We start from the raw sequence: 57671 nt of genomic DNA, 5'->3' as shown, positions 1-57671 counted from the left end.
CCCGGGCGGGAGGACGCGGAGACGATCGCGACCGGTGCCGCCGCGGCGGCTGCCGGTGGTTTCACCGCGGTGCTCGCCATGGCGAACACCAGCCCGGTCACCGACACGGCGGAGGCTGCTGAGCGCGTCCTCGATCTCGGTCGCGCCTCCGGACTCGTCGACGTGCAGCCCATCGGGGCGGTCACCAAGGGCCTCGACGGAGAGGAGCTCGCGGAGCTCGCCCTCATGCACCGGTCGCGCGCCAACGTCCGGGTCTTCTCCGACGACGGCAAGTGCGTCCACGACGCGCGCGTCATGCGCCGTGCCCTCGAGTACGTCCGAGCCTTTGGTGGCGTCGTGAGCCAGCACAGCCAGGACCCAGACCTCGCCGGGCCGAGCGCCTGCTGCCACGAGGGAGAAGCTCAGCGGTCGCCTCGGGCTGGTCGGCTGGCCGGCCGTCGCCGAGTCGAGCATCATCGCTCGCGACGCGCAGCTGGCCCAGCACACCCGGTCCCGGGTCCACGTGGCGCACGTGACGACGGCCGAGGGCGTCGAGGTCGTGCGCTGGGCCAAGGACCGAGGCATCGACCTCACCGCCGAGGTCACGCCGCACCACCTGCTCCTCACGCAGGACCTGCTCCGTGGCTACGACCCGACGTTCAAGGTCAACCCGCCGCTGCGTCCGGCCGAGGACGTCGAGGCCCTGCGCGCCGCACTGGTCGACGGGACCATCGACGCGGTCGCCACCGACCACGCTCCCCATGCCCGTCACGACAAGGAGCACGCGTTCGTCGACGCCGCCTTCGGCATGCTCGGCCTCGAGACCGCCTTCGCCGTCGTCCACGACACCATGGTCCGCAACGGAGCCCTCGACCTCGTCACGCTGGCGGACCGGATGTCGACGTCGCCGGCGCGTATCGCGGGGCTGTCCGAGCACGGCCGCGCACCCGAGGTGGGCGCTCCCGCCAACTTCGTCCTCGTCGACACCGACGCACACCACACGGTGGACGCCTCAGCGTCGAAGTCGTTGTCCCGCAACAATCCTTGGCACGGCATGGGCTTCACCGGTGCCGTCCACACGACCATCCTGCGCGGTCGGGTCACGGCCACGCTTCAGGAGCACGCATGAAAACGACACTGCCCCCCCGCGAAGCCGCAGTCCTCGTCCTCGAGGATGGGCGCACCTTCACCGGACGTTCCTACGGCAGCCTCGGCGAGACCGTGGGCGAGGCGGTCTTCTGCACCGCGATGACCGGCTACCAGGAGCTGCTCACCGATCCGAGCTACCACCGCCAGGTCGTCGTCATGACCGCCCCCCACGTGGGCAACACCGGGTGGAACGACGAGGACGACGAGTCCTCGCGCATCTGGGTCTCCGGCTACGTCGTGCGCGACCCCGCCCTGCGCCCCTCGAGCTGGCGCTCCGAGCGCACACTCGAGGACGAGCTCGTCGCCCAGGGCGTCGTCGGCATCTGCGACATCGACACGCGCGCCCTCACCCGCCACCTCCGTGAGCGCGGGGCGATGCGGGTCGGCATCTTCTCGGGCGACGACGCGCGTATGCCGTCCGCCCACCTCCTCGAGCGCGTCACCGCCGCGCCCGGGATGGCCGGCGCCTCGCTCGCCCAGGAGGTCAGCACCGACAAGCCCTATGTCGTGAAGGCGGTGGGGGAGAGGCGCTTCACCGTCGCGGCGATCGACCTGGGCATCAAGGCGATGACGCCGCAGTGCATGGCCGAGCGCGGCATCGAGGTCCATGTCCTCCCAGCGTCCACGACCTTCGCCGACATCTCGGCCATCAGTCCCGACGGCGTGTTCTTCAGCAACGGCCCGGGTGACCCGTCGGCCGCCGACCACGAGGTCGGTGTCCTGCGTGAGGTGCTCGACGCCGGGATCCCGTTCTTCGGGATCTGCTTCGGCAACCAGCTGCTCGGGCGGGCGCTGGGCTTCGGCACCTTCAAGCTCAAGTACGGCCACCGCGGGATCAACCAGCCGGTCATGGACCGCACCACGGGCAAGGTCGAGGTCACCGCTCACAACCACGGCTTCGCGGTCGACGCCCCCCTCGACACGGACACCGAGACCGAGTTCGGCTGGGCACGCGTCTCGCACGTCTGCCTCAACGACGACGTCGTCGAAGGTCTCGAAGTCCGTTCTGGCACAGGCGATCTCACGGCCTTCTCGGTCCAGTACCACCCGGAGGCGGCAGCGGGACCGCACGACGCGGCATACCTGTTCGACCGGTTCGTCGACCTCCTCGACTCCCACCAGAAGGTGAGCGCCTGATGCCCAAGAGAGACGACATCACCAGCGTCCTGGTCATCGGGTCCGGCCCGATCGTCATCGGGCAGGCCTGCGAGTTTGACTACTCGGGCACCCAGGCGTGCCGGGTCCTGCGCGAGGAGGGCGTGCGCGTCATCCTCGTGAACTCCAACCCGGCGACGATCATGACGGACCCGGAGTTCGCGGACGCGACCTACATCGAGCCGATCACCCCCGAGGTCGTCGAGAAGATCATCGAGAAGGAGCGCCCGGACGCGGTGCTCGCGACCCTCGGCGGGCAGACCGCGCTCAACTGCGCGATCGCGTTGCACGACAACGGTGTCCTCGAGAAGTACAACTGTCCCCTCATCGGCGCCAACGTCGAGGCGATCCAGCTCGGCGAGGACCGCCAGCTCTTCAAGGGCGTCGTCGAGCGATGCGGCGCCGAGAGCGCCCGCTCGGTCATCGCCCACACGATGGACGAGTGCATCGCCGCGGCCGAGCAGCTCGGCTACCCGATGGTCGTGCGCCCCTCCTTCACCATGGGCGGGCTCGGCTCGGGCTTCGCGCACGACGAGGCCGAGCTGCGTCGCATGGCCGGCGCTGGGCTCCAGGCCAGCCCGACGACCGAGGTCCTCCTCGAGGAGTCGATCAAGGGCTGGAAGGAGTACGAGCTCGAGGTGATGCGCGACCACAAGGACAACGTCGTGGTCGTCTGCTCCATCGAGAACCTCGACCCGATGGGCGTCCACACCGGCGACTCCATCACCGTCGCACCGGCGCTCACCCTCACCGACCGCGAGTATCAGCGACTGCGTGACGTCGGCATCGCGATCATCCGCGAGGTCGGCGTCGACACCGGTGGCTGCAACATCCAGTTCGCGATCAACCCGCAGGACGGCCGGATCATCGTCATCGAGATGAACCCGCGCGTCTCGCGGAGCTCGGCGCTGGCGTCCAAGGCGACCGGCTTCCCGATCGCCAAGATCGCCGCCAAGATGGCGATCGGCTACACCCTCGACGAGGTCCCCAACGACATCACCCGGGAGACGCCGGCCAGCTTCGAGCCGAGCCTGGACTACGTCGTCGTCAAGGTGCCCAGGTTCGCCTTCGAGAAGTTCCCCTCCGCCGACGACACCCTCACGACGACGATGAAGTCGGTCGGCGAGGCCATGTCGATCGGGCGCAACTTTACCGAGGCGATGCAGAAGGCGCTGCGATCGGTGGAGAGCAAGGGGTCCTCCTTCCACTGGCGCGGCGAGACCCCCTCCCGCGAAGAGGCGCTCGAGCTGCTCACGGTGGCTGCCCGGCCGACGGACGGTCGGATCGTCACTGTCCAGCAGGCGATGCGCGGCGGGGCCACGGTCGAGGAGACCCACGCGGCGACCCGCATCGACCCCTGGTTCCTCGACCAGATCGAGCTCATCAACGACATCGCCCGCGAGGTCGGCGAGGCACCCGAGCTGACGCCGGAGCTGCTGCGGCTCGCCAAGCGTCACGGCTTCTCCGATGCCCAGCTCTCAGAGCTGCGGCGTATGCCGGAGAGTGTCGTCCGCGGGGTCCGTCACGCCCTCGGGGTGCGACCGGTCTTCAAGACCGTCGACACCTGCGCGGCCGAGTTCGATGCCCAGACGCCCTACTACTACAGCTCCTACGACGAGGAGACCGAGGTGGTGCCGCGGGAGCGGGAGGCCGTGATCATCCTCGGCTCCGGCCCGAACCGCATCGGACAGGGCGTCGAGTTCGACTACTCCTGCGTCCACGCGAGCTTCGCCTTGCGTGACGCCGGCTACGACACCGTCATGGTCAACTGCAACCCCGAGACGGTCTCGACCGACTACGACACGAGCAGCCGCCTCTACTTCGAACCCCTCACCCTCGAGGACGTCCTCGAGGTCTACCACGCCGAGAAGCAGGCCGGCCCGATCGCGGGCGTCATCGTGCAGCTCGGTGGACAGACGCCCCTCGGACTCGCTCGCGCGCTCAAGGACGCCGGCGTGCCCATCGTCGGCACCTCGCCCGAGGCGATCGACCTCGCCGAGGACCGCGGGGCCTTCGGCCGAGTTCTCGCGGAGGCGAAGCTGCCCGCGCCCAAGCACGGCACGGCATACAGCGCCGCTGAGGCACTCGCGGTGGCGCGGGACATCGGCTACCCGGTCCTCGTGCGACCGTCCTACGTGCTCGGTGGGCGGGGGATGGAGATCGTCTACGACGACGACACCCTCATCACCTACGTCGAGCGGGCGACGCAGGCCTCGCCGGAGCACCCGGTGCTCGTCGACCGCTTCCTCGACGACGCGATCGAGATCGACGTCGACGTCCTCTACGACGGCACCGAGATGTATCTCGGCGGCGTCATGGAGCACATCGAGGAGGCCGGCATCCACTCCGGTGACAGCGCCTGCACCCTTCCGCCCGCGACCCTCGGCAACGCCGAGATCGAGCTCGTGCGCGAGAGCACGCTCAAGCTGGCCCAGGGGATCGGCGTCGTCGGACTCATGAACGTCCAGTTCGCCCTGGCGCAGGACATCCTCTACGTCCTCGAGGCCAACCCGCGTGCCTCGCGGACGGTGCCCTTCGTCGCCAAGGCGACCGGTGTGGCGCTGGCCAACGCCGCGAGCCGCATCATGCTCGGCGCGACGATCGCCGAGCTGCGCACCGAAGGAGTCCTCCCGCCCAGCGGCGACGGTGGCAACCTGCCGCCACACGCACCGATCTCGGTCAAGGAGGCCGTCCTGCCCTTCCACCGCTTCCGGCAGGCCGACGGGTCCATGGTCGACAGCCTCCTCGGGCCCGAGATGCGCTCGACCGGCGAGGTCATGGGCATCGACACGACGTTCGGCCGCGCGTTCGGCAAGAGCCAGCTCGCGGCATACGGCGGCCTTCCTGACGCGGGCACGGTGTTCGTCTCCGTCGCCAACCGCGACAAGCGGGCGATGCTGTTCCCGGTCAACCGGCTCGTCGACCTCGGATTCGACATCGTCGCGACGTCCGGGACGACGGACGTGCTGCGGCGCAACGGGATTCCCGCCAAGGTCATCCGCAAGATCACCGAGCGTGAGGGTGATGCCGAGTCCAGCGACGCGCGGACGATCGGCCAGCTCATCCTCGACGGCGAGATCGCCATGGTCATCAACACGCCGACCGGGCAGAGCGCGCGTGCCGACGGCTATGCGATCCGGGCCGCGGCCAACACCGCCGACGTCCCGCTCATCACGACCGTGCAGGAGTTCGCTGCCGCGGTCCAGGCGATCGAGGCCCTGCGGCGGGGGGACCTCACGGTCACCTCGCTCCAGGAGCACGCGCGTCACCTCGACCTCATGCAGGTGGCCGACAAGTGAGTGAGACCCGGTCCAGCGGCGTCGTCCAGGTGCAGGGCGAGGTCATCGCCACCCGTCGCGTGGGCGCCTACCACCACCTCACCATCGTCGCGCCCGGGGTCGCCGAGCTCGCCCGCCCGGGCCAGTTCGCGGCCCTGGCCGTGGGCGGTCCGACGACCGGCAACCTCCTGCGTCGCTCGTTCTCCATCCACAAGGTGAGCCCGTCCGGCACCTACGGCGGCACGATGGACCTCGTCATCGCGGCCAAGGGCGCCGGGACGGAGTGGCTCACGAGGCTGCGGGCGCACGACGCGGTCGACGTCGTGGCACCGCTGGGGCGGCCCTTCCCCCTGCCCACCGAGCCGGTGCCCTGCGTGCTCGTCGGGGGCGGCTACGGGTCGGCGCCGCTCTTCTGGCTGGCCGAGGTCCTGCGCCAGCGCGGCTGCCCGGTCGAGATGGTGCTCGGCGCGGCGTCCGAGGACCGGCTCTTCGGTGTCGTCGAGGCACGGCGGGCCGCTGATCGGGTCACCGTGACGACCGACGACGGTTCGACCGGCCAGCGCGGCTGGGTGAGCGACGTCCTGCCCGAGGTGTTCCGGCGCTCCGGCGCCCCCGTGGCCTACGCCTGCGGACCGATGGGCATGCTCCAGTCGGTCACCCGGGTCGCGGCCGAGCACGGCGCGGTGGCCCAGGTGGCGGTCGAGGAGTCGATGGCCTGCGGCGTCGGGGTCTGCATGACCTGCGTCATGCCGGTGCGCAGCAAGGAAGGCGTCACCTCGATGGTGCGCTCGTGCGTCGAGGGGCCGGTCTTCCGTGGCGACCGCATCCGGTGGGAGGCCTTCCACGACGGCGTGTGTGGCGTCCCGGAGGACGCCGTCGGGGCGCCGAGGGTGGGGGGTCACTGATGGCTGTCGACATGTCCGTGACCTTCACCGGTCGCACCCTGTCCAACCCGGTCATGACCGCGTCGGGGTGCGCCGCCAACGGGCGCGAGCTGCACCGCTTCTTCGACGTCTCCGGTCTCGGCGCGTTCGTCACCAAGACGGTGATGATGGACGCGCGCTCGGGCCGTGGCACACCGCGCATGGCTGAGACGAGCTCCGGCATGCTCAACTCGATCGGCCTCCAGGGGCCCGGCATCCGCGCGTTCGTCGAGAAGGACCTGCCCTGGCTGAAGTCCGTCGGCGCGCGCGTGCTCGTCTCCATCGCCGGCAACACGGCGGGGGAGTTCGCCGACGTGGCCAAGGTGCTCGTCGACAGCGACGCGTTCGACTGCGTCATCGGCGTCGAGGTCAACATCTCCTGTCCCAACGTCGCCAACCGAGGACTCGTCTTCGCCTGCGACCCGCTGGCCTCGGGCAAGGTCATCTCACTCGTGCGCGAGCAGCTGCCTCGTGACGTGCCGATGTTCGCCAAGCTCACCCCCGACGTCACCGACATCGTGACGATCGCCGACGCGGCGGTGAAGTCCGGCGCCACGGGCCTGACGATGATCAACACCCTGCTCGGCATGGTCATCGACACCGATCGCCTGCGCCCACAGCTCGGTGGCGTGACCGGCGGCCTCTCCGGCCCGTCGATCCGGCCGGTGGCCGTCCGCGCCCTCTGGCAGGTCACCGCGGCCATGCGCGACGGACGGTTCCAGACGGTGCCGCTCATCGGCGTCGGGGGAGTGCGCACCGGCCGGGACGCCCTCGAGCTCATCGCCGCCGGTGCCACCGGCGTCCAGGTCGGCACCGCCACCTTCAACGACCCGACCGCTCCCCAGCGCGTCCTCACCGAGCTCGAGGCCCTCGCCGCGTCACACGGCGTCGCCCGGATCACCGAGCTGGTCGGGGTCGCGCACGACAGGATGGTGACCCCATGACCACACCGGCCACGACCGCGACCTTCGGCCAGCGGCTCCGCTCGGCGATGACCCAGCACGGCCCGCTCTGCGCAGGCCTGGACCCGCACCAGTCCCTCGTCGAGTCCTGGGGCCTCACCTACGACCTCGACGGGCTGCGCGCCTTCACCGATGCGTGCGTCGAGGCCTTCGGCGGGCACGTGGGCATCGTCAAGCCGCAGTCCGCCTTCTTCGAGGTCTTCGGCTCCGCTGGCATCGCGGTCCTCGAGGAGGCGATCCGCGACCTGCGTGCCGCAGGCACGCTCGTCCTCCTCGACGCCAAGCGAGGCGACATCGGTTCGACGATGTCGGCGTATGCCGCGGCCTACCTCGGCAGCTCGGCGTCGGCCCCCGCAGACGCACTGACGGTGAGTCCCTACCTCGGGTTCGAGTCCCTGCGCCCGGCACTGGACGCGGCTGCGGGCAACGGTCGTGGTGTCTTCGTGCTCGCGCTGACTTCCAACCCCGAGGGCCCGTCGGTCCAGCACGCGCGACACGACGGCGTCAGCGTCGCCGAGTCGATGGTGGTGGGGGCCGCGGCCGAGAACGCAGGGGCCCTGGCAAGCGGTGATCTGGGCAGCACCGGGCTCGTCGTCGGCGCCACGATCGGGACAGCGGCGCACGACCTGGGCCTGGACCTGGCAGCGGTCAACGGGCCCCTGCTCGCCCCGGGTGTCGGCGCCCAGGGCGGCACGCCCGACGGCCTCAGGCGCGTCTTCGGTGACGCGCTGCCCAACGTCCTGCCGGCGAGCAGTCGCGAGGTCCTGGCCACAGGCCCGGGCGTCCCCGACCTGCGAGCAGCGGTTGCGCGCACCAACGAGGACCTGGCCCGCCTCCTGCACTGAGGGGCCCGGTGCGGCGGCGAGGCGAGGGGGTCACGGTCCGGGCCTGTCGTGACTGCGTGCCCGGCTCGCGGCTCATGCGGCAATCCGTCGCTGTGCCCGTGCCCGGACCCTTCTTGACACCGGGCCAGTCCCGACGTGCCAGGGCCGAGTTCGGCCGACCGTGATTAAATCGTTGGCAGGCGTTGAGAAGCAGCGCCGTCGAGATTCAAACGGAGGACTTCCGCCATGGCACTCCCGCCGCTGACCCCTGAACAACGCGCTGCGGCGCTGGAGAAGGCGGCGAAGGCCCGACGCGAGCGGGCAGCCGTCAAGAACCGCCTCAAGTACGCGCAGGGTGACCTCCGCGAGGTCATCAGTGAAGGGAAGTCGAACGACGTGATCGGCAAGATGCGGGTGACCGCGCTGCTCGAGTCGATGCCCGGCGTCGGTCGGGTCAAGGCCAAGGCCCTCATGGAGGACATCGGCATCAGCGGGAGCCGTCGCGTCAGGGGACTGGGCCAGAACCAGATCTCCGCTCTGCTCGTGCGCTTCGACAAGGCGTGACAGGAACCTCCCGGCTCACCGTGCTCGCCGGCCCGACAGCCGTCGGCAAGGGCACCGTCGCGGCATACGTGCGTGAGCACCACCCCGACGTGTGGCTCTCCGTCTCCGCGACGACCCGTAGGCCCCGCCCCACCGAGGTCGACGGGAGGCACTACCACTTCGTGTCCAACGAGCAGTTCGGCCGCATGGTCGACCAGGGCGAGTTCCTCGAGTGGGCGACCGTCCATGGACGGGCGCAGTACGGCACGCCGCGCGGTCCCGTCGAGGCCGCGTTGGTGCAGGGCCGGCCGGCGCTGCTCGAGATCGACCTGCAGGGTGCGCGGCAGGTGCGCGAGACGATGCCGGACGCGCTCTTCGTCTTCCTGGCCCCCCCGAGCTGGGACGAGCTGGTGCGCAGGCTGGTCGGGCGCGGCACCGAGTCGCCGGAGGAGCGCGAGGTGCGCCTGACGACGGCCAGGGCCGAGCTGGCGGCCGCCGAGGAGTTCGACGTGACCCTCGTCAACGACGACGTTCGGCGGGTGGCCGACGAACTCGTATCATTGATGCGCACCCCCCACCAGACGAAACGAGACTGATTCCGTGTCAGGCACCAAGGCCAACCCCATCGGCATCACCAACCCGCCGATCGACGAGCTCCTCACGCACGCCGACTCCAAGTACTCCCTGGTCCTCTACTCGGCCAAGCGCGCGCGCCAGATCAACGCCTACTACGCGCAGCTCCAGGACGGCCTGCTCGAGTACGTCGGCCCGCTCGTCGACTCCGAGGTGCACGAGAAGCCTCTCTCCATCGCCCTGCGCGAGATCAACGGCAGTCTGCTGACCTCAGAGAAGATCGAGGACTGCAGCTCCCCGTGCGCGTCGTCCTCGGTGTGGCGGGCGGCATCGCGGCATACAAGGCCTGTTCGCTCCTGCGCCTCCTCGTCGAGGCGGGGCACGACGTCACCGTCGTGCCGACGGCGGCCGCGCTGAAGTTCGTCGGCGCCCCCACGTGGGCGGCGCTCTCCGGCAAGCCCGTGAGCACCGACGTGTGGACCGGCGTCCATGACGTGCCACACGTGCGGCTCGGCCAGGAGGCAGACCTCGTCATGGTCGCGCCGGCCACCGCCGACCTCCTCGCGAAGGCGGCGACAGGCCAGGCCGACGACCTCCTCACCAACGTCCTGCTGACGGCTCGCTGCCCGGTCGTCATGGCCCCGGCCATGCACACGGAGATGTGGGACCACCCCGCGACCCAGGCCAACGTGTCGACACTCACCGAGCGCGGCGTGCACATCGTCCCGCCGGCCAGTGGTCGCCTCACCGGCAAGGACACCGGGCCCGGCCGCCTTCCGGAGCCCGAGGACCTGTATGCCGTGTGCGAGCGTGAGCTCGCCCGCGCGGCTGCCGCTGCCGGCTCAGCAGCGTCTGCGCACGGGGCAGCTGGAACGACGGCCTCCGCAAATGGTGCGGGTGCGGTGACCCCGGAACGGCGCGGTGACCTCACCGGTCGACGCGTCGTCGTGAGCGCCGGAGGCACCCGCGAGCCTCTGGACCCGGTGCGCTACCTCGGCAACCGGAGCTCCGGCAAGCAGGGCCACGCGCTGGCCGTCGCCGCCGCCGAGCGAGGCGCCCGCGTGACCCTCGTGACGTCCGCGGCAGCCGACCTGCCCGGCATCGAGGTCGTCCCGGTCGAGACTGCGCTGCAGATGCGTGAGGCGGTCCTGGCCGCGGCCGTGGAGAGCGACGTCGTCGTCATGGCCGCCGCCGTCGCCGACTTCCGACCCGCGTCCTATGCGCCCGCCAAGATCAAGAAGACCCACGCGACCCTCGTCGACGGCACCGGAGACGACTCCGCGCCGACGATCACCCTCGTGCGCAACCCCGACATCCTCGCCGAGCTCGTCCAGACCCGGGGCGGCTCCGACAGCCCGGTCATCGTGGGCTTCGCCGCCGAGACCGGTGACGACGACGGCTCGGTGCTCGATCACGCGCGGGCCAAGCTCGTGCGCAAGGGCTGCGACGTCCTCGTGGTCAACGAGGTGGGCCAGGACAAGACCTTCGGCGCCGACGACAACACCGTCACGATCCTGCGCCGCAGCGGTGGGGAGTCGGTCGAGGTCGGCCCGGCCACCAAAGCGGTGGTCTCCGACGCCGTCTGGGACGTCGTCGCCACCCTCCTCTGAGCCGAGAACTCGACCGCGCAAGGTCGAGGTGGCACGACCCGCCGCGGGCGCGCACTGGCCACGGCGTGTCGCGCTACCTCGAGTGGTTCGGCGCCGCGGCGGCGCCTGCGTTCGCGGCGCGTGCCTCGCCAGCTGATGGGCCGCTTTCCCATGAACCGGCGCAACCGGCTAGATTTGGCCGTCGCGCCGCGCAGGCGCGACGAACCGTTCCCGCATGAAGGAGTATCCCGGGTGGCTGCACGCCTGTTCACGTCCGAGTCCGTCACCGAGGGTCACCCCGACAAGATCTGTGACCAGATCTCCGACTCCATCCTCGACGCCATGATCGAGCAGGACCCCCGGGCGCGGGTCGCCGTCGAGACGATGGTGACGACAGGGCTCGTCCACGTCGCAGGCGAGGTGACGACCGAGGCCTACGTCGAGATCCCCAAGATCGTGCGCGACACGGTTCTCGGCATCGGCTACGACTCCTCGACCAAGGGATTCGACGGCGCCTCGTGCGGCGTCGAGGTCTCCATCGGGCAGCAGAGTCCCGACATCGCGCAGGGCGTCGACACGGCATACGAGAGCCGCACCGGCGCCGTCGACCCGCTCGACAAGCAGGGTGCCGGCGACCAGGGCCTCATGTTCGGCTACGCCTGCGACGACACCGCCGAGCTCATGCCGCTCCCCATCTATCTCGCCCACCGCCTGGCCGAGCGACTCACCGCGGTGCGCAAGAGCGATGAGCTCGCCTACCTCCGACCCGACGGCAAGACGCAGGTGACGATCAGCTACGAGGGCGACAAGGCGGTCAAGCTCGACACCGTCGTCCTGTCGACCCAGCACGCCGACGGCATCTCGCTCGACGGCCTGCTCAGCCCCGACATCGAGAAGCACGTCATCTCGCCGGTGCTGGCCGAGCTCGCCGAGTCCGGCACGGACCTCGACACCTCCGACTACCGCTCGCTCATCAACCCGACCGGGACGTTCGTCATCGGTGGGCCGATGGGCGACGCCGGCCTCACCGGCCGCAAGATCATCGTCGACACCTATGGCGGCATGGCTCGCCACGGCGGCGGCGCCTTCTCGGGCAAGGACCCGTCCAAGGTCGACCGGTCGGCTGCCTACGCCACGCGCTGGGTCGCCAAGAACGTCGTGGCCGCGGGCCTCGCCCGTCGCTGCGAGGTCCAGGTCGCCTACGCCATCGGCAAGGCGCAGCCGGTCGGCATCTATGTCGAGACGTTCGGCACCGAGACGGCACCGGCCGACAAGATCCAGGACGCGATCCTCTCCGTCTTCGACCTGCGCCCCGCCGCGATCCTTGACGCGCTCGACCTCCTCCGCCCGATCTACAAGACCACGGCGGCCTACGGCCACTTCGGTCGCACGTCGGCCGAGGGTGTCCACAACCCGTTCACCTGGGAGCGCACCGACCGTGTCGAGCAGCTCCAGCGCGCGGTCAAGGGCTGACGAACCCGAGACGACCCAGCCGGGCCCGCCGCTCCTCGTTCACGACGAGAGCGGCGGGCCCGCTGGTGTCTGCGTGGCGCCGGGAGAACGCGGGCCGTGCCCGGCGGTGTCCGGCGCGTCGTCTAGTTTCGGGGCATGACCGAGCGGGATGAGGGGACGCAGCTGGAGCTCATCCAGCCCACTGCCCGCACCCGGCCGAGGCCCATGAGCGGCGGCGAACCCGTCGCCGAGGTCGACCCGGTCGCCTCCGTCCTCGTCGACACCGGACTGGCCCACCTCGACCGCCCGTTCGAGTACCTCGTGCCTGAGGCGATGGCTGCCGACGTCGTGCCCGGCGCCCGGGTGAAGGTGCGCTTCGCCGGGCAGGACCTCGACGGGTTCGTCGTCTCGCGGGCGGCAGCCGCCGAGCACGAGGGGAGGCTGGCGACGATCCGGCGGGTCGTCTCTCCCGAAGCCGTGCTCACGCCGGCAGTGCTCGCTGCCGCTCGAGAGGTGGCCCGGCGCTACGGCGGTGTCGTCGGCGACGTGCTGCGCCTCGCCGTGCCGCCCCGGCACGCGGCGGCGGAGAAGGCGCTCGCGCTCGCCGCACCCGACGTCGACGCCGTGCCGGCCCTCGAGTCGGTCGCTTGGAGCCGGTATGGCGGCGGGCCCGCCTTCCTGTCCCGGCTCACCGCTGGCGGAGCGCCCGCGACGTCGCTGCTCACCGCGCCGACCACCGACCCGGCGCAGGACTGGCCGCGGCTGCTCGCGGACGCGGCAGCGGCGGCGCTGGAGGGGAGCCGGGGCAGCATCATCGTCGTCCCCGACGCCCGCGACGTCGCACGCGTCGAGTCCGCGCTCACCGAGCGACTCGGCAAGGGCCACCACGTCCGCCTCACCGCCGACCAAGGGCCGCAGGCCCGCTACACGGCATACGTCAAGGTTCTGAGGGGCCACGTCCGGGTGGTCGTGGGCACCCGGGCAGCCGTGTTCGCCCCGGTGCGCGACCTCGGTCTCGTCGCCTGGTGGGACGACGGCGACGACCTCCACGACGAGCAGCGCGCGCCCTACCCGCAGGTCCGTGAGGTGGCCCGCATCCGTGCCGGGATCGAGGGCGCCGCGCTGCTGAGTGCCGGCTTCGTGCGGACGGCTGCCCTTGCCCGGTGGTGTGCCGACGGAGTGTTCGTGCCCCTGGAGGCCGACCGAGCCGTGGTGCGGCGGGCGGTCTCGCGGGTGCGGGTCGCCGGCGAAGGGGCAGACCTCGCCCGCGACCCCGCAGCCGCGCGTGCCCACCTGCCCTCGGCCGCGTGGCAGGTGGCCAAGGAGGGCCTCGCCCGCGGACCGGTGCTCGTCCAGGTGCCGCGTCGTGGCTACCTCCCCTCACTCTCGTGCCAGGACTGCCGCCGCCCGGCGCGGTGCGGCGTCTGCGCCGGCCCCCTTGGGCTGCGCGGCCCGGGCCAGCCCCCGACCTGCCGCTGGTGCGGGGCCGTCGAGACCCGGTTCGAGTGCTCGAACTGCGGCTCGCCGCGCCTTCGCTCGTCGGTGGTGGGAGCCCGGCGCACGGCAGAGGAGCTGGGGCGCGCGTTCCCTGGCGTGCCGGTGACGACCTCGGGCGCCGGAGCCGTCGTCGACCACGTGGACTCCCGGCCGCGTCTCGTCATCTCGACGCCGGGGGCCGAGCCGGTGGCCGAGGACGGGTATGCCGCGAGCCTGCTCCTCGACGCCTGGGCGCTGCTCGACCGCCCGTCCCTCGACGCGGCCGAGGAGTCGCTCCGACGATGGGCCAATGCCCTCGCCCTGACGCGTGGCGCGGCCGCCGGAGGAGTGGCGGTGCTGGCCGGGGTGCCGACCCACACCACGGTGCCCGCGATCGAGGCGCTGGTGCGCTGGGACCCGGCATGGTTCGCCGACCGTGAGCTGGGCGAGCGCACTGAGCTCTCGCTGCCGCCGACGGCTCGCGTGGCCACGCTGACCGGGGCCCGGTCGGCGCTCCAGGCAGCCGTGGCCGAGATGCGGCTGGGGGAGTCGGTGCGCGTCCTCGGCCCGCTGCCGGTCGATGCCGACACCGAGCGCCTCGTGCTCAGCGCCCCGCTGTCCGACGGCCCTGCGCTCGCGGCCGAGGTCGCCGCCATGCGGGCGCGCCGATCCGCGCGCAAGGACTCGGCGCCCCTGACGGCGCGGTTGGACCCGCGCGATCCCGCGAGCTGACGCGTCGGCGGGCCGCTCGACCCGACTTCGTGCCGCTCCACCCGAGCTGCCAACCCGTGTCCAGTGGCCCTTTATCGGGTGACCCGATACTGCGGCCGCGGGTGGTGGGGGTGGAACGGGTTCGTAGACTGCCCCGCGTGACGAGCGACGTGTGGTGCATCCGATGAGGCTGGTCTTCGCCGGCACACCCGAGACCTCCCTGCCCTCCCTCGAGGCGCTGCTCGCCTCCGAGCACGAGGTCGTGGCCGTCCTCACCCGACCGGATGCCCGTGCCGGGCGCGGCCGCACCCTGCACCCGTCTCCGGTCAAGGCGCTGGCGCTTGAACGGGGCGTCGAGGTCCTCACCCCGGCAAGTCCTCGCAAGCCCGACTTCCAGGCCCGGTTGCGCGAGATCGCGCCCGACGCGTGCCCGGTCGTCGCCTACGGAGCCCTGCTGCCACGCGACGTCCTCGATATCCCCACCCACGGCTGGGTCAACCTGCACTTCTCGGTCCTGCCGGCCTGGCGAGGAGCGGCTCCGGTGCAGCGCGCCATCATGGCCGGCGACGAGGCCACGGGCGCCACGACGTTCGTCATCGAGGAGGGCCTCGACACCGGCCCGGTGCTCGGCCTCATGACCGAGACGATCCGCCCCGACGACACGTCGGGCACCCTCCTCGAGCGGCTCGCCAGGGCCGGTGCAGGTCTGCTCGTCGCGACGATGGACGGACTCGAGACCGGCGACCTCCACCCCGTGCCGCAACCCGCCGAGGGTGTCTCGCACGCCGCGAAGCTCACGACCGCCGACGCCGAGATCTCCTGGAACACACCGGCGTATGCCGTGGGCCGCCACGTCCGTGGGTGCACTCCGGCTCCCGGTGCCTGGACGACCTTCCGGGGCGAGCGCCTGGGAGTCGGCCCGGTGGTCCCTGCACCCGAGGATGCGCTCGCCACCCGGCAGACCTCGGTGCCCTTGACGCCGGGGGAGATCCACGCGACGAAGAACGCCGTCCACGTGGGCGCGGCGAACGGCGCCGTGACCCTCGGTGAGGTGCGCCCGCCTGGCAAGAAGCCCATGGCGGCAGCCGACTGGGCTCGAGGCGTGCGCATCGACGCGGGTGAGGCCCTCGGCCGCACCACTACGCTGACCTGATGCCCGCCCCCGACTCCTCCCAGCCCCGACGCCCGCAGGGCCGCTCGGGCCCCCGCGGCAGCCAGCGGTCCCTGCAGAAGCCGAGCGAGCGGGCCAAGCACGCCGAACCGGCACGCCTCGCGGCATACACGCTGCTCCGGGCCGTCGACGAGGGTGCCTACGCGAACCTCGAGTTCCCGGCGATCATCCGGCGCCACCGACTGGACTCGCGCGACGCCGCGTTCGCGACCGAGCTCGCCTTCGGGACGCTGCGGATGCAGGGCTTCTACGACGCCGTCATCGAGCGCGCGGCCAGCCGGCCGACCGCCAAGATCGACAGCGGGGTGCTCGACGTCCTGCGGCTGGGCGCCCACCAGCTGCTCGGCATGCGAGTGCCGTCGCACGCCGCCGCCGACCAGACCGTCGGTCTTGCGCGCACCGTGAGCGGCGCGGGTGCCAGTGGCTTCGTCAACGCCGTCATGCGCCGGGTCAGTGAGCGCACCCGCGAGCAGTGGCTGACCGAGGTCGTCCCCGAGGGTGGCTCGTCGGCGGCCCTCGCGGTGGAATACTCCCACCCCGAGTGGGTCGTGACTGCCATGCGCGGTGCCCTCCTCGCCGGAGGGCGCGCCAACCCCGAGACCGTCGACGGCGAGCTGCGCGAGCTGCTCGACAGCGACAACACCCCGGCCAAGGTCAGCCTCGTGGCGCGCCCCGGCCTCGCGACCGTCGAGGAGCTCGTCGACGCCGGCGCCACGGCGAGCACGACGTCACCGTTCGGTGCCGTCCTCGAGCACGGGGAGCCCGGCGCCATCGCCGCGATCCGTGACCGGCGGGCCGCGGTGCAGGACGAGGGGTCCCAGCTGCTCGCGGCCGCCCTCGCCCTGGCACCGGTCGATGACGATGTCCCCAGTCGCTGGCTCGACCTCTGCGCCGGGCCCGGTGGCAAGAGCGGCGTCCTCGGCGCGCTCGCCGTCGAGGCTGGTGCCGACCTCGTCGCCGTCGAGATCAGCGACCACCGCGCCGACCTGGTCCGCAGCACCCTCGAACCCGTCATCGGCCTGGCCGACGCCGCCGGGCGACGCGTCGAGGTGCGCACCGCGGACGGCCGCGAGGTCGGGGAGGCCGAGCCGGCGGCATACGGCCGCGTTCTCGTCGATGCGCCGTGCACGGGACTCGGCGCGTTGCGTCGTCGGCCCGAGGCGCGATGGCGTCGCCAGCCGAGCGACCTCGTGCAGCTCGGGCCGCTGCAGCGCGACCTGCTGCGCAGCGCGCTCGACGCCGTCGCGCCGGGTGGCCTCGTCGGCTACGCCACGTGCAGCCCGCACCCGGCCGAGACGACGTTCGTCGTGCGCGACGTCCTCAAGAAGCGTGACGACATCGAGGTCGTCGACGCCCGCGAGCTCTTCCGCGACGCGTCGGGGGCCGTGCTGCACGACCTCGGCGACGGGCCCGAGGTGCAGCTGTGGCCACACGTCCACGGCACCGACGCCATGTTCTTCACCCTGCTGCGCAAGACGCGCTGACCCGGCGCGGAAGCCCTCACCCCTAGGCTGCTCGGGTGCAGATCTCACCGTCGATCCTCTCCGCCGACTTCGCCAACCTCCAGTCCGAGCTCGACGCGATCTCGAACGCCGACTGGGCGCACGTCGACGTGATGGACAACCACTTCGTCCCCAACCTCACTCTGGGGCTGCCGGTCGTCGAGTCGCTGCTCAAGGTGTCGCCGATCCCGATCGACTGCCACCTCATGATCGAGGACCCGGACCGTTGGGCTCCCGCCTACGCCGAGGCCGGCGCGCAGTCGGTGACCTTCCACGTCGAGGCCGCGCGGGACCCCAGGGCGTTGGCGCGCACGCTTCGCTCGGCCGGGGCGCGGGCCGGCCTGGCGATCAAGCCCGGGACGCCCTGGGCGCCCTACGCCGACCTGCTGCCCGACCTCGACATGGTGCTCGTCATGACCGTCGAGCCCGGGTTCGGTGGTCAGTCGTTCATGGCCGACCAGATGTCCAAGGTGGCCGAGGTCCGCGCGGCGGTCGCGCGCCATGGCGGCGAGGTCTGGGTCCAGGTCGACGGGGGAGTGTCGGCCACGACCATCGAGCAGTGCGCCGAGGCCGGTGCCGATGTGTTCGTCGCCGGCTCAGCGGTCTACGGCGCGGACTCGGCGGCCAGCGCCATCGACGAGCTCCGTGCCCTCGCCACGAAGCACGCCCACTGACGTGGCCGGCCAAGCGCTGGAGTCGCTCGCGGCCGGTGAGACGTTGCGCGGTCGCGAGGTTCTCGGCGAGGAGCTGAGCGGCCTCAGCTTTGAGAGCGCCGCGCTGGTGGCCTGCGTCTTCGAGGAGTGCACGTTCACGAGCTGCAACTTCTCGATGACGGCCCTGACCGACACCCGTTTCGTCGAGTGCACCTTCGTCGGGTGCAAGCTGCTGGCGGTCAACTGGACGGCCACGGGGGCGGGGTCGCTGCTCGCACAGCCCTTGAGGTTCGAGCGGTCCCGCTTGGACGGGACGACGTTCGCCGGTGTGGACCTCACCGGGTTCGTCTTCCGCGACTGCATCCTGCGGGACGTCGACTTCACCGAGGCGGACCTGCGACGGGTCGACCTCGGCGGCTCGGACCTCTCCGGGGCCAGGTTCGACGGCAGCGACCTGCGGGACGCCGACCTGCGTGGCACTCATGGCGTGGCGCTCGACCCCCGCGCGAACAAGCTTCTCCGGTGCCAGGCTCGACCTCGACGCCGCGCCGGGGCTGCTCGACGTCTTCGGCATCACCTTCGGCTGACGTGCGGCGCCGGGTGGGCGACCTCACCGTGGACAGAGGTTCGTTCCGGGCAGCGGCTACGGCATACTGACAGGTGACGTGCTCCGGGGTCGGTGCAATTCCGAACCGGCGGTGACAGTCCGCGACCCGACCGCAGCCAGCGGCCGGTTGACTGGGTGGAACTCCCAGACCGACGGTGAGAGTCCGGATGGTAGGCAGCACGCGACAGCGGGACCTTTCTTAGGTCGCGCCGTCCGGCGTCATGCGTCGACGGCACCCGCTGCACGTCCCCCGGAGCTCGACTTCACGGTCTCGAGCACGAGGGCAGGACGATGACGCGACACGGCAGGAGCGACGAGCAGTGGATGCTGCACGCCCTCGTCGTCGCCGCCAACGGGCCCGAAGCCGACGCCAACCCGCGTGTCGGCTGCGTCCTCGTCGACCCCGACGGGGTCCTCGTCGCAGAGGGTTGGCACGAGGGCGCCGGCACCCCGCACGCCGAAGCCGCCGCCCTCTCCACCGCAGGCGAACGCGCGGCAGGCTGCACGGCATACGTCACGCTCGAGCCCTGCAACCACACCGGGCGCACCGAACCGTGTTCCCGCGCCTTGGCCGCGGCGGGAGTCGCACGCGTCGTGTATGCCGTGAGCGACCCGAACGGTGCAGCCGCCGGTGGCGCTGCCCGCCTGGAAGAGCAGGGCGTCACGACCGAGGGTGGCGTCCTCGAGGCCGAGGCGGAGGCGCTCAACCGCAGCTGGCTGCACCTCATGCGCACCGGCCGTCCCTGGGTCACGTGGAAGGTCGCGACGACCCTCGACGGACGCAGCGCCGCAGCCGACGGCACGAGCCAGTGGATCACCGGCCCCGAGGCCCGAGCCGACGTGCACGAGCAGCGGGCTCGCAGCGGCGCGATCATCGTCGGCACCGGGACCGCCCTCACGGACGACCCGCAGCTCACCGCACGTCGCCCCGACGGCACGCTCCACGACCGCCAGCCCCTGCGCGTCGTCATGGGTCAGCGCGACCTGCCCGCCGACGCCCACCTGTTCGACGACGCCGCCGAGACCGTGCACCTGCGCACCCGCAGCCCCCGCGAGGTCCTCACCTTCCTCGCCGGGCGCGAGGTCCACCACGTCTGGCTCGAGGGCGGGCCGACCGTTGCCGCGGCGTTCATGGCCGACCACCTCGTCGACGAGATCGTCGCCTATGTCGCGCCCGTGCTGCTCGGCCGTGGCCGACCCTCGGTGAGCGACCTCGGCATCACGACCATGGCCGATGCCCTGCGCCTGGAACCCACCGACACCCGGATCGTCGGTCGCGACGTCCGGATCACCGCCCTCCTGGAGGAGTCCCGCTGATGTTCACCGGAATAGTCGAAGAGCTCGGTCGGGTCGAGGACCTTGCCCTCACCGAGTCCTCCGCCCGCCTCACGGTCCTGGGGCCGCTCGTCACGAGCGACGCCGTGCACGGTGCGTCGATCGCCGTCAACGGCGTCTGCCTCACCGTCGTCGAGCACGACGCCGAGGCCGGCTGGTTCACCGTCGACGTCATGGCAGAGACGCTGTCCCGCAGCGGTGTCGGTGCGCTGGTGCCCGGCGCACGCGTCAACCTCGAACGCCCCATGGCGCCCTCCAGCCGGTTCGGAGGGCACATCGTCCAGGGGCACGTCGACGGCACCGCCACCGTCGTGGAGCGCATGGCCGACGCCCACTGGGAGGTCGTCACGTTCACCCTCCCGGGCGACCTGGCGCGCTACGTCGTCGAGGAGGGGTCGATCACCGTGGACGGGGTCAGCCTCACCGTCTCCGCGCTCACCGACGACACCTTCAGCGTCTCGCTCATCCCCACCACCCTCGCCCTGACGACCCTCGGGCTGCGCGCCGTCGGCGACACCGTCAACCTCGAGGTGGACGTCCTCGCGAAGTATGTCGAGCGCCTCCTCACCATCCCGGGCGCCCATGACGCCACCCACCCCACCGCAAGCCCCAACACCACGGAGGTTCTCGCATGAACTGGCTCGAGCGGCTCTTCGAGGCCCAGCTGACGATCGGCAGTTCGCACATCCTGTGGCGCGAGATCGTCGGCAACGTCTTCGGGTTCGCCTCCGCGATCGGTGGCATGCGTCGCCGCGTGTGGGCCTGGCCGGCCGGCATCGTCGGCAACGCCCTGCTCTTCACCGTCTTCTTCGGTGTGGCCTTCGCCAACCCGCAGCACCAGACGCTCTACGGCCAGGCCGGACGCCAGGTCTTCTTCATCATCACGAGCATCTACGGCTGGTGGCTGTGGCAGCAGCACCGCAAGAGCCGCGGAGCCGACTCGCCCGCCATCACCCCACGCTGGGCGACGATGCGCGAGCGTGCGGGCTACCTCGGCGTGTGGGTCGGTGGGGTCCTCATCGGACAGTGGATCTTCGCGACGATCGGCGCCGAATGGCCCGCCCCCCGCTGGTACTTCTGGTGCGACGCGTGGATCTTCGTCGGCTCGATGCTCGCGACCTATGCGATGGCGCGCGGCTGGAACGACTTCTGGCTCATGTGGATCGCGGTCGACCTCGTCGGCGTGCCGCTCCTGTGGCACTCGAAGTTCTATCCGTCCGCGGTCCTGTATGCCGTCTACGGCGCCTTGGTGCTCTACGGCTTCACCGTGTGGCTCAAGGCCTCACGCGAGGAGAAGGATCCCGAGCGCGAGCTCGCCGAGGTGCACTCATGACCCGGCTCTCCACCGTCGAGGACGCCCTCGACGCGCTGCGGGCCGGTCGACCGGTGCTCGTCACCGACGACGAGGACCGCGAGAACGAGGGTGACGTCATCATGGCGGCGCAGACCGTCACCGACGAGTGGATGGCCTGGACCATCCGGCACTCGTCCGGCTACGTCTGCGCGCCCTTGACCGCCGAGGTCGCCGACCGCCTCGACCTGCCGCTCATGGTGAGGGACAACGCGGACCGGTTGCGGACGGCATACACGGTCACGGTCGACGCGGCGCAGGGCGTGACGACGGGCATCAGCGCGGCCGACCGTGCCCACACCGTGCGCCTGCTCGCCGACCCGTCGGCCACCGCCGGCGCGTTCACCAGGCCCGGTCACGTCGTGCCGCTGCGGGCGCGTGACGGAGGGGTGCTCGTCCGTCGGGGACACACCGAGGCCGCCGTGGACCTCTGCCGGCTCGCGGGCCTCGAGCCGGTCGGGGCCATCGCCGAGCTGACCCACGACGACGGCACGATGATGCGACTGCCCGCGGTCCTCGACCTCGGCGCCGAGCACGACCTGCCGGTCATCACGATCGAGCAGCTCGTCGAGCACCGCCAGCGCCATGACCGGGTCATGCGTCACGCGACGACGACGCTGCCCACACCGGACGGGCTCTTCATGGTGCACGCCTACCGCGACACCCTCACCGGCGACGAGCACCTCGCGCTCGTCAGCCCGCGCGGCCTCGGCGACGGTCCCGTGCTCACCCGGCTCCACAGCGAGTGCCTGACCGGCGACGTCTTCGGGTCGGCGCGGTGCGACTGCGGCCCGCAGCTGCGACGTGCCCAGGGCCGCGTCGCCCGCGAGGGTGGAGTCGTCGTCTACGTGCGCGGCCACGAGGGTCGCGGCGTCGGCCTTGCCGACAAGATCGCTGCGTATGCCGTGCAGGACAACGGTGCTGACACGGTCACCGCCCAGGTTGAGCTCGGTCTGCCCATCGACGCGCGCGACTACTCGCCGGGGACGGCGGTCCTGCACGACCTCGGTGTGACCGCCGTCCGGCTGCTCACCAACAACCCCGACAAGGTCGAGGCCGTGCGAGCGGCCGGCATCGACGTCACGATGGTCGAGCGGCTGCAGGTGGCCCCCGTCGCCACGAACGCGGGCTACCTGCGCACCAAGCGCGACCGGCTCGGACACGACCTCGTCCTCGACTCCCGCGATGCCTCGGAGGCCAGCGCATGAAGGCCGGAGCACCTGAGGTGCAGACCGACGGGACCGGCCTCCGTGTCGCGGTCGTCGCGGCCTCCTGGCACAAGGCCGTGATGGACGGACTCGTCGAGGGAGCCCTCGCGGCTCTCACCGCGGCTGGGCTGCCCGACGTCCGGGTCGTGCGAGTGCCCGGCACCGTCGAGCTCTCCGTGGCGTGCGCCCGGCTGGCGCCGACCCACGACGCCCTCGTCGCGCTGGGGGTCGTCATCCGGGGTGGGACACCGCACTTCGACTACGTCTGCAGCGGGGTCACCCATGGCCTCACCGACGTGAGCATCCGCACCGGCGTGCCGATCGGCTTCGGCGTCCTCACCTGCGACACCGCCGAGCAGGCCCTCGCGCGGGCCGGGTTGCCGGGGTCGAGCGAGGACAAGGGCGCGGAGGCTGCCCTGGCCGCCATCGCGACCGCCGTGACGTTGCGGGACCTCGCTCCTCGTACGATTGACGCGTGAAGACCTTCGACGCGCTGTTCGCCGAGCTCACCGACAAGGCCGCGACCCGTCCGGAGGGTTCGGGCACGGTCGCGCAGCTCGATGCCGGCGTGCATGCCATCGGCAAGAAGATCGTCGAGGAGGCCGCCGAGGTCTGGATGGCCGCCGAGCACGAGAGCGACGAGCGCGCGGCCGAGGAGATCTCCCAGCTGCTCTACCACCTGCAGGTCCTCATGGTCGCCAAGGGTCTGACCCTCGACGACGTCTACACCCACCTCTGAGACAGAGACCCCATGCTGCGCATTGCCGTCCCCAACAAGGGTTCCCTCGCCGAGCCCGCCGCCGAGATGCTGCGCGAGGCGGGCTACCGCACGCGCCGTGACTCCAAGGAGCTCGTCGTCAACGACGAGGCCAACGGTGTCGAGCTGTTCTACCTCCGTCCCCGTGACATCGCCGTCTATGTCGGCTCGGGCACCGTCGACTGTGGCATCACCGGCCGTGACCTGCTGCTCGACTCGGGCAGTGCGGCGACAGAGGCGATGGCGCTCGGCTTCGGGAAGCTCGACGTTCCGGTATGCCGGCCGGCCGGGAACCGTGTCGGCCGTCGCGGACATCGCGGGTCGCCGGGTGGCCACGAGCTACCAGGGTCTGGTCGAGAAGCACCTTGCCGAGCACGGCGTCCAGGCCGAGGTGGTGCGCCTCGACGGCGCCGTCGAGACGGCGATCACGCTCGGCGTGGCCGACGTCATCGCCGACGTCGTCGAGACCGGGGCGACGCTGCGCAGCCAGGGCCTCGAGGTCTTTGGTGACCCGATCCTGCGCAGCGAGGCCGTCCTCATCCGTCGGGACGGCAGCCACGAGGACTCGGGCATCGAGGTGCTCCGCCGCCGGATGCTCGGCGTGGTCACCGCGCGGCACTACGTCATGCTCGACTACGACGTCCCGGCGTCACTCGTCGACGAGGCGTGCGGCATCACGCCGGGCCTGGAGTCGCCCACCGTCTCCAGCCTGCAGAACCCGGACTGGAAGGCCGTGCGCGCCATGGTCCCGAGGTCGGTGACGAACCGGGTCATGGACGAGCTCTGGGAGCTGGGTGCGCGCGCCATCCTCGTCACCGACATCGCGGCGTGCCGCTTGTGACCGATCCGCGCTCCGTCCCGTCGCCGCCGTTCATCTCGCGGCGGGGACGGCGGATGGCGATCGTGATGGCCGTGCTCTCACTCGTCCTGTTCGTGGCGCTCGCCGTCCTCGTCGCCGGGGTGGACGAGGGTGGCTGGGTCGTCGCGGACCGCGTGATGATGGCCGTGATCGGCGTGTGCCTGGCGCTCGTCCTGTGGCGGTGGGCAGCGATCCGGGCCGTTCCTGACCCGGCGGGCGTCACCGTGCAGAACCTCCTCGGCCGGCGACACATCGCCTGGGACGAGATCGCCGACGTCACCTTCGACGAGGGCGACCCGTGGACGACGCTGCACCTGAAGGACACCGAGACCGTCGCGGTCATGGCGATCCAGCGCGCCGACGGGAAGTCGGCCCGCGCCGAGGCCCAACGCCTCGCCGACCTCGTCGCGCGCTCCCGCACCCGCCCCTGACGCGATCAAGACCAAGATCAAGATCAAGATCAAGATCAAGATCCATCGAGATCGGGTGACACGCAGGCGCTGCTGCGGTATCCCGGGCGCGTCACCCGATCTCGACTCACCATGTTGAGGCTCAGGGGTCAGTGGACGGGGGCGCGACTGGGTCTGAGGGTCAGGGTGGCGGCGAGCTGCACGAACATGAGCGCCGCCAGCACGAGCCAGATCGCGGAGTAGCCGCCAGTGAGGTCGCGCACCGCACCCATGGTCGTCGGGCCCATCGACGCCACGGTGTAGGAGACGAGGAAGGCCATCGCGGTGAAGCGGGCGGCGGCGGCCGGCGACACGGCATACCGGACGAGCAGGACGATGCCGATCGCGAAGGACGCTCCCTGCGCGGCGCCGAGCAACAGGGCCCACACCCACGGCGCTGCCTCGGGGGCGGCCCACACGCCAGCCTGACCGGCCAGCCCACACAGGCCGGCGCCGATGAGCGGGATCCGCCAGTCGCCCACGCGGTCGGTGATGGCCGGGCCGACGAGACCGGAGACGAGCTGGGCGCCGGTGAAGACCGACAGCAGCAGACCCGCGTGCTGGGCGTCCCAGCCGTGCCCGACATAGGTGGGGGAGAGCCATGCGAGCGTCGAGTAGAACTGCCAGGACTGGATCGCGAGGAATCCCGCGACGAGCCAGGCCGTCGTGCTGCGCCACGGCAGTCGGTGGGCGGCGTCCGCAGGATGCTGGTCGTGGTCGCCGCCACGGTGCACAGCGCGGTCGACCGGAATCCAGAACGCGAGACTGAGCAGCCCGACGAGACCCCAGAAGCCGAGCGCGAGGTCCCAGTCGTCCAGCCACCCCGCCAACGGGACCGAGACGGCGGCGGCCAGACCGGCGCCACCCATCATCGCGATCATCTGGACGCCGGTCGCCAGCCCGGCACGACCGGCAGGGAAGAAGTCCTTGACCAGGCCCGGCAGCAGCGTCCCGGCGAGCGCGATGCCGGCACCAGCACACAGGGTGCCGAGATAGAGCACGACGACCTCGTGCCCGAACCCGCGCACGAGGTTGCCGACGGCCACGGCGACCATGGCGAGCGAGATGCACCGGGCAACGCCGAGGCGCAGCCCCAGACGCGCCGCGGCGGGTGCGAGCAGTCCCATGCAGAGCACGGGAAGGGTGGTGAGCACCCCCAGCCACACCGAGCTCAGTCCGAGGTCCTCCCGGATCTGTGGGAGCAGGGGCGGCACCGACGTCATGAGCGTGCGCGTGCTGAGGGCGACCGCCACGACCCCGACGACGACCAGGGCCAGCGACGGACCTGCGGGAGGTTCGATCGGCGACGGCTCGACTCCCACGGCCCCCGTGTCGATGCGGAGGTCGGCGTCGTCGCGACCGGGCGAGCCGGCATACAGCTGGCGTTCCTGGTCGGCCCACTGGTCCCAGTGCGACGCGAACACCTCGCCGTCGCGGGCGATGGCCCGGTCGTGGCGCTGCTCCGTCGGAGCCTCGACCCACACGGTCGCCGATGCGTGGCCCTCGGCGATGGCGAACGCCCCCACACCTTCGAGGACGACGACCTCGGCGCGCGGGACTGCGCGATCGGCCTCGCGCACGTCCTCGTCCCAGTCCCAGGCGGGGTGGCTGGCAGGCTCGTCGCGCGCCCAGGCCCCCACGAGGGACGTGCGCGCGAGGTCCACCGTCGCGAGCAGCCCCGTCCACCCCTGGTGCATGTCGTCGACGTGGAGGACGAGCGCGTCGAGGTCGCGCCCGAGGTCGGTTGCGAGGGTCGTCTTGCCCGATCCGCTCGGTCCGTCGAGGGCCACGATCGTCACGGCACCACAGCGCGGGCCCCGCTCGGCGACAAGTCGCTGCACCTCGGTCGTGAGGTCGTCCACGTCGGTCACCGCATCCATCGCCACACCGGCAAGCCTAGGTCGGGGTCGACTCGTCCTCGTCGTCGCCTTCGGACAGTCGATCCGACACGGGCACGTCGCCGACGGCTTCGTCGGAGGGCACTCCGGTGAGGACGAGGAGGTCCACGACCATCGACCGGACCTGCGCACGGATGACCTCACCGGACAGCCCGGACGTCGGGTCGATGGCGGCGCTGCGCTCACCGAGCCGCCGCAGCCCGGCCCGCGCCGGGATCGGCTCGTGCCGCTCGTGGAGCTGGCGGGCGATGTCGTCGCACGAGCGGGCGAGGTCGTCGAGGAGGGCGACGTATGCCGGGGGCACGACTTCGTGACGCCGGGTGCCGACCGCTGCCCGACGGACGAGGACCCGCAGGTTGCGGATGCTGCGGTCCAGCGGTTCGAGGAGGTCCGAGATCGCCTGGGCGCCCGGGAGGTGGCGTCGGCGAAAAGGTGAGAGGCGCACGACGGCCACGCCCTCGGAGGCCAGGGACTGGAGCTCGTCGAGCATCGACTCGGACGCGCGCGCCCGCTCCAGCGTGCGCGCGGCCAGGGCCGTGTCACCGGTGCGGAGGACCCGCGCGGTCTCGGTGAGGATCGCCGAGATCTCCTCGACGACGCGGGCCGCCTGCTGGCGTGGCCGGTGCAGCCCTGTCGCGGGAGCGAGCGCGCTGATGACGAGGGCGACTCCTCCGCCGATGACGGCGTCGAGCCAGCGCGTGAACGCCTGGCCGGGCGCGGCCACGAGCGTCGTGATGATGGCGGCCTGCACGCCTGCCTGGATGGTGATGAGCAGGCCCGCGCCGAACAGCGACGCGATCGTCATCGCGAGCATGATGACCACGAGCAGCTGCAGGATCCCGCTGCCGAAGAGGTGGGCGAAGACGTCGCCGATGAGGACCCCGATCGCGACCCCGACCATGACCTCCACGGCCCTGCGGACCCGCTGCCCGTAGGAGAGCCCGAGCGAGATGATCGCCGTCACAGGAGCGAAGAACGGCAGGGGGTGGTCGAAGACGTCCTTGGCGAGCCACCACGCGAGAGCCGCCCCCATCCCGCACTGGAGGATGAAGACCAACCGGCCAGACAGGCGGTCCGTGCGCGTGCGCGCCTCGGTGCGCGAACGCGCGGCGACGCGGGCGGGCAGGTCGGAGGCGGACGGCATACCTCGCATCATCCCCTGCCGGATAACCTGCGCAGGTGAGCGTCGCGATCCGTGTCATCCCGTGCCTCGACGTCGACGCCGGTCGCGTCGTCAAGGGCGTGAACTTCGAGAACCTGCGCGACGCCGGCGACCCGGTGGAAGCTGCCCGGTCCTACGGCGAGCAGGGCGCCGACGAGCTGACCTTCCTCGACGTCACCGCGAGCAGCGGCGACCGGGCCACGACCTACGACGTCGTGCGGCGCACCGCCGAGCAGGTCTTCATCCCGCTGACCGTCGGCGGGGGAGTGCGCACCGTCGACGACGTCGACCGGCTGCTGCGCAGCGGCGCCGACAAGGTGGGCGTCAACACGGCTGCGATCGCCCGCCCCCAGCTCATCGCCGAGACGGCTGACCGCTTCGGCTCGCAGGTCCTCGTGCTCTCGGCCGACGTGCGGCGACGGCGCGCCGACGACGGTTCGGTCACCGACGACGTCGAGGTGACGACCCACGGCGGCCGTACCGGCACCGGGCTCGACGCCATCGAGTGGTGCGTCCGGGCGGCCGAGCTCGGCGCCGGCGAGATCCTGCTCAACTCCATGGACGCCGACGGGACCAAGGCCGGCTTCGACCTCGACCTCATCGCGCGCGTCCGTCGTGAGGTGAGCATCCCCGTCATCGCCAGCGGCGGCGCAGGAGCCCTCGAGCACTTCGCGCCGGCGGTCCGTGCCGGCGCCGACGCCGTCCTCGCCGCGAGCGTCTTCCACTTCGGCGACCTCACCATCGGTCAGGTCAAGGACGCCCTGCGCGCCGACGCCCACCCCGTGCGCTGATCAGAGCCCGAAGCTGGCCGTGTCGAACCGGGCGATGGCGGCCTCGTCGCCCGTCACCTCGATCTCCGCGGCCTGACGACGTCCGTATGCCGTGAGCAGGAGCTCCACGGGCGCCCCCGTGACGTGGACGGTCGTGTCTCCACCGCTCACCGTGAGCGCACCGCGGCCGGGCGCGTGGAGCTCGATGCCGTCCGGCGCCCTGCGGAAGAGGAGCCGGCCCATGCGTGAGAGCAGGGCCCAGGCCGCCGCCTCGAGGTGCGCCGTGGGCTGGCGGCGCGGGCCGGGGGAGCCGTCACCGCGCAGCACGTCCTCGTGGTGGACGACCATCTCGGCGAGGTTGACCGCGTTGTCGATGAGGGTGAGCCGGGTCGGGTGCCAGCTGGGCGGGCCGGAGCGCACGGCCTCGACGAGGTCGGGCCACGGCTGGGCCGCGACCCTGGCCTGCTCGCGCTCGGTGCGCTCCTTGAGGAAGGGCAGCCAGATCCCGGACGCGAGGTCGGGGCGGCCCTCTCGGATGACGAGGTGCGCCGCGAGGTCTCGCGTGGTCCACGGCATGCACAGCGTGGGGGCGTCCGGGCCGACGGACTCGAAGGTGTCGCAGAGGTCGAGACGCTCCCGGCGGGCGATGCTGGTCGAGGCTGTCGTCATGGACCCATCCTCGCGCCACCTGACCCGCGCGGCACAATGGCGGACGTGCCCGATCTCGACCCCGCCGTCTCCAGCCGCCTTCGCTTCGACGACGCCGGCCTCGTCGCCGCGATCATCCAGCAGCACGACACCGGCGAGGTCCTCATGCTCGGGTGGATGGACATCGAGGCGGTCCGTCGCACCCTGACGGAGGGGCGCGTGACCTTTTGGTCGCGCAGCCGACAGGTCTACTGGCGCAAGGGCGACACCTCGGGCCACGCCCAGCTCGTCAAGTCCGCGGCCGTCGACTGCGACGGTGACGCCCTGCTCGTCCGGGTCGAGCAGGTCGGCGCCGCCTGCCACACGGGCGACCGCACCTGCTTCGACGCCGGGGCGCTCGACGTCGTCGTCGGAGAGGTTGGTTGATGAGCAGCGGCCAGGGGACGGGCCCCTTCCCGGACCTGGGGTTCGGTGCGACCTGGCCCTCGCTCGACGTCTTCTCGGTGCTCGCCGAGGGACGCCGTGTCATCCCCGTGGTCCGGCGGCTCATGGCCGACGCCGAGACCCCCGTCGGCCTCTACCGCAAGCTCGCCCAGAGCCGCCCGGGGACCTTTCTGCTCGAGTCGGCGGAGCACGGTGGGGTGTGGTCGCGCTACTCGATCATCGGGGTCGCGAGCCGAGCCACGCTCACCGAGAAGGACGGTGAGGCCCACTGGGTCGGGGAGCCACCCGTCGGTGTCCCGACGACCGGTCTGGCCACCGAAGCGTTGCGGGACACCGTTGCTGCCCTCGCGAGCGAGCCGATTCCGGGTCTGCCACCGCTCACGGGTGGCATGGTCGGGATGATCTCCTACGACGCCGTCCGCCGCTGGGAGAAGGTCCCGTCGACGACGCCGGACGTCCTGCACCTCCCCGAGATCTCGATGATGCTGGCGACCGACCTCGCCGTCCTCGACCACGCCGACGGGTCGGTCCTGCTCATCGCCAACGCCGTCAACTACGACGCCACCGACGAGCGCGTCGAGGATGCCTGGGCCGACGCCGTCGCACGCCTCGACACGATGACGCACGACCTCGGGGCGAGCGCCGAGAGCACGGTGTCGCTCGTCGAGGCGGATGTCGTCGACGAGGCCCTCGGGACGGTCACGGCCAACCTCACGCGCGACGACTACGAGCAGATGGTCGAGAGCGCCAAGGAGGACATCCGGGCCGGTGAGGTCTTCCAGGTCGTGCTCTCGCAGCGCTTCTCGATGCCATGCCCTGCAGACGCCCTCGACGTCTACCGGGCCCTGCGGGCGGGCAACCCCAGCCCCTACATGTACCTCTTCCGGTTCACGCGACCGGACGGCACGGCATACGACGTCGTGGGCAGCTCGCCGGAGGCGCTCGTCAAGGTGACGGGCACGCAGGCGATCACCCACCCCATCGCCGGCTCCCGTCCGCGCGGCAAGTCGCCCGAGGACGACGTGCGCCTGGCCGAGGACCTCCTCGCCGACCCCAAGGAGCGGTCCGAGCACGTCATGCTCGTCGACCTCGGGCGCAACGACCTCGGCCGTGTCTGTCAGCCGGGCACTGTCGACGTCGTCGAGTTCATGGACGTCCGCCGCTACAGCCACGTCATGCACCTCGAGTCCACGGTCGTGGGTGAGCTGCGCCCCGGGGTCCGGGCCTATGACGTCCTCGTCTCGACCTTCCCGGCGGGCACCCTGTCGGGTGCGCCGAAGCCGAGGGCGCTCGCGCTCATCGAGGGCTACGAGCCGTCCCGCCGAGGTGTCTACGGCGGGGTCGTCGGCTACCTCGACTTCCACGGCGACCTCGACATGGCGATCGCCATCCGCACCGCGCTCATCGACGGCGGGGTGGCGCACGTCCAGGCCGGCGCCGGAATCGTCGCCGACTCGGTGCCCCGCAACGAGCACGACGAGTGCATCGCCAAGGCAGCCGCGGTCCTGCGCGCCGTGGCCACGGCCGCGGCCCTGAGGAAGGTCCCGTGAGCCTGCTCCGACGCCGCGGTGTCCTCGTCCTGCTCGTCGTCCTCGGGGCCCTCCTCGTCATCGTGACGGCGTCGCGCACCTGGCTCACCGGCTCGGTCGACGACGTCGTCCTCGGCGCCCGGTCGGTGGCCGCGACCGGCGCCGACGCTGCCGGAGGGGTCGTGGCGCTCGCCCTCGTCGTCGTCGCGGGTGCCATCGCCTCCGCGACCGCGGGCACCCGTGCCCGCGTGGTCGCCCTCGTGCTGACGGCCCTCGCGGTGCTGGCCGGCATCGTCAGCGTCGGCCGCGTGCTCCTTGATCCCGACGCCGTCCTCGGGCCGATCGCTGCAGCAGCTGCCGGCCGCACCGGGTCGCTCGAGACGGCCTCGCGGGTCAGCGCGTGGCCATGGGTTGCACTTGCCGGGTTCCTGCTCGCGGGACTCGCCCTGGTCGGCCTCGCCCGGGTCCGACGAGCCGCTCCCGGGCTCTCCTCGCGCTACGACGCGCCCGGTCGTCCACCCGAGAGCGACTGGGACCAGCTGAGCGCCGGTGACGACCCCACCGATGTCGGTCGGGCACCGCGAACCTGACACAATGACGCCCGAACGCACAACCTTCCGGGAGGCACTCATGGCTGAGCACGACGACGACAACCACGGCAACAGCGTGGCGGCGTGGGTCATGGTCGGGATCGTTCTCGTCGCGTGCGCCGTCATGGCGATCGCGATGATCTTCCCCAACCTCCCACTGTTCATCGGTGGTGTCGTCCTCGTCGGGGTCGGCCTCGTCGCAGGCAAGGTGCTGGCCCTCGCCGGATACGGCGCCAACGGCGCGATCTCGCGCCGCGACACCAACATCTCCTGAGCCGGGTGCCCATGCCGACCGTGCTCGACGCCATCGTTGCCGGCGTGCGCGAGGACCTCGCCGTCCGGGCAGACCGGGTGAGCCTGTCCGTGCTCGAGCGCCGCATCGCCGAGATCCCCGGGGCCATCGATGCCGAGGAGCGGCTGCGGGCCGACGGTCTCTCGCTCATCGCCGAGGTCAAGCGGGCCAGCCCCAGCAAGGGTGCGCTCGCCGACATCGCCGACCCTGCGTCCTTGGCTCGCGCCTATGCCGATGCCGGGGCCACGGCCATCAGCGTCCTCACCGAGCAGCGCCGCTTCGGGGGCAGCCTCGACGACCTCGACGCCGTCCGGGCGGCAGTCTCGGTCCCGGTGCTGCGCAAGGACTTCATGGTCACCGACTACCAGCTCTACGAGGCCCGCGCGCACGGAGCAGACATCATCCTGCTGATCGTCGCGTCGCTCTCCGACGACGAGCTCCTCCGCATGCACACCCTCGCCCAGGACCTCGGGATGACCGCCCTCGTCGAGGTCCACGACGAGGGCGAGACCCAGCGCGCCGTCGACGCCGGTGCGCGGGTCATCGGCGTCAACGCCCGCAACCTCAAGACCCTCGAGATCCACCCCGACACGTTCTCGCGCCTCGTGCCGCTCATCCCGCCGGGTGTCGTCACCGTGGCCGAGTCGGGCATCCGGGGCGCTGACGACGCCGCGATGTATGCCGCGCAGGGCGCCGACGCCGTGCTCGTGGGCGAGACACTCGTGCGTGGCTCGGACCCGTCGGCGACCGTGCGGGACATCATCGCCGCCGGCGCCCGCACCACGCAGGGGTCACCCGGTCCGCTCGCAGCTCCCAGTGGTCCGCACACGGTCGGTCCCGCGTGAGCGCCGGCCGCTTCGGGCAGTTCGGCGGACGCTACGTGCCCGAGGCCCTCGTCCCGGCTCTCGAGCAGCTCGACGAGGCCCGGCTGACAGCCATGCAGGACCCGACGTTCCTCGCCGAGCTCGACCACCTGCACCGCACCTACACCGGACGGCCGAGCATCATCACCGAGGTCCCGCGCTTCGCCGCTCACGCCGGCGGAGCGAGGATCATCCTCAAGCGCGAGGACCTCAACCACACCGGTTCCCACAAGATCAACAACGTCATCGCGCAGGCACTGCTGACCAAGCGCATGGGCAAGACCCGGGTCATCGCCGAGACCGGGGCGGGCCAGCACGGGGTTGCGACGGCGACCGCCGCTGCCCTCATGGGGCTCGAGTGTCGCGTCTACATGGGCAAGGTCGACACCGAGCGGCAGGCCCTCAACGTCGCGCGCATGCGCATGCTGGGCGCCGAGGTCGTCGCGGTGGAGCACGGCAGCGCCACCCTCAAGGACGCCATCAACGAGGCGCTGCGCGACTGGGTGACCAACGTCGAGCGCACCCACTACCTCATCGGCACGGTGACCGGCCCGCACCCGTTCCCCGAGATGGTCCGTGACTTCCACCGCATCATCGGTGTCGAGGCCCGCGAGCAGGTGCTCGAGCTGACCGGCCGGCTGCCCGACGCCGTCGTCGCCTGTGTCGGTGGCGGGTCCAACGCCATGGGCATCTTCCACCGCTTCATCGAGGACGAGGGCGTCCGGCTCGTGGGGGTCGAGGCCGGCGGCGAGGGGCTCGAGGGGCGGCACGCTGCACGCTTCGCCACGGCCGTTCCCGGGGTGCTGCACGGCGCGATGAGCTACCTCATGCAGGACGAGGACGGCCAGACCACCGAGTCCCACTCCGTCTCCGCCGGGCTGGACTACCCCAGCGTCGGGCCTGAGCACGCCCACCTGCGGGACACCGGCCGGGCGGAGTACGTCTACGCCACCGACGACCAGGCGATGGAGGCTTTCGCGCTGCTCTGCCGCACCGAGGGCATCATCCCGGCGATCGAGTCGGCCCACGCGCTGGCCGGCGCCCTGGTCCTCGGCCGTGAGCTCGGCCCCGACGGCACGATCCTCGTCAACCTCTCGGGGCGCGGCGACAAGGACATGCACACCGCCGCCGAGTGGTTCAACCTCGTCGGCGACGTCGTCGACGGCGACGAGATGGTCCCCTCGGGGGAGTCCGACGACCCGGGCGCCACCGGTGACGGACGGACCCAGCTGTGAGCCTCGACCTCGGCGCCGGTGACGTCCTCGCCCGCTGCAAGGACGAGGGTCGTGCTGCCCTCATCGGCTACCTGCCGGTCGGCTTCCCCGATGTGGAGGGCTCGATCCGCGCCATGGTCGCCATGGTCGAGTGCGGCGTCGACATCGTCGAGGTCGGCCTCCCGTACTCCGACCCGCTCATGGACGGCCCGGTCATCCAGCGTGCCGTCGAGGCGGCGCTCGCCGGAGGGTCTCGAGTCGTCGACGGCTATCGGGCCACCCAGGCCGTCCGCGACGCCGGGGCGCCGCCGCTCGTCATGGCCTCGTGGAACCTCATCCTGCGCCGTGGGGTCGACCGGTATGCCGCGGAGCTGGCTGCCGCCGGCGGTGCCGGCATCATCACCCCCGACCTCATCCCCGACGAGGCGCAGGAGTGGATCGCGGCCAGTGAGCGGGAGGGCCTCGACCGGGTCTTCCTCGTCGCCCCGAGCTCGACACCCGAGCGGTTGTCCAGGGTGACCGACGCCTGTCGTGGGTTCGTCTATGCCGCCTCGACCATGGGTGTCACGGGCCTGCGGACCACCGTGGACTCGGCCGCGCGAGACCTCGTGGACCGGACCAGGACCGTCACCGACCTGCCGGTCTGCGTCGGGCTGGGCGTCTCGAACGGCGACCAGGCTGCCGAGATCGCCCAGTACGCCGACGGCGTCATCGTCGGCACCGCCTTCGTCCGGGCCCTGAGCGGGGACGGGGAACTCGGAGCACGTCTCGACGCGTTGCGCGAGTTGACGACTGATCTGGCGAGGGGTGTGAGGGAAGGAGCGAGGTGAGCACGCGTGTCGCGGATGGTCTCGGGCTGGTCGCCCGTCTCGTCCTCGGCGGAGTGTTCCTCGTCGCCGGTGCCCTCAAGGTTCCCACCCCCGAAGCGCTGGCCAAGGCCACACAGGCCTACCAGGTCCTCCCGCACGACGTCGCGGCCTACGTCGGCTACGCCCTGCCGATCGTCGAGGTGATCCTCGGGCTCCTGCTCATCCTCGGTCTGTTCACCCGGGTGTCAGCGGTGATCACCTCGCTCCTGCTCGTCGCCTTCATCGTCGGCATCGCACAGGCGTGGGCCCGGGGCCTCACCATCGACTGCGGCTGCTTCGGCGGTGGCGGCGCCGTGAGCGCCGGCGAGACGTCCTACCTGCCACGGATCCTCGAGGACCTCGGGCTGCTCGCATGCGGCCTGTGGCTCTCCTGGCGCCCCACGTCCCGCTTGTCCCTCGAACGCGCGCTCTTCGGCCCTGCCGGCTGAGCGCCGCGTCCCCACCACCCCCGACCCGCAAACACAAGGAGCCCAGCTCATGGCGAAGAAGACGACGGGGTCGGCCGGCGCCCGCCAGGCCGGGATCGACGCGACCCGCAAGAACGCCCGCCGCGGCCCGGACCGGATCATCGTGGGCGCGGTCGTCGCCGTCGTGGCGATCATCGCCGTCGTCGGGGGAGTGGTCCTCGCGGCGCAGGGCAAGCAGGAGCGGGTGGGCACGAGCACCTCGGTGCCCGCAGGTGCCGAAGTCATGGGGGCGGGCTACGTGGCCAACAAGGACGTCGCCCTCGTCCCCGGCGCTCCCACGCTCGAGATCTACGAGGACTTCCAGTGCCCGGCGTGCGCCCAGTTCGAGCGAGTCATGGGTGCCACCGTCGCGGAGCTGGCTGAGCAGGGCAAGATCAGGCTCGTGTATCACTTCAAGACGATCATCGACGCCAACACCGGGACGACCCACTCGTTGACCATGGGCAACGCCGCCATGTGTGCCGCGGAGGCGGGCGCGGGTGCCTTCCAGTCCTTCCACGACGACGTGTTCGCCCACCTGCCCGCCCAGGAGGGGCAGGGCTGGACCGCGGCCCAGACGAGGGGCTTCGCCGAGAAGGCCGGCATCACCGGCGCGGCGCTCGACACCTGGCAGTCCTGTGTCGAGCAGCAGAAGTACAACGCCTACATCGAGTCGACCGAGGACGCCTCGGCCCGGGCCGACATCACGGGGACGCCGACCATCGTCCTGGCCGGTCAGCGGCTCGACCTCGACCAGATCGGTGACGCCCAGGGGCTCACCGCCGCCATCGAGGCAGCGACCACGTGATGCTCCCCGCGACCATCCCCAGCCCGACCGCGGGTGTCCTGCACCTCGGTCCGCTCCCGATCCGTGGCTACGCGCTGTGCATCCTGCTCGGCATCGTCGTGGCCGTCTGGCTCACGGAGCGGCGGATGCGCACCCGCGGAGGTGAGCCGGGGCAGGTTTTGGACGTCGCGGCATACGCCGTCGTGTCCGGCATCATCGGCGGTCGGATCTATCACGTCATCACGACGCCCGACCCCTACTGGGGCGAGGGCGGCAACCCCGTCGACGCGCTCAAGATCTGGGAGGGCGGGCTCGGCATCTGGGGGGCGGTGGCACTCGGCGCACTCGGCGCGTGGGTCGGCTGTCGTCGCGTCGGCGTGAGGTACCTCGACTTCGCGGATGCGGCGGCACCGGGCATCGCCATTGCCCAAGGCATCGGCCGGTGGGGCAACTGGTTCAACAACGAGCTCTACGGCGGGCCGACCGATCTGCCCTGGGGCCTCGAGATCCACAAGTGGGACAACGCCGCCGGCCGGGCGGTCACCGACGCCAACGGGGAGGCCGTCGTCCAGGGCATCTACCACCCGACCTTCCTCTACGAGGCGATCTTCGTGATGGCCCTCGCGGTGGCACTCCTGCTCATCGAGCGGCGCCGGTCCCTGGCGCCGGGGCAGCTCTTCGGCCTCTACATCGCCGGCTACCCGATCGGTCGCATCATCATCGAGAAGATGCGCACCGACGAGGCCGAGCTCATCTTCGGTCAGCGCCTCAACGTCTGGACGAGCATCATCGTCTTCCTCATCGGAGTCGCGATCGTCGTCCACACGGGTCGGCGAGCTCGAAAGCCCTCGGAGGCCACCCCGGAGCCGTCCACGATGTGAGATACCTGCGCTCGCATTGCAAGACGCGCGTGGGATAGCATCCGTCAAAACGTGGCCACCGCTGTCCGCGTCCGATGACCTCCTGTGCCCGGTCCCCGCGTTCTCGCGTTCCCGGCCCCGACTCCCTGAGGACGGTGACCCGACGTGTCTCCGACGCGCTTCTCCGCCCACCCGGCCGACACCGGTCTGTACCGGCGCGCCCACGAGCACGATGCCTGTGGTGTCGCCATGGTGGCCACCATGCGTGGCACCGCCGGCCACGACATCGTGGAGCACGCGCTCACCGCGCTGCGCAACCTCGACCACCGGGGTGCCACGGGCGCCGACCCGCTCGTCGGTGACGGTGCCGGCCTGCTCACGCAGGTGCCCGACGCGTTCTACCGTGCCGTGCTGGAGGTCGAGCTCCCCGCCGCGGGTGCGTATGCCGCTGGCATGGCCTACCTGCCCCAGGACGAGTCGACGCGCGCGGACGCCGAGCAGCGGATCGCCCAGATCGCCACCGAGGAGGGCCTGGAGGTCCTCGCCTGGCGCGACGTGCCCGTGGCTCCCGAGCTGGTCGGCGAGCAGGCACGTGCCTGTATGCCGGTCTTCCGGCAGCTCTTCGTCGCCGCTCCCGACCGCGGTGTCACCGGGATCGAGCTGGACCGACTCGCCTTCTGCCTGCGCAAGCGCGCCGAGCGCGAGGTCGAGGTCTACTTCCCGTCCCTCTCCGCGCGCACCATCGTCTACAAGGGCATGCTCACGACGGGACAGCTGGAGCCGTTCTTCCCGGACCTCTCGGACGAGCGCTTCGCCAGCGAGCTGGCTCTCGTGCACTCGCGCTTCTCGACCAACACCTTCCCGAGCTGGCCCCTGGCCCACCCCTACCGGCTCATGGCCCACAACGGCGAGATCAACACCGTCAAGGGCAACCGCAACTGGATGCGCGCGCGAGAGAGCCAGCTCGTGTCCGACACGATCCACGGCGACCTCGACCGGCTCTTCCCGATCTGCACGCCGGACGCCTCGGACTCGGCGAGCTTCGACGAGGTCCTCGAGCTCATCCACCTCGGTGGCCGGTCCCTGCCGCACGCCGTCCTCATGATGATCCCGGAGGCGTGGGAGAACCACGCCGAGATGGACCCGGCCCGGCGCGCCTTCTACGAGTTCCACTCGACGTTCATGGAGCCGTGGGACGGACCCGCCTGCGTCGCCTTCACCGACGGCACCCTCATCGGCGCCGTGCTCGACCGCAACGGGCTGCGTCCCGGCCGCTACTGGGTCACCGAGGACGGCCTGGTCGTCCTCGCCTCCGAGGCCGGAGTCCTTGACCTGCCGGCCGAGAAGGTCGTCAAGCGTGGCCGCCTCCAGCCGGGTCGCATGTTCCTCATCGACACCGCGGCCGGCCGCATCGTCAGCGACGACGAGGTCAAGTCCGAGCTCGCCGCCGAGAACCCCTACGAGGAGTGGCTGCACGCGGGCCTGCTGTCGCTCGACCAGCTCCCCCCGCGCGAGCACATCATCCACACGGCAGCCTCGGTCGCGCGGCGCCAGCGCACCTTCGGCTACACCGAGGAGGAGCTCAAGATCCTGCTCGCACCGATGGCGCGCTCCGGCGGTGAGGCCCTGGGGTCGATGGGCACCGACACCCCGGTCGCGGTCCTGTCGGACAAGCCTCGCCTGCTCTTCGACTACTTCACGCAGCTCTTCGCGCAGGTGACGAACCCGCCGCTCGACGCGATCCGCGAGGAGCTCGTCACCTCGCTCGGCACGGTCATCGGGCCCGAGGGCAACATGCTCGGGGCCAGTCCGGTGCACGCCCGCCAGGTGGTGCTGCCCTTCCCGGTCATCGACAACGACGAGCTCGCCAAGATCGTCCACATCAACGCCGACGGTGACCTGCCCGGCTACGCGACGCATGTCGCCCGCGGCACCTACCGGGTCGCCGAGGGCGAGGCGGCCCTGCGCAGCCGCCTCGACGAGATCTGCACCGAGGTGAGCGAGGCGATCGCCCGCGGGGCCCGCTTCGTCGTGCTCTCCGACCGTGACTCGGACCGCGACCACGCCCCGATCCCGTCGCTCCTGCTCACCTCCGCGGTGCACCACCACCTCATCCGCGAGAAGACCCGCAACATGGTCGGGCTCCTCGTCGAGGCAGGTGACGTGCGCGAGGTGCACCACGTCGCCCTGCTCGTCGGGTTCGGCGCGGCCGCCATCAACCCCTACCTCGCCATGGAGACCGTCGAGGACATGGTGCGCACCGGTGCCGTCACGGGGGTCACCGCCGAGCAGGCCGTCAAGAACCTCATCAAGGCGCTCGGCAAGGGCATCCTCAAGGTGATGTCCAAGATGGGCATCTCCACGGTGGCCTCCTACCGTGGCGCGCAGGTCTTCGAGGCGCTGGGTCTGTCGCAGGAGCTCGTCGACGAGTACTTCACCGGCACGGTCTCGCAGCTCGGTGGGATCGGTCTCGACGTCATCGCTGCGGAGACGGCGGCACGTCACGACTCGGCATACCCGACCGACGGCGTGATCCTGTCGCACCGCAAGCTGCGTGTGGGCGGCGAGTACCAGTGGCGTCGAGAGGGCGAGCCGCACCTCTTCGACCCCGACACCGTCTTCCGCCTCCAGCACGCCACGCGTGAGCGCCGCTACGACATCTTCAAGCAGTACACCGAGCGCATCGACGACCAGGCGGAGCGCCTCATGACGCTGCGCGGACTCTTCGAGCTGGGTGGACGGACCGAGCGTGAGCCCATCCCGATCGACGAGGTGGAGTCGGTCGGCGACATCGTCAAGCGCTTCAACACCGGTGCGATGAGCTACGGCTCGATCAGCCAGGAGGCCCACGAGACGCTCGCCGTCGCGATGAACCGGCTCGGCGGCCGGTCCAACACGGGTGAGGGCGGCGAGGACCTCGAGCGGCTGCTCGACCCCGGGCGCCGCTCCGCGATCAAGCAGGTCGCCTCCGGTCGGTTCGGGGTGACCTCGGCCTACCTCACCAACGCCGACGACATCCAGATCAAGATGGCGCAGGGCGCCAAGCCGGGCGAGGGCGGCCAGCTGCCCGGCCCCAAGGTCTACCCGTGGGTGGCGCGCACGCGTCACAGCACTCCCGGCGTCGGCCTCATCAGCCCGCCGCCGCACCACGACATCTACTCGATCGAGGACCTCGCCCAGCTCATCCACGACCTCAAGAACGCCAACCCACAGGCCCGGATCCACGTCAAGCTCGTCTCCGAGATCGGCGTCGGCACGGTTGCGGCCGGGGTCTCCAAGGCTCACGCCGACGTGGTGCTCATCTCCGGGCACGACGGAGGCACGGGGGCGTCACCGCTCACCTCGCTCAAGCACGCCGGTGGACCCTGGGAAGCTCGGGCTGGCCGAGACCCAGCAGACCCTCGTCCTCAACGGCCTGCGGGACCGGATCGTCGTCCAGGTCGACGGCCAGATCAAGACCGGGCGCGACGTCGTCATCGCGGCGCTGCTCGGAGCCGAGGAGTTCGGTTTCGCGACCGCCCCGCTCGTCGTGAGCGGTTGCATCCTTATGCGTGTCTGCCACCTCGACACCTGTCCGGTGGGCATCGCCACCCAGAACCCCGAGCTGCGCTCGCGCTTCACCGGCAAGCCGGAGTTCGTCGAGACCTTCTTCGAGTACATCGCCGAGGAGGTCCGCGAGCACCTCGCCTCGCTCGGCTTCCGCAGCATCGAGGAGGCGATCGGTCAGATCACCGCCCTCGACACGACCAAGGCCGTCGCCCACTGGAAGGCAGCCGGACTCGACCTCTCGCCGATCCTCGCCGAGGTCGAGAGCCCGGACGGCTCCGGGAAGCGCCACACGACCGGCCAGGACCACGGCCTCGAGAAGGCGCTCGACCACCAGCTCATCGCCATCGCTCGCGAGGCCATCGACGACGGGACCCCGGTGACCGGCGCGATGTCGGTCCGCAACGTCAACCGGACGGTCGGCACGATGCTGGGTCACGAGGTGACGCGGACCCACTCGGGCGGCCTGCCCGACGGGACGATCGACCTCACCCTCACCGGGTCGGCGGGCCAGAGCTTCGGCGCCTTCGTCCCCAGGGGGATCACCCTGCGGCTCGTCGGCGATGCCAACGACTACGTCGGCAAGGGCCTTTCCGGTGGCCGGATCATCGTCGCCCCCGACCCGGGCTCACCGCTCACGGCCGAGGACAACGTCATCGCCGGCAACGTCATCGGCTATGGCGCGACCTCCGGTGAGATCTTCCTGAGGGGCCGTGTCGGAGAGCGCTTCTGCGTGCGCAACTCGGGCATCACGGCCGTGGTCGAGGGCGTGGGCGACCACGGCCTCGAGTACATGACCGGTGGCACCGTGCTCATCCTCGGACCGACCGGACGCAACGTCGCGGCCGGCATGTCGGGTGGTGTGGCGTACGTCCTGGACCTCGACGCGTCGCGGGTCAACGGCGACCTCGTCGACGTCTCTCCCTTGCGGGACAGCGACCTCCATGTGGTGCGCGACCTGCTCGAACGTCACCAGAGCCACACCGGGTCGGCCGTCGCCACCCACCTGCTCGAGGACTGGGCCACGGCGCGATCGCGCTTCTCGCTCGTCCTTCCCCGCGACTATCAGCGTGTCCTCGACGTGCGCGCCGCTGCCGAGGCCGAGGGCCTCGACCTCGAAGGCGCCGAGGTCTGGGACCGGATCATGGAGGCTTCCCGTGGCTGACCCCCAAGGCTTTCTCAAGAACCGCGAGCGCGAGCTCCCGGCCCGTCGCCCGGTGCCCGTGCGCATCCGGGACTGGCGCGAGGTCTACGAGGAGCAGGAGCTCGGACAGCTCCAGACGCAGGCCGGCCGCTGCATGGACTGCGGAATCCCGTTCTGCCACAGCGGATGTCCGCTCGGCAACCTCATCCCTGAGTGGAACGACCTCGCCTGGAAGGGTGACTGGCGCTCGGCCATCGAGCGACTCCACGCCACCAACAACTTCCCCGAGTTCACCGGGCGGCTCTGCCCGGCGCCCTGCGAGACGGCCTGCGTGCTCGGCATCAACCAGCCCGCGGTGACGATCAAGCAGGTCGAGGTCACGACGATCGAGAAGGCCTTCGCCGACGGTGGAGTCTCGCCCCGCCCGCCGGAGCGACTCTCCGGCAAGACGGTCGCCGTGGTCGGATCCGGACCGGCCGGCCTCGCCGCCGCCCAGCAGCTCACCCGCGCCGGTCACACGGTCGCGGTCTACGAGCGGGCGGACCGCCCCGGCGGTCTGCTCCGCTACGGCATACCGGAGTTCAAGATGGAGAAGTCGGTCCTCGACCGCCGGCTCCAGCAGATGCAGGCCGAGGGCACGCGCTTCCGCAGCTCGGTCGACGTCGGTGGCGACGTCACGTGGGAGCAGCTGCGCGCCCGCTACGACGCCGTCGTCATCGCCATGGGTGCCACGGTTCCCCGCGACCTCGACGTTCCCGGACGCCGAGAGGCCACGGGCGTGATGCAGGCCATGGACTTCCTCCCTCCGGCCAACCGGGCCGCGCTCGGCGAGAGCGTCGAGGGCCAGGTCACGGCGGAGGGCAAGGACGTCATCGTCATCGGCGGAGGTGACACCGGTGCCGACTGCATCGGCACCTCGCACCGCCAGGGCGCGCGGTCCGTCACGAGCCTCGAGATCATGCCCCAGCCGGGGGAGGCCCGTGCGGCCGGACAGCCTTGGCCGACCTACCCGATGACCTTCCGGGTGGCCTCCGCCCACGAGGAGGGCGGCGAGCGCCTGTATGCCGTGAGCACCCAGGAGGTCGTCTCCGACGACCAGGGTCGGGTCAGCGGTCTGCGGGTCCACGAGGTCCGTCGCGGTGAGAGTGGCTTCGAGCCCGTCGAGGGCACCGAGAAGGTCCTGCCGACGCAGCTCGTGCTGCTGGCCATGGGATTCCTTGGGCCGCAGACCGAGACGCTCGTGGCGCAGCTCGGGGTCGATCTCGACGAGCGGTCCAACGTGCGTCGCGGCGCCGACTACATGTCGTCGGTCCCCGGAGTCTTCGTCGCCGGCGACGCCGGTCGCGGTCAGTCGCTCATCGTCTGGGCCATCGCCGAGGGCCGTGCGGCGGCCCATCACGTCGACGCCTGGCTGTCGGGCAAACCCTCGCGGTTGCCGCGTCCGGTGAACCCCACCGACCGCCCTCTCACAGTGTGAGCCCCGTCACGGCGCAACCGTTCTCGCAGATAGGCTGACGTCCATGCGCCGCGCCAAGATCGTCTGCACCCTGGGTCCTGCCACCTCCACCCCCGAACAGCTCCGCGAGCTCGTCCGATCGGGGATGGATGTGGCTCGGTTCAACCTCTCCCACGGGGACCTCGAGGACCACGCCAAGGTCTACATGGATGTGCGTCGGGCGAGCGACGAGCTCGGCCACGCCGTCGGCATCCTCGCCGACCTCCAGGGCCCCAAGATCCGCACCGGCCGGTTCAGGGACGGCTCGGTGATGCTCGAGAACGGCGCCCGGTTCACGATCACCAACCGTGACGTCGAGGGCACCAAGGACGAGGTCGGCACGACCTATGCGGGCCTGCCGGGCGACGTCTCGGCCGGTGACTCCATCCTCATCGACGACGGCAAGCTCGCCCTCACCGTGCTCGAGTCCACCGAGACCGACATCCTCTGCGAGGTCGTCGAGGGCGGCGTGCTCAGCAACAACAAGGGCATCAACGTCCCGGGCGCGGCCATGAGCGTCCCTGCCCTCTCCGACAAGGACGAGGAGGACCTGCGCTGGGCCCTGGACACCAGGGTCGACATGATCGCGCTGTCCTTCGTGCGCAGCGCCGCGGACATCGAGCCGGTCCACCGGATCATGGACGAGAAGGGCTGGCGCATCCCCGTCATCGCCAAGATCGAGAAGCCCCAGGCCGTCGACAACCTCGACGAGATCATCCGCGCCTTCGACGGGCTCATGGTGGCTCGCGGAGACCTCGGCGTCGAGATGCCCCTTGAGACCGTGCCGCTGGTGCAGAAGCGGGCCTGCGAGCTCGGTCGTCGCAACGCCAAGCCGGTCATCGTCGCGACCCAGGTCCTCGAGTCGATGATCACCAACAGCCGACCCACCCGCGCCGAGGCGTCGGACGCGGCCAACGCGGTCCTCGACGGCGCCGACGCACTCATGCTGTCCGGTGAGACGAGCGTCGGGGCGCACCCGCTCGAGGCGGTCCGCACCATGGCTCGCATCATCGAGAACACCGAGGAGCACGGCCTCGGCCGGATCAAGCCGCTCGACACCAAGCCGCGCACCAAGGGCGGCGCGGTGACGGCTGCCGCCGCCGAGATCGGCGAGCTCCTCGGTTGCAAGTACCTCATCACCTTCACCGTGAGCGGTGACTCGTCACGTCGGCTCGCGCGCGTCCGGCCGCGGATCCCCATGCTCGCGTTCACCCCGCACCAGTGGACGCGCTCCCAGCTGTCCCTCACGTGGGGTGTCGAGACCTTCATCACCGCTCCGGCCCGGCACACGGACCAGTTCGCCATGCAGGTCGACGAGGAGCTGCTTGCGTGCGGCAAGGCGGAGGAGGGCGACATGGTCGTCATCGTCGCCGGGTCGCCTCCCGGCATCCCCGGCTCGACCAACGCCCTGCGGATCCACCGCATCGGGGACGCCAAGAACAGGATCGCGCCGGCATACGGCGACCTCGCGGGCACCTCGGCGTGACCTGACGTCGGGGCTGCACGTGCAGCCCCGACGCCACCGTTAGAATGTCTCCGCACGCCCGCCGGGGTGGTGGAATGGCAGACACGGAGCACTCAAAATGCTTTGCCCGCAAGGGCGTGCGGGTTCAAGTCCCGCCCTCGGCACCAGCCTTGCGCGACTGGTCGATGACGTCCCCTAGGCTGGGCGTCGTGAGCAACTCGACCCCCGAGACGTCCGGGACCCCCGACAGCACGCCGACCGCCAAGCGGATCCTCGTCGCCGAGGATGAGGCCATCATCCGGCTCGACCTCGCCGAGATGCTCGGAGAGGCCGGCTACGACGTCGTGGGTCAGGCCAGCAACGGCGAGCAGGCCGTCCAGATGGCCACCGAGCTCCGCCCCGATCTCGTGGTCATGGACGTCAAGATGCCTGTCCTCGACGGCATCTCGGCAGCCGAGCAGATCGGCAAGGAGCGCATCTGCCCGGTGGTGATGCTCACCGCCTTCAGCCAGACCGAGCTCGTCGAGCGCGCGCGCGACGCCGGGGTCATGGCCTACATCGTCAAGCCGTTCACGGCGACCGACGTCGTCCCGGCCATCGACATCGCGCTGTCCCGATGGGGTGAGCTGAAGACGCTCGAGTCCGAGGTGGCCGACCTCGGCGAGCGGCTCGAGACCCGCAAGTCCGTCGACCGCGCCAAGGGCGTGCTCATGACCAAGCTCAAGATCAGCGAGTCCGAGGCGTTCCGCTGGATCCAGAAGACCGCGATGGACCGTCGGATGGGCATGAAAGAGGTCTCGGACGCCGTCGTCGCGGGCATGGAGAAGGCCTGACCCGACCTGCCCGAGTCGGCTCCACCCGACTTTGTGCCGCTCCACCCCAGTTGCCAACCCGGGCTGAGCGGTCCTTTATCGGGTCACCCGATAATGCGGCCGAGTGATCCGGTATGCCGGCCGGCCGGCATACCGTGTCGGTTCACCTCAGGACGATGACGAGCTGCGTGAGCAGCGGAGCGACGAGCAGTGCCGGCAGCATGTCGGCCACGGGCACGTCCTTGATGCGCAGCAGACGCAGACCGATGCCGGCGAGCATCAGCCCACCCGTGGCCGTGAGCGCGAGGATGTGTGGCTCGGGGAGCACCGACCCGAGGAGGACGCCCACGACCGTCAGGGCCCCCTGGACGACCGCGACCGACACGGCCGACAGGAGCACACCCACGCCGAAGGTCGAGGCGAACGCCAGCGCCGCGAAGCCGTCGAGCACCGACTTGAGGAGCAGCTGGTCGATGCCGCGCCCCAGGCCGTCGGAGAGCGAGCCGAGGATCGTCAGCGGACCGACGCAGAAGAGCAGTGAGGCGCCGAGCCAGCCCTCGATGAACTTCTCGCGGGCCGTGGTCACCCGCACCGTGCCGCCGGCGGAGTCCGCGGGGGCGGGGTCGTCCGTGTCGGCGAGCGCGGGGGAGCGGCGCGCGAACCAGGCCTCGATGAGGCCCGCGAGCGACTCGAGCCGGTCGCCGATGCGCAGCAGCGAACCGACGATCGACCCGATGAGGAGCGAGCCCAGGACGATGAGGACCGGCGCTCCGCTCCCGGTGGCGTCGGACAGGACGCGGTCCGTCACGCTGACGGCTGAGAGACCGGCCATGAGCAGCGTCGTGAGCCCGAGGCAGTCGGTGACCACGGAGCGGGTGCGATCCGGGAAGCGGTGTCCCACAGCCATGCCGAGCAGTGCACCGACGACGACGGTGGCGACGTTGATGACGGTCCCGAGACCGGGGAACGAGGGATCCACGGCGGCGACTCTACGGCTCACTGCCGGGCAAGTTGCCCAAGGGCTACCGCGTGAGCCCTTCGTACCCGTAGGGTCGAGACGTCAACCGCGCAGGGGGCTGTGAGGTCGAGGAGGCGCCGGTGGCGCGCAGCATGGTCGAGGTCGCGGCCGTCCCACGGGACGAGCTGCAGGACTTCGTCGGACTCTGGCTGGCATCCAAGATCGATGCCGGCGTGCCGCTCGAGGTGGCCACCCGGTTCGCCAACGACGGGCGCCTCGAGCTCGCGCTCGGTCGCCCCGACGTCTACGCCCACGTGGCGCGCATCGATGGTCGGCCGGTCGGCTACGTCGTCACCACCGAGAACCCGTTCGGTCTCCAGCCGGAGCCCGAGATCGCCATCGAGCTCCTCTTCGTCGACCCGGCGTCGCGCCGGCACGGCGTCGCCAGGGCGCTGCTGTCCGCGGTCACGTCGCTGGCCGAGCGGACCGGCTCGGAGGTCGTCGTGTGCAACGTGCCGAGCCAGAGCCGGGAGGCCCACCGCTTCTTCGCCCGGCTCGGCTTCTCGTCGGTCCTCGTGCGCCGGGTCGTCGGCACCACCCAGCTGCGACGTCGGCTCGCCCCTCAGGGCAGCGTCGTCAACGGCACGGTGGACCAGCTCATCCGGCGCCGCCGGTCGCGGCGCTCGATCGCGGCCCGCGCCGCCAGCTGAGGCTCACGCGCCCGGCGGTGCCTGCCGGATGAGGCAGGTGAGCCGCGAGGTGCAGACCCGCCTGCCGTCCTCGTCCGAGACGACGATCTCCCACGAGCTGAGCGTGTTGCCCACGGTCAGCGGCGTCGCGACCCCGGTGACGACACCGCTTCGTGCGGCCCGGTGGTGCGTCGCGTTGATGTCGGTGCCGACGACGATGCGGTCCCTGCCGGCATGGATGGCGGCTCCGATGGACCCCAGGGTCTCGGCGAGCACGACCGACGCTCCGCCGTGGAGCAGCCCGTAGGGCTGGGTGTTGCCCTCGACCGGCATCGTCGCGACGATCCGCTCGGCCGTCGCCTCAGTGACCTCGATCCCCATGCGGTGCATGAGCGAGTTCGGGTTCAGGGCGCTCATCTGCTCCACGAGGGGCATGAGGTCCTTCGACGAGTCGTCGGCTGCGTTGTCCGTCGTGCTGCTCATGTGCGGTCGCCTTCACTGGTGTCGGGGGTTGGCCATAGGCTGCCACGCGTGAGTCGCCTCCTTCTCCTCGACGGTCATTCCCTTGCCTATCGCGCGTTCTTCGCCCTCCCGGTGGAGAACTTCTCGACGAGCACCGGTCAGCACACCAACGGGGTCTACGGCTTCACCTCGATGCTCATCAACGTCCTGCGCGACGAGGCCCCCACCCACATCGCGGTGGCCTTCGACGTGTCCCGCCAGACCTTCCGCTCGGAGGAGTACGCCGAGTACAAGGCCACCCGGTCGGTGACCCCGAGCGAGTTCCAGGGCCAGGTCGCGCTCGTGCGTGAGGTGCTCGACGCCCTGCGCATCAAGCACGTCCAGGTCGACGGCTTCGAGGCCGACGACGTCATCGCGACCCTGACGACGATGGCCGAGGCCGAGGGCATGGAGGTCGTCATCGTCACGGGTGACCGCGACGCCTTCCAGCTCGTGACCGACAACGTCTCGCTGATCTATCCGGTGCGCGGCGTCTCCGACGTCTGGCGGATGGACCCCAAGGCCGTCGAGGACAAGTACCTCGTGTCGCCCGAGCGCTACAGCGACCTCGCCGCGCTCGTCGGCGAGACGAGCGACAACCTCCCGGGTGTCCCGGGGGTCGGGCCCAAGACCGCAGCCAAGTGGCTCGGTCTCTACGGCGACCTCCAGGGGGTCGTCGCCCATGCCGACGAGATCAAGGGCAAGGCGGGAGAGTCCCTGCGAGAGCACCTCAACGGCGTCCTGCGCAACCGCCGTCTCAACCAGCTCGTGCGCGACCTGTCGCTGCCCGTGACGATCGCCGAGCTCGAGCGGGCGAACTGGGACCGCGAGGAGGTCCACAGGGTCTTCGACGGCCTCGAGTTCCGCGTCCTGCGCGAGCGGCTCTTCGAGACCTTCGACGCCACTCCCGACGAGGCCGAGGGCGGCTTCGACCTCGACGCGTCGGTGCTCGGGTCCGCCGAGCTGGGTCCGTGGCTCGCCGAGCACACGACCTCCGAGCCGACCGGCGTGCACGTCGTCGGCGCGTGGGGTCGCGGCACGGGTGACGTGACGGCAGTGGCACTGGCCACGGCAGGTGACGCGGCGGCATACATCGATGTCGTGGAGCTCGACGAGAGCGGCGAGCGGGCGCTCGCCGAGTGGCTGGCGGACGCTTCGCGTCCGAAGGTCCTCCACGACGCCAAGGGCCCGATGCATGCGCTGCAGGCGCGGGGTATGCCGCTGGGCGGCGTGACGATGGACACCGCCCTCGCGGCCTATCTCGTCAAACCCGACCAGCGCAGCTTCGACCTCGCCGACCTCGTCGTCCGCCATCTCGGACGTGAGCTCAGGGCCGAGGAGCAGCCGGGTGGTCAGGGGATGCTCGACCTGACGATGGAGGACAGTGCCGAGGCCGTCCAGGGTCAGGACGCGATGGTGCGCGCGCGTGCGGTCCTCGACCTGTCCGTGCCGCTCGGTGAGCAGCTCGAGGCGACCGGTGGGACCGAGCTGATGCGCGACATCGAGCTCCCGCTCGTGGGGATCCTCGGGTCGATGGAGCGCACGGGGATCGCCGTCGACGTCGACGCCCTCACCGCGCTCGAGGCGGACTTCGCCGCCAAGGTGCGTGAGGCGCAGCTCGACGCCTACGACGCGATCGGTGGCGACGAGATCAACCTCGGCTCACCCAAACAGCTCCAGACGGTGCTCTTCGAGACGCTCGGCCTGCCCAAGACTCGGCGGACCAAGACGGGCTACACGACCGACGCCGACGCGCTCACCGACCTCTATGCCAAGACCGAGCACCCGTTCCTCGAGGCCATGCTGCGCCACCGCGACGCCATGCGGCTGCGGGTCACGGTCGAGGGGCTCATCAAGTCGGTGGCCGAGGACCAGCGCATCCACACGACCTACATCCAGACGATCGCCGCGACCGGCCGGTTGTCGTCGACGGACCCCAACCTCCAGAACGTGCCGATCCGCACCGAGGCGGGGCGACGGATCCGCGAGGTCTTCGTCGTGGGCGACGGTTCTGAGTCGCTGATGTCGGCTGACTACAGCCAGATCGAGATGCGGATCATGGCGCACCTCTCCGGCGACGAGGGTCTCATCGAGGCGTTCCGCACCGGTGAGGACCTGCACCGCTTCGTCGGTGCACGCGTCTTCGGTGTGGAGCCCGCGGACGTCACGGCCGAGATGCGCAGCAAGGTCAAGGCGATGAGCTACGGCCTCGCCTACGGCCTGTCGGCCTTCGGGCTGTCCAAGCAGCTGACCATCTCGACGGGTGAGGCCCAAGGCCTCATGGACGAGTACTTCGCGCGGTTCGGTGGGGTGCGCGACTACCTGCGCGAGATCGTGGGGCAGGCGCGGGGGACCGGCTACACCCAGACGATGCTCGGCCGCCGTCGCTACCTCCCGGACCTGTCCAGCGACAACCGACAGCGGCGTGAGATGGCCGAGCGGATGGCGCTCAACGCCCCGATCCAGGGCTCTGCTGCCGACATCATCAAGCTCGCGATGATCGGGGTCGACCGGGCGCTTCGGGAGTCGGGTGCGAGCTCGCGCATGCTCCTACAGGTCCACGACGAGCTCGTGCTCGAGATCGCCGAGGGCGAGCGCGACGACGTCGAGGCGCTCGTGCGCGCCGAGATGGGCCGGGCCGTCGAGATGGACGTGCCGCTCGACGTCAGCGTGGGCCTCGGCCGGAGCTGGCACGACGCGGCACACTGACCACGACCCCGACCACGGCGACCACGAGGGACGCGACCAGGAACGTCGTCGCCACGTCCGTGACCGTGTCATGACGCCACAGCACGACGACCCCCGTCGCGAGCCCCACGGCAACCCAGACGAGGTAGCCGACGACGTGTCGTCCCTGGGACGCACCCCAGAACACGAGCACCTGCGCGAGCGCCCACGCGCCGCCGAGCGCCGTGAAGGCCGGCACGAGACCGGCCAGGTGCGTGTATGCCGTGCCGCCCACGACGCGGATGAGCGGCCCTGACAGCAGGGCTGAGAACGTGACACCCGCGGCCACGATGGCAGCGGTCCCGCCGAAGGCGACGAACAGGGGCCGCGCGCCCCGGGACCGGGACATGTGCGGGAACAGCACGGTCGCGAGGAACGCAGGACCCCAGAACGCGGCCTTCGCGAAGAGACTGAGGACGGCATACGCACCGGAGTCATCGCCGGAGAGGACGTGGCGGGCGACAGGGGTGTCGATGGTCGAGGCGACGAGCAGTGCCGAGGTCCCGGCCATGCCGGCGAGGACCCGTCGCACCTGGACGGGCACGTCCCGATGCAGGGCCCGACCGAGGTGACCGCTGACGAGTGCCATGAGGCCCAGGGCCAGGAACCAGGAAGCGACTGCGGTGAGCGCCAAGACGCCGGTGACGCCCCAACCGAGCCACGCTGCGAGCGCGCCGCCGCCGGCGCGCGCCGCGGATGCGACGGCATAGACCGTCCCCAGGGCCACGAAGCGTTCGGCGCCCTGGAGGCTGCCCTGCACGGCGGCGGCGAGACAGGTCGGCAGCATGGAGGCGGCGACGAGCAGGACCGGAAGCGGTCCGTCGAGGTGGAGCAACGGCACGATGACGGGAGTGAGGAGCGCGACGACGGCCGTGATGATGAGCCCGACCACGGCACCGGTGCGCAGCGCCGTTGCTTCGGCGTCCGGGCGCTGGAGGGCGACGCGCCAGGCACTCACCAGCTGGGTCGAGAGGGCGGCGACCCCCGCGATGATCACGAGGTTCAGCAGGGATGCGACGGCGCCGAGGTCGTCAGGGTCGAGCTCCCGGTTGAGGACGAGGAACAGCCCGTAGCCGAAGACGTTGGCCAGGAGGGTGCCGGCACCAACGGCCCCCACTCCGAGACTGGCAACGCTTCCGGCGCGACCCGTCAGTCGGGCCACAGCTCGAGCAGGACGTCTTGGCACAGCGGTCTGCGCCGCTCGCCCAGTGGCCGACCGAACTTCACGACGCGGGCTCGCGGGCAGGCTGAGCGGACCGACTCGAGGACATCGAGGTTCGCCCGTGTCGGATCCCTCCCCAGACCGAGTTCGATGAGGAGGAACCGCGAACGCAGCAGGAGCTCTCGGGCACCCTGCAGCACCTCGAGCTCGAACCCCTCGACATCGATCTTCAGCAGGTCGACCGCGCCGACGCCCCGGGCGAGCTCGTCGAGAGGGGACACCGCGACATCGACCGTGCCCACGATGTCGTACCCCGACAGTGCGTCCCGCCGAAGGGTCGACATGACGGGAAGCGCAGCCCGGCCGAGGGGCAGGATGGCGTGCGCCGCACCTGCTGCTGCGCACACCGTCGTGACGTTGGCCGCGGACGCCAGGCCGGCTGCGAGGCGTGCGTGGACGTCGGGGTCAGGCTCGATGGCCAGGATGGAAGCGGTCGGGGCGAAGAGGAGTACCGCGGCCGAGAACTGCCCGATGTTCGCGCCGACGTCGACGATGACCGGGCGGTCGCCACCCAGGACCTCCAGGGCGACGTCGTCGTGCACGTCACAGACGCTGCTCTGGAGGGTGCCGACCTCGTTCGCGGTCTCGACCACGACCCGGAGGGCGCCGACGCTCATCGTGGTCGGTCCACCTCGGGCCAGCGAGGCCAGCGCCACGGCCTTGGACCTGAGGAGCTGCCAGCGAGCAGCGATGGGCAGATCGGCTAGGCCCAACGTGCGAGCGTCGAGGGCGGTCGACTGAGCGGCCATCCCCAGCGCGACCGCAGCCGTGCGACGTCGCCGAGGGTGAGGTGTCATTGGCGGTTATGTTAGTACCAACCAGTAGCCGACGTTCGGAGAGAAGTGAAGACGACGGGCCGAGTGTCACGGGCGGGCCGCCGGGCCAGAGGTTCCCTGACTCCGACTACCTTGGTGGTGTCTGCACTCTCGGCAGTGTTGGCCGTGGTGGTGCTGGTCAACGACTTCGGTGTCCTCACCCCGGACACCAAGCCGGAGATCTTCCTGGCGCCGGCGCGCACGGCGGCGAGATTTGCCTCCGCGTGGCTCGACACTCCGAACCTGGGCACGCCCAACTTCAACGTGGGCAACGTCCTGGTGGCTGCAGTCTTCTCCGGGTTCGATCTCGTGGGCCTTCCGGCCTGGTTGATCATGCGGATCTGGCGGATCAGCCTGTTGCTGCTGGCTGCGTGGGGAGCGCGCGTCCTGCTCGGTGAGCTGCTCGGTCGGGGCGCCACCCCTCGGTGGGCGAACGTCGCCTCAATCGGCACGGGCATCGCCTACGCCGCGAACCCGTACGTCCTGGTCGGAGGCGCCACGACCCCGACGCTCCTGCCCTATGCGCTGCTGCCGTGGCTCGTCGTGTGCTGGCTCCGCGGGTTCAGAAACCCGACGTGGAGGTGGGCGGTCGCCGCGGCGCTGGTTCTGGCTGGCATGAGCGGAATCAATGCCGGCGTGGTGCCGCTCATCCAGCTCATCGTGCTCGTGCCGGTGACCGTCCACGCCTGCCTCATCGAACGGCGCAGAGTGCGTGACGTGCTGTGGCTGGTGGCTCGCACAGGGCTGGCCTATCTGGTGCTCTCGGCGTACTGGCTGGTCCCAGCGATCATGGCCATCTCCGTGGGCAGCTCGATCGCGGCCGGCACCGAGAGCCTGGAAGCCATCAACATGGCGAACTCCTTCCCGGAGGTTCTGCGGGGCCTGGGGATGTGGACCCTCTACGGCGCCGATGGCAACGGCTGGTTCGATCCCGGTCATGTCTCCTACCTGCTAGCCCCCCTGGTCGTCCTGCTCTCCTTCGGTGGCCCGGTCATCGCCGGCCTCGGCGTCCGCCTGAGCCGCTCACCCGCACGCGTCTTCGGCGCGGTGTCCGTCCTCGCTGGGGCACTTGTCATGGTGGGCTCCTTCCCCCACGACAACCAGACTCCGTGGGGGCGAGCGCTGGGCGCGACCATCGAGAACGTGCCCGGGCTCATCGCCTTCCGCACGACGAACAAGGCTGGCGCTGTCCTCGAGCTGGGGATGGCCGTGCTGATCGGCCTTGGCGTCATGGGGCTCATGCCCTGGCTGCGGTCGACCTGGGCTCGCGGCATCGCCGGGCTGGGCGCCGCAGCCGTCGTTGCCGGATCGGTCTTCCCGGCACTGACCGGCGACCTCTACCAGGTCCCGATGGACCTGCCAAAGTACTGGAACGACGCCGCGGACGTCGTCAACTCGCGAGGTGCCGACAGTCGCGTGCTCATGGTCCCGGGCACGGGCCTACCGGCGTACTCGTGGGGCTACTTCGGTCCGGACGAGATCGGCCCGTCGCTCTTCCGGCGCCCTTTCGCCTTCCGCAGTGCCTCGCCCTCGGGGGGCAGCTATGCGTCCAACCTGCTCGCAGGGGTGGACACACGGCTGCATCAGGGAACGCTGCCCGAAGGGACGGTCTCGAGCCTCGCGTCCTATGTGGGCGCCGGCGACATCGTCGGTCGCTACGACGTCCGTGACACCGGGGACATCGGCGCCAGGGTGGAGTCCACCCTCGATGCCGACCCTGGCCTGAGCGCCCCCCAGGGTTTCGGACCCGAAGCGGCCGGACATGGGGCCGCCTTCCCAGCGACGGTGCGCTCCGTCGTCGGACCTGTGCCCAGCACGTCGGCCGCCGCACGGCCAGCCCGGGGGAGTCTCGTCGTCGACGGAGCCGGTGGTGCCCTGCCCAGCCTCCAGAGCGCTGGGTTGCTCAGGGACCACCCGGGCATCCTCTTGACGGGCAGTCTCAGCGACACCGAGCTGGGGGAGGCCCTGAGCGACGAGGGCCGGGTTGTTCTCACCGACAGCAACGGCCGGCGTGAGGCGAGCAACCACAACCCGGCACAGAGCGGGGCACTGCTCGGTGCCGACGAGGACCCCAGGTCCACCCGAGCCCTCTTCGACTCCTCGGACCAGACGGTCGCGGTGCTGCGAGGGAATGCTCGGGTCACCTCCGCCGGCCAGGGTCTGCTCTTCGGTCCCCATGCTGTGGGCGGGGTCACGCAGGCGTTCGACGGGGATCGCACCACGGGGTGGCAGTTCGGCAACTTTGGTTCCGGAGTGGGGAACTCGGTCCTTGTGCAGCTGAAGCAACCGCGTGAGGTCGGGAGGATCTCGTTGTTCCCCATGCAGGGCGGAGTCAACCGCATCACCTCGGCCCGGGTCACGGCCTCCATGGGTGGGCAACCTGTGACCCGGGACGTGAGCTTCGAGAGCTGGAACACGTTCCCGACGACGGTCGACCTCGGACCGGGCGTCGTGTCGTCGATCGCCATCGAGGTGACCGGTGTGGACGGCGCCGACGCCGGGCCTGTCGGCTTCTCCGAGATCGTCGTCCCGGGCGTGAACGTCCGCAAGGTCGGGGTCCTCCCGAGGCGCGCCGTCGCCCGGGTCGACGGTGCGGCCCGGGCGGCTGGACTCGACCCCGCCGATGTTCCGCTCGATGTGGTCATGCGACGCAGCGTCGGCGATGCCAACGGGCTGAGTGCCGAGGAGCACCGGCTCGAGCGTGAGTTCACCCTCGCGGACGAGCGTCAGTTCAGCGCAACAGGAACCGTGCGGTTGGCGGGCGGAGTGGCGGACGGTCGTATCGACGCACTGTCGGGCCGGCGCGGGGACATCCAGGCCGAGTCGAGCTCGCGAGTGTTCAACAATCCGGATGCCAGGGCATCGATGGCCTTCGACGACCTGGGAGGGGAACCGGACCGGTCCACCGCCTGGGTGCCCAACGATCCGGTCGTGGGCGAATGGATCACCCTGACGTTTCCCGAGCGCCGCCTGTCGTCGTTCACCGTCACGCAGCAGGCCATGGGTGCCCGGGCGACCAAGGCTCTCGTCTCGATCAACGATGGCGAGCCGTTCGAGGTGGCGCTCGGCGCAGGCGCCCAACGCGTCCAGCTGCCGACCCCGGTCGACGCGAGTCGGGTGCGCATCCTCCTCACCGAGCGAGACGGCGACGGCTTCGTGCGGATCGAGGACATCGGGCTGCCCCGTGTCCCGCCCCCCTCGATGACACCGGACCGTTGCCCGGTGGTGGGTTCGGTCGACGGCCGGCCCCTGCGCGCCGACATCGGCGCGACCCTGCCGCGGCTCCTCGACGGCGAGGCGGTGCCCTTCGTCGCGTGTGACCCCGACTTCGAGCTGGGCGAGGGCCGCCACGAGGTGAGCTCGGTGGCTGACTTCGCGATCGATGACCTCCTTCTCTCGTCGAAGGGGCCAGAGGTTGCTGTGGGGGCCTCGCCCGGGCTCGAGGTGGTGTCGCACGGATCTTCATCGATGGATGTCCGCATCACGGGCGCCTGCTCGCCTTGCCTGGTGTCCTCCGGACAGTCGTTCGACGAGCGGTGGGAGGCTCACGTCGGTGACAGGAGTCTGGGCCGCCCCTTGGTTATCGACACGTTCGCCGCCGGGTGGCGGGTCGATGCTGCCCCCGGGGACGTCATCCATATCTCGTACGCTCCCGCGAAGGCCGCCCTGGCCGCCTGGCTGGTGACCGCTGCTGCCTTCGTCCTCTGTCTTGGCCTGCTGGGTTCAGGGGCGTGGACGAGACGCTCGCGGACACGCAGCTCCGCCAGGCATGCTGCCCGGGGTGTGGCGGTGAAGCCGGTATGAAGGCGTTGTCACCTTCCGGTCTTCGCACCGCCTTGGGGTGCGCTGCCGTCACTGGTCTCGTCTGGGCCACGGTGGGCGGATGGGCCGCTGTCGGTGCGGGGGGCCTGCTGCTGTGTGACCGTGCCGTCGCTCCGGAACGTCGGATCCTGGCCACCGCGACCGTGTTCCTGCTCATGGCCGTCCCGGTCGTGTGGCTCTTCGGCTCTAGTATTCCGCTCGACCTGCCGTCGACCCGACTGCAGGACAACACGGCTGCCCACCAGATCGGTGGTCTGGCGATCTGGATGCTCTGCGTCGCGGCCTGGTTCGACGTATCTTCGCTGGAAAGGGACCAACGATGACCTCGGTCGGCACAACCCTCGACTGGCCGATCCGGCTGCTCCGGGTCGCCACACTTCTGCTCTTCGGCGGGGCTCTCCTCGTCTGGCTCGCACCCATGAGTGTGCCCGGCAAAAACTTGCAGCCGTTCGGTTGCGGATCGCCGGCCTCTCCGATGCCGGGCAACCTCGCCCGAGCCATCTGTGGCGCCGACGTCTCGGAGGCGCGACTCTTCGCCTATGCCCTGCTCGCGGCGGCCGCGCTGCTTCTCCTGCTGAGTGAGCTCATCGTTCCGTGGTTGTCGGGAGCGCCACTCGTGCGCGGCTTGGCCGTCGTGGCCCCACTTGCCCTACCGGCCATGGCTCTGTCGGTCGCCGCGCTCTTCACGCCCATCGGCACCGAGGGGTCGGACGGCGCGCTGATCAGGTGCGGCACGGCCCTCGACCCCACGACCGACCCTTTCGTGCGTGGCACCTGTGGGCTGCTCCCGGAGCGCCAGAAGGCCCTTGCCATCGGGGGCACGACCCTGTCAGTCCTGTTCCTGGCCGGTGGGTGCTACGTCGCTGCCGGAGGGTCACGACGTGACCAGCCGGAGAGCGACGACGACGCCGTCGACGACGAGGGCGAAGTCTCGGAACCCCGGGACACGACGCCCACCCGAGAGACCGGAAGGTTCCGAGCATGACTTTCGAGCAGTACTACCAGGGCAACGTCACCTACATCTCGCGGGTGGACCCCCGGCTGCGTCGGATCATCGACCTGGCGTCGGGGCTCCGGCCCCCGTCGCTGCTCGACATCGGCTGCGGGCGTGGATTTCTGCTCGACCGTCTCGCCGACGTCGGACTGACCGGTCTCACCGGGGTGGACGTCTATGACGACGTGGCGAGCGAGCGATGGGACTACGCCCGGGGGGACGTGACCCAGACACTGCCGTTCGAGGATGCGACGTTCGAGTGCGTCGTGGCCGGCGAGATCATCGAGCACGTGCCTGACCCCGATGGCTTCCTGCGAGAGATCCGTCGGGTCCTCGTCCCCGGTGGCACCCTCATCATCTCCACGCCCAACATGGTCTCCTGGGCCAACCGCGTCCTCGTGCCGCTCGGCGTCCAGCCCCTGGGGACCGAGACCAGCAGTGAGATCGCCCTGGGACGCAAGCACCGGGTCCTGGGTCAGGGGAACCAGGTGCAGGGGCACCTCAAGGTCTTCACGCACAGGGCGCTTCACGAGATCCTCGAACGCTATGGCTTCGCCGTCACACGCCGGGAGGGTGTGCCGACCTTCTTCCCGCCACCGCTCG

The 57671-nt window shown here is 70.9% G+C and carries 48 protein-coding genes, 1 tRNA gene, 4 pseudogenes and 1 riboswitch (2 of these 54 only partly in view); of the genes and pseudogenes, 46 read left to right on the top strand and 7 right to left on the bottom strand.

Features of this window, described 5'->3' with window-relative positions; all coding sequences use genetic code 11:
• From ACZZ98_RS18755 to ACZZ98_RS18640, 24 genes and pseudogenes are all read left to right on the top strand, one after another.
• A pseudogene (locus tag ACZZ98_RS18755) lies at positions 1-1108 on the top strand (dihydroorotase) (it extends 186 nt beyond the left edge of the window).
• A complete protein-coding gene (gene carA / locus ACZZ98_RS18750; RefSeq protein WP_463517648.1) occupies positions 1105-2265 on the top strand; it encodes a glutamine-hydrolyzing carbamoyl-phosphate synthase small subunit in 1161 nt (386 codons plus the stop codon). Before ACZZ98_RS18755 ends, carA begins: the two are co-directional and overlap by 4 nt.
• Positions 2265-5582 carry a carbamoyl-phosphate synthase large subunit gene (gene carB, locus ACZZ98_RS18745; protein ID WP_463517647.1) on the top strand — a complete coding sequence of 1106 codons (3318 nt, stop codon included), beginning with the start codon at positions 2265-2267 and terminating at the stop codon, positions 5580-5582. The genes carA and carB overlap by 1 nt, the downstream gene beginning before the upstream one ends.
• A complete protein-coding gene (locus tag ACZZ98_RS18740) occupies positions 5579-6466 on the top strand; it encodes a dihydroorotate dehydrogenase electron transfer subunit (protein WP_463517646.1) in 888 nt (295 codons plus the stop codon). The genes carB and ACZZ98_RS18740 overlap by 4 nt, the downstream gene beginning before the upstream one ends.
• The gene (locus tag ACZZ98_RS18735) at positions 6466-7428 is read left to right on the top strand and encodes a dihydroorotate dehydrogenase (protein ID WP_463517645.1); all 963 of its coding nucleotides are present in this window, start codon (positions 6466-6468) and stop codon (positions 7426-7428) included. Before ACZZ98_RS18740 ends, ACZZ98_RS18735 begins: the two co-directional genes overlap by 1 nt.
• Positions 7425-8291, top strand: a complete 867-nt coding sequence (gene pyrF / locus ACZZ98_RS18730) for an orotidine-5'-phosphate decarboxylase (RefSeq protein WP_463517644.1) — start codon at positions 7425-7427, stop codon at positions 8289-8291. Before ACZZ98_RS18735 ends, pyrF begins: the two co-directional genes overlap by 4 nt.
• A 225-nt stretch (positions 8292-8516) precedes the next feature.
• Positions 8517-8834 (top strand): integration host factor, actinobacterial type, encoded by a 318-nt coding sequence (gene mihF, locus ACZZ98_RS18725; protein ID WP_463517643.1) that lies wholly within the window; start codon positions 8517-8519, stop codon positions 8832-8834.
• The gene (gene gmk, locus ACZZ98_RS18720) at positions 8831-9409 is read left to right on the top strand and encodes a guanylate kinase (protein ID WP_380089699.1); all 579 of its coding nucleotides are present in this window, start codon (positions 8831-8833) and stop codon (positions 9407-9409) included. Before mihF ends, gmk begins: the two co-directional genes overlap by 4 nt.
• Before the next feature lie 4 nt (positions 9410-9413).
• Positions 9414-9671 (top strand): annotated as a pseudogene (gene rpoZ, locus ACZZ98_RS18715) (DNA-directed RNA polymerase subunit omega); the annotation flags it as partial.
• A gap of 14 nt (positions 9672-9685) precedes the next feature.
• Entirely contained in the window at positions 9686-10996 is a 1311-nt protein-coding gene (locus ACZZ98_RS18710; protein WP_463517642.1) for a bifunctional phosphopantothenoylcysteine decarboxylase/phosphopantothenate synthase, read from the top strand.
• Between the two features lie 231 nt (positions 10997-11227).
• Complete coding sequence (gene metK, locus ACZZ98_RS18705; protein WP_463517641.1) at positions 11228-12448, top strand: methionine adenosyltransferase; 1221 nt, start codon at positions 11228-11230, stop codon at positions 12446-12448.
• 135 nt (positions 12449-12583) lie between these two features.
• A complete protein-coding gene (locus ACZZ98_RS18700; protein ID WP_463517640.1) occupies positions 12584-14635 on the top strand; it encodes a primosomal protein N' family DNA-binding protein in 2052 nt (683 codons plus the stop codon).
• A gap of 163 nt (positions 14636-14798) precedes the next feature.
• A complete protein-coding gene (fmt, locus tag ACZZ98_RS18695) occupies positions 14799-15767 on the top strand; it encodes a methionyl-tRNA formyltransferase (RefSeq protein WP_463517639.1) in 969 nt (322 codons plus the stop codon).
• Entirely contained in the window at positions 15767-17269 is a 1503-nt protein-coding gene (locus ACZZ98_RS18690) for an RsmB/NOP family class I SAM-dependent RNA methyltransferase (RefSeq protein WP_463517638.1), read from the top strand. Before fmt ends, ACZZ98_RS18690 begins: the two co-directional genes overlap by 1 nt.
• Positions 17270-17304: 35 nt before the next feature.
• Positions 17305-17961 carry a ribulose-phosphate 3-epimerase gene (gene rpe, locus ACZZ98_RS18685; protein WP_463517637.1) on the top strand — a complete coding sequence of 219 codons (657 nt, stop codon included), beginning with the start codon at positions 17305-17307 and terminating at the stop codon, positions 17959-17961.
• A 1-nt stretch (position 17962) separates the two neighbouring features.
• The gene (locus tag ACZZ98_RS18680; RefSeq protein ID WP_463517636.1) at positions 17963-18604 is read left to right on the top strand and encodes a pentapeptide repeat-containing protein; all 642 of its coding nucleotides are present in this window, start codon (positions 17963-17965) and stop codon (positions 18602-18604) included.
• Positions 18602-18732: riboswitch (FMN riboswitch) on the top strand. (Overlaps the previous gene by 3 nt.)
• A 106-nt stretch (positions 18733-18838) precedes the next feature.
• Positions 18839-19864 (top strand): bifunctional diaminohydroxyphosphoribosylaminopyrimidine deaminase/5-amino-6-(5-phosphoribosylamino)uracil reductase RibD, encoded by a 1026-nt coding sequence (ribD, locus tag ACZZ98_RS18675; RefSeq protein WP_463517635.1) that lies wholly within the window; start codon positions 18839-18841, stop codon positions 19862-19864.
• Positions 19864-20517, top strand: coding sequence for a riboflavin synthase (locus ACZZ98_RS18670; protein ID WP_463517634.1), 654 nt, complete (start codon positions 19864-19866; stop codon positions 20515-20517). Before ribD ends, ACZZ98_RS18670 begins: the two co-directional genes overlap by 1 nt.
• Positions 20514-21215, top strand: coding sequence for a nicotinamide riboside transporter PnuC (gene pnuC, locus ACZZ98_RS18665; protein WP_463517633.1), 702 nt, complete (start codon positions 20514-20516; stop codon positions 21213-21215). The genes ACZZ98_RS18670 and pnuC overlap by 4 nt, the downstream gene beginning before the upstream one ends.
• A complete protein-coding gene (gene ribB / locus ACZZ98_RS18660; RefSeq protein ID WP_463517632.1) occupies positions 21212-22441 on the top strand; it encodes a 3,4-dihydroxy-2-butanone-4-phosphate synthase in 1230 nt (409 codons plus the stop codon). The genes pnuC and ribB overlap by 4 nt, the downstream gene beginning before the upstream one ends.
• Positions 22438-22920, top strand: coding sequence for a 6,7-dimethyl-8-ribityllumazine synthase (ribH, locus tag ACZZ98_RS18655; protein ID WP_463517631.1), 483 nt, complete (start codon positions 22438-22440; stop codon positions 22918-22920). The genes ribB and ribH overlap by 4 nt, the downstream gene beginning before the upstream one ends.
• Positions 22917-23180, top strand: coding sequence for a phosphoribosyl-ATP diphosphatase (locus tag ACZZ98_RS18650; protein ID WP_147065431.1), 264 nt, complete (start codon positions 22917-22919; stop codon positions 23178-23180). Before ribH ends, ACZZ98_RS18650 begins: the two co-directional genes overlap by 4 nt.
• Positions 23181-23192: 12 nt before the next feature.
• A pseudogene (gene hisG, locus ACZZ98_RS18645) lies at positions 23193-24039 on the top strand (ATP phosphoribosyltransferase).
• Positions 24040-24092: 53 nt separating this feature from the next.
• Positions 24093-24488 carry a PH domain-containing protein gene (locus ACZZ98_RS18640; RefSeq protein ID WP_463517630.1) on the top strand — a complete coding sequence of 132 codons (396 nt, stop codon included), beginning with the start codon at positions 24093-24095 and terminating at the stop codon, positions 24486-24488.
• Positions 24489-24616: 128 nt separating this feature from the next.
• Here the strand turns inward: ACZZ98_RS18640 and ACZZ98_RS18635 are convergent, their stop codons facing one another.
• A complete protein-coding gene (locus ACZZ98_RS18635; RefSeq protein WP_463517815.1) occupies positions 24617-26386 on the bottom strand; it encodes an MFS transporter in 1770 nt (589 codons plus the stop codon).
• Between the two features lie 16 nt (positions 26387-26402).
• Positions 26403-27548, bottom strand: a complete 1146-nt coding sequence (locus ACZZ98_RS18630; protein ID WP_463517629.1) for an FUSC family protein — start codon at positions 27546-27548, stop codon at positions 26403-26405.
• Between the two features lie 35 nt (positions 27549-27583).
• On the opposite strand from ACZZ98_RS18630, the gene hisF reads away from it, so the two are divergent.
• Complete coding sequence (hisF, locus tag ACZZ98_RS18625; protein ID WP_463517628.1) at positions 27584-28357, top strand: imidazole glycerol phosphate synthase subunit HisF; 774 nt, start codon at positions 27584-27586, stop codon at positions 28355-28357.
• Here hisF and ACZZ98_RS18620 read toward each other — a convergent pair whose 3' ends face one another.
• The gene (locus ACZZ98_RS18620; protein WP_463517627.1) at positions 28358-29005 is read right to left on the bottom strand and encodes a TIGR03085 family metal-binding protein; all 648 of its coding nucleotides are present in this window, start codon (positions 29003-29005) and stop codon (positions 28358-28360) included.
• A gap of 36 nt (positions 29006-29041) precedes the next feature.
• On the opposite strand from ACZZ98_RS18620, the gene hisI reads away from it, so the two are divergent.
• The 15 genes and pseudogenes from hisI (at position 29042) to ACZZ98_RS18545 (ending at position 45361) form a co-directional block, all read left to right on the top strand.
• Positions 29042-29410 carry a phosphoribosyl-AMP cyclohydrolase gene (hisI, locus tag ACZZ98_RS18615; protein WP_463517626.1) on the top strand — a complete coding sequence of 123 codons (369 nt, stop codon included), beginning with the start codon at positions 29042-29044 and terminating at the stop codon, positions 29408-29410.
• A complete protein-coding gene (locus ACZZ98_RS18610; protein WP_463517625.1) occupies positions 29410-30978 on the top strand; it encodes an anthranilate synthase component I in 1569 nt (522 codons plus the stop codon). Before hisI ends, ACZZ98_RS18610 begins: the two co-directional genes overlap by 1 nt.
• The gene (locus tag ACZZ98_RS18605; protein WP_463517624.1) at positions 30975-31547 is read left to right on the top strand and encodes a Trp biosynthesis-associated membrane protein; all 573 of its coding nucleotides are present in this window, start codon (positions 30975-30977) and stop codon (positions 31545-31547) included. Before ACZZ98_RS18610 ends, ACZZ98_RS18605 begins: the two co-directional genes overlap by 4 nt.
• A 40-nt stretch (positions 31548-31587) precedes the next feature.
• Positions 31588-31821, top strand: a complete 234-nt coding sequence (locus tag ACZZ98_RS18600) for an HGxxPAAW family protein (protein WP_463517623.1) — start codon at positions 31588-31590, stop codon at positions 31819-31821.
• A gap of 11 nt (positions 31822-31832) precedes the next feature.
• Entirely contained in the window at positions 31833-32684 is an 852-nt protein-coding gene (gene trpC, locus ACZZ98_RS18595; RefSeq protein WP_463517622.1) for an indole-3-glycerol phosphate synthase TrpC, read from the top strand.
• Positions 32681-33937: a tryptophan synthase subunit beta gene (trpB, locus tag ACZZ98_RS18590; RefSeq protein WP_463517621.1), complete on the top strand. Its 1257-nt coding sequence runs from the start codon at positions 32681-32683 to the stop codon at positions 33935-33937. Before trpC ends, trpB begins: the two co-directional genes overlap by 4 nt.
• Positions 33934-34746 (top strand): tryptophan synthase subunit alpha, encoded by an 813-nt coding sequence (gene trpA, locus ACZZ98_RS18585; protein ID WP_463517620.1) that lies wholly within the window; start codon positions 33934-33936, stop codon positions 34744-34746. The genes trpB and trpA overlap by 4 nt, the downstream gene beginning before the upstream one ends.
• The gene (locus tag ACZZ98_RS18580) at positions 34743-35213 is read left to right on the top strand and encodes a MauE/DoxX family redox-associated membrane protein (protein ID WP_463517619.1); all 471 of its coding nucleotides are present in this window, start codon (positions 34743-34745) and stop codon (positions 35211-35213) included. The genes trpA and ACZZ98_RS18580 overlap by 4 nt, the downstream gene beginning before the upstream one ends.
• A gap of 49 nt (positions 35214-35262) precedes the next feature.
• Positions 35263-36039: a DsbA family protein gene (locus ACZZ98_RS18575; RefSeq protein WP_463517618.1), complete on the top strand. Its 777-nt coding sequence runs from the start codon at positions 35263-35265 to the stop codon at positions 36037-36039.
• A complete protein-coding gene (gene lgt, locus ACZZ98_RS18570; RefSeq protein ID WP_463517617.1) occupies positions 36039-36899 on the top strand; it encodes a prolipoprotein diacylglyceryl transferase in 861 nt (286 codons plus the stop codon). The genes ACZZ98_RS18575 and lgt overlap by 1 nt, the downstream gene beginning before the upstream one ends.
• Before the next feature lie 144 nt (positions 36900-37043).
• Positions 37044-41589: pseudogene (gltB, locus tag ACZZ98_RS18565) on the top strand (glutamate synthase large subunit).
• The gene (locus ACZZ98_RS18560; protein ID WP_463517616.1) at positions 41582-43045 is read left to right on the top strand and encodes a glutamate synthase subunit beta; all 1464 of its coding nucleotides are present in this window, start codon (positions 41582-41584) and stop codon (positions 43043-43045) included. The pseudogene gltB and the gene ACZZ98_RS18560 overlap by 8 nt, the downstream one beginning before the upstream one ends.
• Positions 43046-43088: 43 nt before the next feature.
• Complete coding sequence (gene pyk / locus ACZZ98_RS18555) at positions 43089-44549, top strand: pyruvate kinase (RefSeq protein ID WP_463517615.1); 1461 nt, start codon at positions 43089-43091, stop codon at positions 44547-44549.
• A gap of 60 nt (positions 44550-44609) precedes the next feature.
• Positions 44610-44695 (top strand) — tRNA-Leu (locus tag ACZZ98_RS18550).
• Between the two features lie 42 nt (positions 44696-44737).
• Positions 44738-45361, top strand: a complete 624-nt coding sequence (locus ACZZ98_RS18545) for an ANTAR domain-containing response regulator (protein ID WP_463517614.1) — start codon at positions 44738-44740, stop codon at positions 45359-45361.
• Positions 45362-45503: 142 nt separating this feature from the next.
• On the opposite strand, the gene ACZZ98_RS18540 is transcribed toward ACZZ98_RS18545, so the two are convergent.
• Entirely contained in the window at positions 45504-46319 is an 816-nt protein-coding gene (locus ACZZ98_RS18540; RefSeq protein WP_463517613.1) for a DUF554 domain-containing protein, read from the bottom strand.
• Between the two features lie 119 nt (positions 46320-46438).
• Between ACZZ98_RS18540 and ACZZ98_RS18535 the strand changes: the two genes are divergently transcribed.
• Positions 46439-47008, top strand: coding sequence for a GNAT family N-acetyltransferase (locus tag ACZZ98_RS18535; RefSeq protein ID WP_380089647.1), 570 nt, complete (start codon positions 46439-46441; stop codon positions 47006-47008).
• Positions 47009-47011: 3 nt separating this feature from the next.
• Here the strand turns inward: ACZZ98_RS18535 and ACZZ98_RS18530 are convergent, their stop codons facing one another.
• Positions 47012-47470: a hotdog fold thioesterase gene (locus tag ACZZ98_RS18530; RefSeq protein ID WP_463517612.1), complete on the bottom strand. Its 459-nt coding sequence runs from the start codon at positions 47468-47470 to the stop codon at positions 47012-47014.
• Positions 47471-47518: 48 nt separating this feature from the next.
• On the opposite strand from ACZZ98_RS18530, the gene polA reads away from it, so the two are divergent.
• Positions 47519-50197 carry a DNA polymerase I gene (gene polA / locus ACZZ98_RS18525; RefSeq protein ID WP_463517611.1) on the top strand — a complete coding sequence of 893 codons (2679 nt, stop codon included), beginning with the start codon at positions 47519-47521 and terminating at the stop codon, positions 50195-50197.
• Here polA and ACZZ98_RS18520 read toward each other — a convergent pair.
• Entirely contained in the window at positions 50154-51332 is a 1179-nt protein-coding gene (locus ACZZ98_RS18520; protein ID WP_463517610.1) for an MATE family efflux transporter, read from the bottom strand. The two genes, polA and ACZZ98_RS18520, sit on opposite strands and share 44 nt — an antisense overlap.
• Positions 51333-51364: 32 nt before the next feature.
• Positions 51365-52234, bottom strand: a complete 870-nt coding sequence (locus ACZZ98_RS18515) for an FkbM family methyltransferase (RefSeq protein WP_463517609.1) — start codon at positions 52232-52234, stop codon at positions 51365-51367.
• Between the two features lie 117 nt (positions 52235-52351).
• Here ACZZ98_RS18515 and ACZZ98_RS18510 point away from each other — a divergent pair, with 117 nt between their 5' ends.
• The 4 genes in view from ACZZ98_RS18510 to ACZZ98_RS18495 are tightly spaced (each overlapping or abutting the next) and all read left to right on the top strand, a layout consistent with a single transcriptional unit that may run on beyond the window.
• Entirely contained in the window at positions 52352-56056 is a 3705-nt protein-coding gene (locus tag ACZZ98_RS18510; RefSeq protein WP_463517608.1) for an alpha-(1->3)-arabinofuranosyltransferase domain-containing protein, read from the top strand.
• Positions 56053-56397, top strand: a complete 345-nt coding sequence (locus ACZZ98_RS18505) for a hypothetical protein (RefSeq protein WP_463517607.1) — start codon at positions 56053-56055, stop codon at positions 56395-56397. Before ACZZ98_RS18510 ends, ACZZ98_RS18505 begins: the two co-directional genes overlap by 4 nt.
• The gene (locus ACZZ98_RS18500; protein WP_463517606.1) at positions 56394-57059 is read left to right on the top strand and encodes a hypothetical protein; all 666 of its coding nucleotides are present in this window, start codon (positions 56394-56396) and stop codon (positions 57057-57059) included. Before ACZZ98_RS18505 ends, ACZZ98_RS18500 begins: the two co-directional genes overlap by 4 nt.
• A protein-coding gene (locus ACZZ98_RS18495; protein WP_463517605.1) for a class I SAM-dependent methyltransferase crosses the window boundary here: on the top strand, positions 57056-57671 show its 5' portion. The gene runs 125 nt beyond the window's last position; the window shows 616 of its 741 coding nt (coding positions 1-616); it begins with the start codon at positions 57056-57058; its stop codon lies beyond the right edge, outside the window. Before ACZZ98_RS18500 ends, ACZZ98_RS18495 begins: the two co-directional genes overlap by 4 nt.

The sequence above is a fragment of the Knoellia sp. AC549 genome (assembly GCF_979258975.1).
Note: the sequence above shows the minus strand (reverse complement) of the source record. Positions and strands in the feature narration are given on the sequence as shown.

Coding starts and splice junctions, on each gene's coding strand:
- carA (WP_463517648.1), top strand. CDS start 1,105: ATGAAAACGACACTGCCCCCCCGCGAAGCCGCAGTCCTCGTCCTCGAG.
- ACZZ98_RS18735 (WP_463517645.1), top strand. CDS start 6,466: ATGGCTGTCGACATGTCCGTGACCTTCACCGGTCGCACCCTGTCCAAC.
- ACZZ98_RS18610 (WP_463517625.1), top strand. CDS start 29,410: ATGAGCAGCGGCCAGGGGACGGGCCCCTTCCCGGACCTGGGGTTCGGT.
- pnuC (WP_463517633.1), top strand. CDS start 20,514: ATGAACTGGCTCGAGCGGCTCTTCGAGGCCCAGCTGACGATCGGCAGT.
- ACZZ98_RS18620 (WP_463517627.1), bottom strand. CDS start 29,005: ATGACGACAGCCTCGACCAGCATCGCCCGCCGGGAGCGTCTCGACCTC.
- ACZZ98_RS18640 (WP_463517630.1), top strand. CDS start 24,093: ATGGCGATCGTGATGGCCGTGCTCTCACTCGTCCTGTTCGTGGCGCTC.
- ACZZ98_RS18575 (WP_463517618.1), top strand. CDS start 35,263: ATGGCGAAGAAGACGACGGGGTCGGCCGGCGCCCGCCAGGCCGGGATC.
- fmt (WP_463517639.1), top strand. CDS start 14,799: ATGAGGCTGGTCTTCGCCGGCACACCCGAGACCTCCCTGCCCTCCCTC.
- ACZZ98_RS18635 (WP_463517815.1), bottom strand. CDS start 26,386: ATGGATGCGGTGACCGACGTGGACGACCTCACGACCGAGGTGCAGCGA.
- hisI (WP_463517626.1), top strand. CDS start 29,042: ATGGCGGACGTGCCCGATCTCGACCCCGCCGTCTCCAGCCGCCTTCGC.
- ACZZ98_RS18500 (WP_463517606.1), top strand. CDS start 56,394: ATGACCTCGGTCGGCACAACCCTCGACTGGCCGATCCGGCTGCTCCGG.
- ACZZ98_RS18670 (WP_463517634.1), top strand. CDS start 19,864: ATGTTCACCGGAATAGTCGAAGAGCTCGGTCGGGTCGAGGACCTTGCC.
- trpC (WP_463517622.1), top strand. CDS start 31,833: ATGCCGACCGTGCTCGACGCCATCGTTGCCGGCGTGCGCGAGGACCTC.
- ACZZ98_RS18630 (WP_463517629.1), bottom strand. CDS start 27,548: ATGCCGTCCGCCTCCGACCTGCCCGCCCGCGTCGCCGCGCGTTCGCGC.
- mihF (WP_463517643.1), top strand. CDS start 8,517: ATGGCACTCCCGCCGCTGACCCCTGAACAACGCGCTGCGGCGCTGGAG.
- ribB (WP_463517632.1), top strand. CDS start 21,212: ATGACCCGGCTCTCCACCGTCGAGGACGCCCTCGACGCGCTGCGGGCC.
- ACZZ98_RS18505 (WP_463517607.1), top strand. CDS start 56,053: ATGAAGGCGTTGTCACCTTCCGGTCTTCGCACCGCCTTGGGGTGCGCT.
- lgt (WP_463517617.1), top strand. CDS start 36,039: ATGCTCCCCGCGACCATCCCCAGCCCGACCGCGGGTGTCCTGCACCTC.
- ACZZ98_RS18530 (WP_463517612.1), bottom strand. CDS start 47,470: ATGAGCAGCACGACGGACAACGCAGCCGACGACTCGTCGAAGGACCTC.
- ACZZ98_RS18600 (WP_463517623.1), top strand. CDS start 31,588: ATGGCTGAGCACGACGACGACAACCACGGCAACAGCGTGGCGGCGTGG.
- ACZZ98_RS18690 (WP_463517638.1), top strand. CDS start 15,767: ATGCCCGCCCCCGACTCCTCCCAGCCCCGACGCCCGCAGGGCCGCTCG.
- ACZZ98_RS18515 (WP_463517609.1), bottom strand. CDS start 52,234: ATGACACCTCACCCTCGGCGACGTCGCACGGCTGCGGTCGCGCTGGGG.
- ribH (WP_463517631.1), top strand. CDS start 22,438: ATGAAGGCCGGAGCACCTGAGGTGCAGACCGACGGGACCGGCCTCCGT.
- ribD (WP_463517635.1), top strand. CDS start 18,839: ATGACGCGACACGGCAGGAGCGACGAGCAGTGGATGCTGCACGCCCTC.
- ACZZ98_RS18700 (WP_463517640.1), top strand. CDS start 12,584: ATGACCGAGCGGGATGAGGGGACGCAGCTGGAGCTCATCCAGCCCACT.
- pyrF (WP_463517644.1), top strand. CDS start 7,425: ATGACCACACCGGCCACGACCGCGACCTTCGGCCAGCGGCTCCGCTCG.
- carB (WP_463517647.1), top strand. CDS start 2,265: ATGCCCAAGAGAGACGACATCACCAGCGTCCTGGTCATCGGGTCCGGC.
- pyk (WP_463517615.1), top strand. CDS start 43,089: ATGCGCCGCGCCAAGATCGTCTGCACCCTGGGTCCTGCCACCTCCACC.